44 protein-coding genes and 1 pseudogene are annotated in these 47377 nt (G+C 43.0%); 18 read left to right on the top strand and 27 right to left on the bottom strand.

Translation table 11 applies throughout. The annotated features are described in order from the left end of the window. Positions 1 to 82: 82 nt before the first annotated feature. From rny to FD44_RS03925, 3 genes are all read right to left on the bottom strand, one after another. Positions 83 to 1669 carry a ribonuclease Y gene (gene rny, locus FD44_RS03935; protein WP_029327601.1) on the bottom strand — a complete coding sequence of 529 codons (1587 nt, stop codon included), beginning with the start codon at positions 1667 to 1669 and terminating at the stop codon, positions 83 to 85. A gap of 108 nt (positions 1670 to 1777) precedes the next feature. Then, entirely contained in the window at positions 1778 to 2500 is a 723-nt protein-coding gene (locus tag FD44_RS03930; protein WP_010620419.1) for a YoaK family protein, read from the bottom strand. A gap of 17 nt (positions 2501 to 2517) precedes the next feature. Further along, on the bottom strand, positions 2518 to 3588 hold the full coding sequence (locus FD44_RS03925; RefSeq protein ID WP_010620420.1) for an alpha/beta hydrolase: 1071 nt from the start codon (positions 3586 to 3588) through the stop codon (positions 2518 to 2520). Positions 3589 to 3626: 38 nt separating this feature from the next. On the opposite strand from FD44_RS03925, the gene FD44_RS03920 reads away from it, so the two are divergent. After that, positions 3627 to 4049: a helix-turn-helix domain-containing protein gene (locus FD44_RS03920; RefSeq protein WP_010620421.1), complete on the top strand. Its 423-nt coding sequence runs from the start codon at positions 3627 to 3629 to the stop codon at positions 4047 to 4049. Positions 4050 to 4137: 88 nt separating this feature from the next. Beyond that, a complete protein-coding gene (locus FD44_RS03915) occupies positions 4138 to 4992 on the top strand; it encodes a response regulator (RefSeq protein WP_010620422.1) in 855 nt (284 codons plus the stop codon). A 30-nt stretch (positions 4993 to 5022) separates the two neighbouring features. Here the strand turns inward: FD44_RS03915 and FD44_RS03910 are convergent. Further along, positions 5023 to 6362, bottom strand: a pseudogene (locus tag FD44_RS03910) (amino acid permease). 150 nt (positions 6363 to 6512) lie between these two features. Between FD44_RS03910 and mmuM the strand changes: the two are divergent. Next, positions 6513 to 7463 carry a homocysteine S-methyltransferase gene (mmuM, locus tag FD44_RS03905; protein WP_010620425.1) on the top strand — a complete coding sequence of 317 codons (951 nt, stop codon included), beginning with the start codon at positions 6513 to 6515 and terminating at the stop codon, positions 7461 to 7463. A gap of 63 nt (positions 7464 to 7526) precedes the next feature. Here mmuM and FD44_RS03900 read toward each other — a convergent pair whose 3' ends face one another. From FD44_RS03900 to FD44_RS03880, 5 genes are all read right to left on the bottom strand, one after another. After that, the gene (locus FD44_RS03900; protein ID WP_010620426.1) at positions 7527 to 8489 is read right to left on the bottom strand and encodes a hypothetical protein; all 963 of its coding nucleotides are present in this window, start codon (positions 8487 to 8489) and stop codon (positions 7527 to 7529) included. A gap of 398 nt (positions 8490 to 8887) precedes the next feature. Next, a complete protein-coding gene (locus tag FD44_RS03895) occupies positions 8888 to 9358 on the bottom strand; it encodes a hypothetical protein (protein ID WP_010620427.1) in 471 nt (156 codons plus the stop codon). Next, positions 9355 to 9804, bottom strand: a complete 450-nt coding sequence (locus FD44_RS03890) for a hypothetical protein (protein ID WP_010620428.1) — start codon at positions 9802 to 9804, stop codon at positions 9355 to 9357. The genes FD44_RS03895 and FD44_RS03890 overlap by 4 nt, the downstream gene beginning before the upstream one ends. 97 nt (positions 9805 to 9901) lie before the next feature. Beyond that, positions 9902 to 10912: a lipoate--protein ligase gene (locus FD44_RS03885; RefSeq protein WP_010620429.1), complete on the bottom strand. Its 1011-nt coding sequence runs from the start codon at positions 10910 to 10912 to the stop codon at positions 9902 to 9904. A 124-nt stretch (positions 10913 to 11036) separates the two neighbouring features. After that, positions 11037 to 12044 (bottom strand): lipoate--protein ligase, encoded by a 1008-nt coding sequence (locus FD44_RS03880; RefSeq protein WP_010620430.1) that lies wholly within the window; start codon positions 12042 to 12044, stop codon positions 11037 to 11039. Between the two features lie 237 nt (positions 12045 to 12281). Here FD44_RS03880 and FD44_RS03875 point away from each other — a divergent pair, with 237 nt between their 5' ends. Next, positions 12282 to 12752, top strand: coding sequence for a universal stress protein (locus FD44_RS03875; protein ID WP_010620431.1), 471 nt, complete (start codon positions 12282 to 12284; stop codon positions 12750 to 12752). Positions 12753 to 12812: 60 nt separating this feature from the next. Then, on the top strand, positions 12813 to 13709 hold the full coding sequence (locus FD44_RS03870) for an RluA family pseudouridine synthase (protein WP_010620432.1): 897 nt from the start codon (positions 12813 to 12815) through the stop codon (positions 13707 to 13709). 63 nt (positions 13710 to 13772) lie between these two features. On the opposite strand, the gene FD44_RS03865 is transcribed toward FD44_RS03870, so the two are convergent. Then, positions 13773 to 14171, bottom strand: a complete 399-nt coding sequence (locus FD44_RS03865; RefSeq protein ID WP_010620433.1) for a winged helix-turn-helix transcriptional regulator — start codon at positions 14169 to 14171, stop codon at positions 13773 to 13775. Between the two features lie 108 nt (positions 14172 to 14279). Here FD44_RS03865 and FD44_RS03860 point away from each other — a divergent pair, with 108 nt between their 5' ends. Continuing rightward, the gene (locus tag FD44_RS03860; RefSeq protein ID WP_010620434.1) at positions 14280 to 15245 is read left to right on the top strand and encodes a 2-hydroxyacid dehydrogenase family protein; all 966 of its coding nucleotides are present in this window, start codon (positions 14280 to 14282) and stop codon (positions 15243 to 15245) included. A 219-nt stretch (positions 15246 to 15464) separates the two neighbouring features. Here the strand turns inward: FD44_RS03860 and FD44_RS03855 are convergent, their stop codons facing one another. Both FD44_RS03855 and FD44_RS03850 read right to left on the bottom strand, forming a co-directional pair. Beyond that, complete coding sequence (locus FD44_RS03855) at positions 15465 to 17843, bottom strand: phosphoketolase family protein (RefSeq protein ID WP_010620435.1); 2379 nt, start codon at positions 17841 to 17843, stop codon at positions 15465 to 15467. A gap of 248 nt (positions 17844 to 18091) precedes the next feature. After that, positions 18092 to 18820 (bottom strand): GntR family transcriptional regulator, encoded by a 729-nt coding sequence (locus FD44_RS03850; protein ID WP_010620436.1) that lies wholly within the window; start codon positions 18818 to 18820, stop codon positions 18092 to 18094. 144 nt (positions 18821 to 18964) lie between these two features. Between FD44_RS03850 and FD44_RS03845 the strand changes: the two genes are divergently transcribed. Further along, a complete protein-coding gene (locus tag FD44_RS03845; RefSeq protein WP_010620437.1) occupies positions 18965 to 19471 on the top strand; it encodes an aminoacyl-tRNA deacylase in 507 nt (168 codons plus the stop codon). Positions 19472 to 19484: 13 nt separating this feature from the next. After that, positions 19485 to 20291 (top strand): hypothetical protein, encoded by an 807-nt coding sequence (locus FD44_RS03840; protein WP_010620438.1) that lies wholly within the window; start codon positions 19485 to 19487, stop codon positions 20289 to 20291. Positions 20292 to 20333: 42 nt separating this feature from the next. Here FD44_RS03840 and FD44_RS03835 read toward each other — a convergent pair whose 3' ends face one another. Genes FD44_RS03835 through aroC form a run of 6 tightly spaced genes read right to left on the bottom strand, consistent with a single transcriptional unit; the run spans position 20334 to position 25176 of the window. Beyond that, on the bottom strand, positions 20334 to 21038 hold the full coding sequence (locus FD44_RS03835; protein ID WP_010620439.1) for an HD domain-containing protein: 705 nt from the start codon (positions 21036 to 21038) through the stop codon (positions 20334 to 20336). Further along, complete coding sequence (locus FD44_RS03830) at positions 21025 to 21309, bottom strand: chorismate mutase (RefSeq protein WP_010620440.1); 285 nt, start codon at positions 21307 to 21309, stop codon at positions 21025 to 21027. The genes FD44_RS03835 and FD44_RS03830 overlap by 14 nt, the downstream gene beginning before the upstream one ends. Positions 21310 to 21321: 12 nt before the next feature. Further along, on the bottom strand, positions 21322 to 21843 hold the full coding sequence (locus tag FD44_RS03825; protein ID WP_010620441.1) for a shikimate kinase: 522 nt from the start codon (positions 21841 to 21843) through the stop codon (positions 21322 to 21324). 5 nt (positions 21844 to 21848) lie between these two features. Continuing rightward, positions 21849 to 22685, bottom strand: a complete 837-nt coding sequence (locus FD44_RS03820) for a prephenate dehydrogenase (protein WP_010620442.1) — start codon at positions 22683 to 22685, stop codon at positions 21849 to 21851. Then, on the bottom strand, positions 22682 to 23989 hold the full coding sequence (gene aroA, locus FD44_RS03815; RefSeq protein ID WP_010620443.1) for a 3-phosphoshikimate 1-carboxyvinyltransferase: 1308 nt from the start codon (positions 23987 to 23989) through the stop codon (positions 22682 to 22684). The genes FD44_RS03820 and aroA overlap by 4 nt, the downstream gene beginning before the upstream one ends. An 11-nt stretch (positions 23990 to 24000) precedes the next feature. Then, positions 24001 to 25176, bottom strand: a complete 1176-nt coding sequence (aroC, locus tag FD44_RS03810) for a chorismate synthase (RefSeq protein WP_010620444.1) — start codon at positions 25174 to 25176, stop codon at positions 24001 to 24003. Between the two features lie 416 nt (positions 25177 to 25592). On the opposite strand from aroC, the gene aroD reads away from it, so the two are divergent. After that, positions 25593 to 26375 carry a type I 3-dehydroquinate dehydratase gene (aroD, locus tag FD44_RS03805; RefSeq protein ID WP_010620445.1) on the top strand — a complete coding sequence of 261 codons (783 nt, stop codon included), beginning with the start codon at positions 25593 to 25595 and terminating at the stop codon, positions 26373 to 26375. Between the two features lie 47 nt (positions 26376 to 26422). Here aroD and FD44_RS03800 read toward each other — a convergent pair whose 3' ends face one another. Beyond that, positions 26423 to 27043, bottom strand: a complete 621-nt coding sequence (locus tag FD44_RS03800; RefSeq protein WP_010620446.1) for a TetR/AcrR family transcriptional regulator — start codon at positions 27041 to 27043, stop codon at positions 26423 to 26425. 188 nt (positions 27044 to 27231) lie between these two features. Here FD44_RS03800 and FD44_RS03795 point away from each other — a divergent pair, with 188 nt between their 5' ends. Both FD44_RS03795 and FD44_RS03790 read left to right on the top strand, forming a co-directional pair. Continuing rightward, positions 27232 to 28155, top strand: coding sequence for an ABC transporter ATP-binding protein (locus tag FD44_RS03795; RefSeq protein ID WP_010620447.1), 924 nt, complete (start codon positions 27232 to 27234; stop codon positions 28153 to 28155). Continuing rightward, positions 28139 to 29758 (top strand): ABC transporter permease, encoded by a 1620-nt coding sequence (locus tag FD44_RS03790; RefSeq protein ID WP_010620448.1) that lies wholly within the window; start codon positions 28139 to 28141, stop codon positions 29756 to 29758. Before FD44_RS03795 ends, FD44_RS03790 begins: the two co-directional genes overlap by 17 nt. A gap of 257 nt (positions 29759 to 30015) precedes the next feature. On the opposite strand, the gene FD44_RS03785 is transcribed toward FD44_RS03790, so the two are convergent. Further along, positions 30016 to 31242 carry an MFS transporter gene (locus FD44_RS03785; RefSeq protein WP_010620449.1) on the bottom strand — a complete coding sequence of 409 codons (1227 nt, stop codon included), beginning with the start codon at positions 31240 to 31242 and terminating at the stop codon, positions 30016 to 30018. A 143-nt stretch (positions 31243 to 31385) separates the two neighbouring features. Between FD44_RS03785 and FD44_RS03780 the strand changes: the two genes are divergently transcribed. After that, positions 31386 to 32726: an MATE family efflux transporter gene (locus tag FD44_RS03780; RefSeq protein ID WP_029327605.1), complete on the top strand. Its 1341-nt coding sequence runs from the start codon at positions 31386 to 31388 to the stop codon at positions 32724 to 32726. A gap of 47 nt (positions 32727 to 32773) precedes the next feature. On the opposite strand, the gene FD44_RS03775 is transcribed toward FD44_RS03780, so the two are convergent. Together FD44_RS03775 and FD44_RS03770 are read right to left on the bottom strand one after the other, a co-directional pair. Next, a complete protein-coding gene (locus tag FD44_RS03775) occupies positions 32774 to 33721 on the bottom strand; it encodes an amidohydrolase family protein (protein WP_010620451.1) in 948 nt (315 codons plus the stop codon). A 12-nt stretch (positions 33722 to 33733) separates the two neighbouring features. After that, positions 33734 to 34579, bottom strand: a complete 846-nt coding sequence (locus FD44_RS03770; RefSeq protein WP_010620452.1) for an alpha/beta fold hydrolase — start codon at positions 34577 to 34579, stop codon at positions 33734 to 33736. Between the two features lie 118 nt (positions 34580 to 34697). Here FD44_RS03770 and FD44_RS03765 point away from each other — a divergent pair, with 118 nt between their 5' ends. Genes FD44_RS03765 through FD44_RS03755 form a run of 3 tightly spaced genes read left to right on the top strand, consistent with a single transcriptional unit; the run spans position 34698 to position 37261 of the window. Beyond that, a complete protein-coding gene (locus FD44_RS03765; RefSeq protein ID WP_010620453.1) occupies positions 34698 to 35252 on the top strand; it encodes a TetR/AcrR family transcriptional regulator in 555 nt (184 codons plus the stop codon). Positions 35253 to 35275: 23 nt separating this feature from the next. Continuing rightward, entirely contained in the window at positions 35276 to 36232 is a 957-nt protein-coding gene (locus tag FD44_RS03760) for a zinc-binding dehydrogenase (protein WP_010620454.1), read from the top strand. Positions 36233 to 36250: 18 nt separating this feature from the next. Beyond that, positions 36251 to 37261 carry an amidohydrolase family protein gene (locus FD44_RS03755; protein WP_010620455.1) on the top strand — a complete coding sequence of 337 codons (1011 nt, stop codon included), beginning with the start codon at positions 36251 to 36253 and terminating at the stop codon, positions 37259 to 37261. A 94-nt stretch (positions 37262 to 37355) separates the two neighbouring features. Here FD44_RS03755 and adhE read toward each other — a convergent pair whose 3' ends face one another. The 3 genes from adhE to FD44_RS03740 all read right to left on the bottom strand — a co-directional run bounded on the left by adhE (position 37356) and on the right by FD44_RS03740 (position 43224). Further along, positions 37356 to 39971 carry a bifunctional acetaldehyde-CoA/alcohol dehydrogenase gene (gene adhE / locus FD44_RS03750; RefSeq protein WP_010620456.1) on the bottom strand — a complete coding sequence of 872 codons (2616 nt, stop codon included), beginning with the start codon at positions 39969 to 39971 and terminating at the stop codon, positions 37356 to 37358. 275 nt (positions 39972 to 40246) lie between these two features. Continuing rightward, the gene (locus FD44_RS03745) at positions 40247 to 40777 is read right to left on the bottom strand and encodes a DUF1836 domain-containing protein (RefSeq protein ID WP_010620457.1); all 531 of its coding nucleotides are present in this window, start codon (positions 40775 to 40777) and stop codon (positions 40247 to 40249) included. Between the two features lie 80 nt (positions 40778 to 40857). After that, positions 40858 to 43224: an HAD-IC family P-type ATPase gene (locus FD44_RS03740; protein ID WP_010620458.1), complete on the bottom strand. Its 2367-nt coding sequence runs from the start codon at positions 43222 to 43224 to the stop codon at positions 40858 to 40860. Positions 43225 to 43373: 149 nt separating this feature from the next. Between FD44_RS03740 and FD44_RS03735 the strand changes: the two genes are divergently transcribed. Continuing rightward, positions 43374 to 44216 carry an aldo/keto reductase gene (locus tag FD44_RS03735; RefSeq protein WP_010620459.1) on the top strand — a complete coding sequence of 281 codons (843 nt, stop codon included), beginning with the start codon at positions 43374 to 43376 and terminating at the stop codon, positions 44214 to 44216. Positions 44217 to 44262: 46 nt separating this feature from the next. Here the strand turns inward: FD44_RS03735 and FD44_RS03730 are convergent, their stop codons facing one another. Beyond that, positions 44263 to 44679, bottom strand: coding sequence for an Hsp20/alpha crystallin family protein (locus FD44_RS03730; RefSeq protein WP_010620460.1), 417 nt, complete (start codon positions 44677 to 44679; stop codon positions 44263 to 44265). 163 nt (positions 44680 to 44842) lie between these two features. Here FD44_RS03730 and FD44_RS03725 point away from each other — a divergent pair, with 163 nt between their 5' ends. Next, the gene (locus tag FD44_RS03725) at positions 44843 to 45118 is read left to right on the top strand and encodes a hypothetical protein (RefSeq protein WP_010620461.1); all 276 of its coding nucleotides are present in this window, start codon (positions 44843 to 44845) and stop codon (positions 45116 to 45118) included. A 286-nt stretch (positions 45119 to 45404) separates the two neighbouring features. Here the strand turns inward: FD44_RS03725 and FD44_RS03720 are convergent, their stop codons facing one another. Continuing rightward, positions 45405 to 45734 carry a hypothetical protein gene (locus FD44_RS03720; protein WP_010620462.1) on the bottom strand — a complete coding sequence of 110 codons (330 nt, stop codon included), beginning with the start codon at positions 45732 to 45734 and terminating at the stop codon, positions 45405 to 45407. A 180-nt stretch (positions 45735 to 45914) separates the two neighbouring features. Between FD44_RS03720 and FD44_RS03715 the strand changes: the two genes are divergently transcribed. Then, positions 45915 to 47294 (top strand): hemolysin family protein, encoded by a 1380-nt coding sequence (locus FD44_RS03715; protein ID WP_010620463.1) that lies wholly within the window; start codon positions 45915 to 45917, stop codon positions 47292 to 47294. The last annotated feature ends 83 nt before the right edge of the window (positions 47295 to 47377 follow it).

Genomic DNA, 47377 nt, shown 5'->3' with positions numbered 1-47377 from the left:
ACAGGATTTGACAGAGAGCCTTATAATCTAGTTAGTGTTCGTTTGAAAACGTGCTATCATCCTCGATTAAACCCGTGAGGTATCACGCTCTCTTTTTTCGTTTCTTCTTCTTTTCTTCTTCGCCAACATGTTGGACAGCCTGATACTGACGAATGGTCGTGACCTTAATCTTCCCTGGATAAGTTAACTCATCCTCGATTTGATCTCTAACCTGCTTTGTCAGCTCAACGCTTTGGTCGTCATTAAGAATTTGCGGTTTAACCACAATTCGAATTTCACGGCCAGCCTGGATTGCATAACTATCGCTGACCCCTTCATGATCATTCGCAATCTTTTCCAAACTACGCAACCGGTTCACGTAGTCTTCTGCGGACTCACTTCTGGCCCCAGGACGCGCACCAGAAATAGAATCTGCCGCAGCAATCAAGACGGCGATTGGACTCGTCTTTTCAACGTCCCCATGGGAAGCCTCGATGGCGTTTATCACGACTGGATCTTCCTTATAGGCCTTCGCTAATTCCGTTCCAATTTCAACGTGGGTGCCTTCGATTTCATGGTCAATTGCCTTACCAATATCATGCAAAAGGCCACTTCGCTTAGCAACCCGAACATCTAAATTCAACTCGGAAGCCATGATGCCGGCTAATTGCGCAACCTCTACTGAATGGGCTAGCACATTTTGACCATATGACGTTCGATACTTCATTCGACCAATTAATTTGATAAGATCCGGATGCATAAAGCCTAGGCGAAGTTTGCTAACAACGCGTTCACCCGTTTCCCAAAGGTCGTGCATCACATCGCGTAACGCACTATTAACTTGTGTTTCAATGGAGTTAACGGAAACCCGACGTGTCGCAATCAGTGCTTCAATAGCAACTCGAGCCGTTTCCCGGCGGATTGGATCGTGCGTACTAATGTACAGCATCGTCTTATCCTCTGGATCAAATACCAAATCAGTTCCCGTTAATGTCTCAATCAACCGAATATGCTGACCCTCATGCCCGACAATCTTGCTGCGACTATCGTTATCTGGAATCACCACGGTGTGCTCATTATGCTCACGCGCCTCATCGATAGGACCCCGTTGAATCGCCTCAATCATGATATCTCGTGCATTTTTATCGGCAGTTGCCAAGCTATCTTCATCAATTTCTCGAACTTCGACATCTTGCTCGGCCTTTAATTCGCCAGCAGTCCGGTTTCGAACCATTTGCTGAGCAGATAGATAGTCCAAATCAGCAACCTGACTCAGCGTTTCGTTACGCTTCTTGTCCAAATCATTGGCCTGCGCCTGCTTGTCCTTTAAAGTCTGCTCGCTTTGGTTCAATTCTGTATTAAAGCCATCTAAATCATGATTCCGGTCATCTAGGCGGGCTTCAACCAACGTTTGCGTACTTTCACGTTGCTTAATTCGGACTTCACGGGCCTCGATATCTTCCCGTTGAGAGGTTAGTTCCGCTTCACTATTATCTTGGTACGACTGCGCTTGTTCTTTTCCACTGTTGATAACATCAGCAGCCTTTTGATCTGCCTCAGCTTTTGCATCAGCCAAAATCTGGTCAGCTTGTTGTGTGGCCTGCGTCAACTCGTGCTGATGCTTTGAGTTCCGCAACACAGCCCCCAAGACGAGCCCGATAATCAGCATTATTAAACTCGTTATAATCATTAAAATTGGCTCGTCTCTCCCTTCTTATTCCACGAAAATTAAATAGAACTTCTCTCGTCATTATACGCCATTTGAGGTCGATTCCAAAATCAAAAAAAGAAGCGTCACTCACCCATCAAAATCGGATGAATCTACGCTTCCATTTGTATGAATAAATAGGGTTAATAACGCCACCAAATTTAGACCAAATCCCGTCCATAGTGGCCAAGTTGCATTTGTCATGCAGAGAAGCGCCCCAGCCCCAACGCCGAAGACAAAGACCACCACAATTGCGCACAAGGTTTTAAACTTTGTTTTAGCTTTCATATCATGATCAATCAGCCATTGATACAGACTGTTCATCATATTTTTTGAATTACCCGTCATGATGCCATTGTTAGCCGTGATGCTCCCAACCGTTCTAAACGTTGTTAACTCATAACCTGATAAAAAGCCAAGCGGCCATACCAAATAGTCCGCACTATCAAACTCTTGAACAATTGCCAAAATTAATAGCACGCTCACGTTCACAACCATAAATATTTGATTTTGGTGATGACGCGATAACTTTTCCGTTGGGATTTCCAGCATCTCTTGCGCAATAAAACAACCTAGCCCAAAAGCAATCCAAACTGGAATATTGACCCAAGCTGATCCAATGCCCTTCGTAAACAATTTGACCGCAAAAACGACCATGTTCCCGGTCTGCGCGCTCGCAAACACCTGATCATGAGCCATAAACGTGTAAGCATCAATCATTCCCATCGTAAACGTTGCCAGCAACGTCAACCAGGTTAATTCATGATTTAATTTATTTTGTTTGAGTTTCTGCCTTAATTGATTGTTTTTCAAATTCCTATCCTCATTGACTAGTTAAAGTAGTCTGCCAAGAAATCGCTGACCGTTTTTTCGTACTTTTTCGGGTTGCTTTGATACGATTTTGCGTGAGCTGCACCCTTAAATAGAACTAATTTCTTGGGCCCATTATCCGCCTTATACAAAGGATAAACCATGCGTGTTGGCACAAATTTATCATTTGTTCCGTGAATAAACAACATCGGTTTCTTATTCTTCTTAACTTGCTTGAGTGCACTCGCCTGTTTAAACCCGTATCCAGCACGAACTTTCGTAATCGCACTTACAGCCGGAACCAGTGGCAGGGTCGGCAAATTGTACATCTGCTTAGCTTGGTAACTTATCTCATCATATACAGAGGTATACCCACAATCCTCAATGAAGGCCTTCACCTGCTTCGGAGTTTTCTCACCGCTGACCATCATCGTTGTGGCCCCACCCATGCTGACACCAAACATCACAATTTGGGAGTTAGATCCATTTTTGCGGATGACCTGCTTAATCCACTTCAAATAGTCCAGCCGATCCGGCCAGCCAAACCCAATGTAGTTTCCTTGGCTATCACCGGCACCACGATCATCAGGTACCAAAATATTATAGCCCATTTCGTGAAACATGCCAGCGTATGCGCCCATTCGGCTCTTATCATCACCAAATCCATGGGCAATCACGATGGTTTTATTAGTTTTCTTATCCGCCTTAATATAATTGGCGTCCAATTTAAAATTATCAGTCGCAGACGTTTCCGTCCACGTTTGCTTTTTAACGTTCCGATACCAAAGTTTTTGTTTCCGTAACGGGTCCGTCTTTGAAATTGTCGTATTGTTGTTAATGAAGTCCTTCTTGTTCCGAGCGACCGCAACGTTGTAGAAATACATTCCTGCGACAAAGATGCCAATCAGAACGACTGCCACAACGCTTGCTAGACTAATCCAAATAATTTTGTTCCGTTTCTTCACAGTTTCCACTCCAATACCTTGATTTCCGATTTTGATCACCTGATTATGATAGGCATCACCACCATAAATTGCAACTCTAATTTGCGCAATCTCCCAGAGCGTCGGGTTTTTAGCTGTAACTTTCATAAAGTAGCGCTATAATGGTAGGAAAGGGGTGAGACGACATGTTTCCAGAACGTTTACGCGCATTACGTCGTGGCCAAAACATTACGCTAGAGAAACTAGCTGAAGGCTTAAACCAACAATTCAAGCCAGACAAAGAACATGAAAATACCGCTTCTCAAATTGGCAACTGGGAACGTGGCGCAAGAACCCCATCGTTCGTTGAAGTTCGCAAACTCGCCGAATACTTCGACGTCACGATGGATTACTTGGCCGGCAAAACCGAGCGAGATGAATACGACTTAGGACGCCTCTTTTTATCTGGTAAGCAACTGACCTTCAATGAACTTAACATTAGTTCCCAAGATCGCTACGAAATTTACCAGCTAATCAACGGCTACTTACATGGCAAAGGCCAACGCAAGCCAACACCATCGCGTAAGAATCATTCAGAAGAATTAGATTTAGATTTACATTTAGACTAAAAATGAGGCCCCTTTAGGAACCCAACTAGTTACCGGGATTAGACGAATCTGTTCTGATCCCTTCTTTATTTAATGAAAGGAGCTCAAAATGACCCCCAAACAACGAAAAAAATTACTGAAACACAAAAAATCCTCGCAGCTACCGGAAAAGAATCCTGCCCAATCCAGTTATATCCAAAAACTCATTTCTTACCGTCAGCTTTTCTCCGACTATCCGAGTGTTAAACTCCTCATCAACAATATCGTTGAGGCTGACCGTTTGTTGAATGCTGTCCTGCTGCCACAGTCCCTACCTGAACTTTTGTTACCTGACGATATTCAGGATCAAATCTTCACTAAAATTGGTCAACAGTACCCTGCCGGCGACAAACGGGGCGACACCCTTTGGAATCAACTTTCCGCGGCTCTACCAGATTTGGATAAACAAATTCGTTCCTTCCGTGACTACCTGGAAGAACATTACGGAATGTGGGCCTACATCTCGGCTTCCTTCATGCGGGATTTAGCTGATTTTGTTGAAAATCGAACCGTCCTCGAGCTCATGGCCGGGAACGGCTACATTTCAAAAGGATTGCGTGACGCCCAAAAGACCGTTTATACAACCGACAATAAGGCCTGGGTAGCAGAAAACGAAACGGGTAAGCACCCCGTCACAGCCGTTGAAAAATTGGACGCCCTCGCCGCTATCGACAAGTATCCAGTCGACGTCGTTATCATGTCCTGGTCACCAGATAAGTTGGACATTGATTGGCAAGTTCTTCAAAAGCTGCGAACACTCAATCCTCAACCAGCCTTCATTGTCATTGGCGAAAAGAATGGCGCTACGGGATCCAAAACCTTTTGGGAACAAGCGGACTACATCAATGATGATGTGACCCAGAAACTCAATAAAAATTACACTCATTTTGATTTAATTCACGATCAAGTTTACCGAGTAGAATAAGGAGCATTCCATCTGGAATGCTCCTTATTACTATTTCCGACTCAATTTCATATAAAGCCCATATCCGACATAGCAAACCACCACAATCGGCAACGTGTAAAATAACGCTGGGCGCTGGGCATCATCAAACACAATCAACACGCATGACAACAGCGAGCCGATAAACGCAAACCACGGAATAAATGGATACCACGGCGTTTTGAAGACCAGATCACTAACCTTTTTACCGGAAGCCACATACTTCTTCCGAAAAATTAGCTGACAAATGGCAATCGCCATCCAAACGAACACAACCGCCAACCCCGAAACGGAAACAAGCACCAAATAGACGGTTGACGCAGCAATCACACTTGAAAAGAGTGCTAGCAAACCGCCAATCATACTGATGACGAGCGCAATAAACGGGACACCATGGTGCGTCGTTCGTGATAGTGCTTGCGGCATCATGTGCTCATTTGCCACGGACCATAGCATTCTGGTTGAGGCATACAGCCCAGAATTTGCAGCCGATAAAATTGCCGTCAGTACGACGAAGTTCATCAAGTCACCGGCAAATGGCAACCCGATATGGTTCAAAACCAGAGCAAACGGACTCTGAGTCACACCTGCTTGCTGATAAGGAATCAAGCATGCCATGACAAAAATACTACCAACAAAGAATAGAACTAAGCGCCAAAGGGTTGTATGAATCGCTTTAGGCAGTGTCTTACCGGGATCTTTAGTTTCACCCGCCGTGACGCCAATTAGTTCCGTCCCAGAAAAGGCAAAGTTAACAGTCAGCATCGTGGTAAAGACCCCTTTGAATCCAGTTGGGAACCAGCCATTTGCGGTTAAATTATGTAAACCTGGTGCATGGGCATAACCCTTAATCGGGATAACTCCGGTAATGGCAAGAATTCCGATGATGATAAAGATGACAATTGCCACCACTTTGATGCTAGAGAACCAGAACTCCGCTTCGGCAAAGAACCGCACCGAAAGGCGTTTGTTAAAAAAATGACTATCATAAATAGGGCACTCCAAATCCACTCCGGCGTATTTTGAAACCACTGGTGCATAATGAGCCCAGCCGCCGTAAATTCCGACCCTAAAGCCACCGTCCAGGTTAACCAATATAGGACCGCCACCGTGAACCCAGTTCTTGGTCCAATGAGCTTAGTGGCGTACACGTGAAACGACCCAGTTACCGGCATCGCCACGGATAATTCACCCAGACACAGCATGACCGCGTACACCAAAAGCGCGCCAATGAGGTACGCAATAATTGTACCAATGGGACCCGCTTGGTGAATGGTATAGCCAGAACTCAAGAATAGTCCAGTTCCGATAACACCGCCTAATGAAATCATTAATAGATGGCGCGAGGACATTTTGCGTTCCAATGTGCCTAACTCAGTTGATTCACTATCTTCCAATAAAATTCCCTCATTTCCAATTCAATAATTGACTTTGTTGCTCACATTAGAATATGATTAAAATACTCAACTTTACTACTGTAAATGAAAGAAGGTTCCCGGTCAATGACCAAATCACTGCCAGAAATATTGAAAAACCAGCCCGTTGTGGTTGATGGCGCAATGGCAACCGAACTCGAAAAACATGATATCGATACTGATAACGACTTGTGGTCGGCCATGGCCCTAATTGAACAACCCGAAGCAATTTACGATGTTCACAAAAGCTACTTCGATGCCGGAGCCCAAGTTGCCATCACCAACACCTATCAGGCCAACATCGACGCGTTTGTCAAAGCGGGAGTTCCAGCCGACGATGCTCAGAAAATGATTACCAATGCGGTTGAAATTGCCAAACGTGCCCGCGATGATGCGTGGACGGCCCTAACGCCAGCAGAACAAGCCGCAAAGGGCGGATTCTTTGCCGCTGGAAGTGTCGGACCTTATGGCGCTTTTCTCGCAAATGGTGCCGAGTACACCGGTGACTACAATTTATCCGTGGATGAATTGAAAGATTTCCACCGTTCGCGTATGCAGTTACTCGCCAACAGCGGTGTTGACCTGTTTGCTTTCGAAACCCAGCCACAATTCAAGGAAGCTCAATCTCTAGCTAATTTGCTGGAAAGTGAATTTCCACAACAATCGGCCTGGATTTCGTTTAGCATTCGCGATTCTAAGACGCTGTGCGACGGCACCAGTCTCGCAAAGGCCGTGAGCTACTTCAACGACCACGACCAAATCATCGCGATTGGCGTGAATTGCACCGCCATGACGAACATCACAGCGGCTATTCAAACCATTAAAGCAGTCACGGATAAGCCAATCATCGTTTATCCAAATACTGGTGAAACCTACGATCCAAAAACCAAAACCTGGCAGTCACAGGAAGAAGAAGCTTCCTTTGAACAATTGACGCCCGCTTGGCTAAAAGCCGGTGCCAGAATGATTGGTGGCTGTTGTCGAACGACGCCAAAAGATATTCATGATATAGCTGATGTATTGACTAATACTAAGTAATAAAAATGACGCATCCTCAATTTAAGGATACGTCATTTTTATTATGGCTTTAATTTAACAAATCTACTTACTTACTGAAACGATTACTGGATACCTTCCGACAGCAATTGTGTCTCCTGTGCTTAATGTCGTATTTGAGCCATCCTGAATCTTCATGGAGGTTACTTTGTATCCAGATGGGAGATAACTTGTGCTACTTACTTGATTAAGCAACTCGTCATATGATGTCGAACTATCTTTTTCATATGGTCCAACAAAGGCATTCCCAACTGACTTACCAGATTCTGAATCTTGATAACTCACTGAAATACCATAACTACCATAGTAATCTTCATCAAGATAATTTAGCACCGCCTTACTATAAATCCAGCCGTTAATTTCTGGGTGCTTTGCATCCTCAATGTAGTAGTAAACCCAACCTTCACGAGTTTTTTTAACTGCCTTTGTTACTGTAAGTGGATCAGCAGCATATTTTTTACCCGCAGCTGAAGTTGGATTGACATTACTTAATAACTTCTTGGCTTTATACTGTGTATATTGTGGTGATGTCCAAGTACCATATGCTTTACCTAATTTATTGAAATAAAAGGTCGTTCCAGTCGGTAAATCAACACTTTGCGTGGTTTTGGCTGATTTCACTCCTCCAGAAAAAGCATTGAGTGTCTTCCCACCATAAACATACCCACGATATTTACCATTCATCGATACCACTTTGTAATAGACTGAACCGGTGTTGGTCTTTGCATATCCATAAGCACGAAAATAATATGCTGAACTGCTAGAGGTCTTAAAAGTTGCCATCTTCGCTTTAGAAGCAACTACTTTTGCTCCTTTAACTGTGCCTGGTTTTGAATAAAGTGCATTCTTACCAGTCGTTTCAACATTTCGCTTTGTTGCAGCAGTTTTTAATGCAGTATAACTTGTCGTAATTGTGGCTGCCGACGCTTTAGAAGTTGTTGTACCAATAATTCCGACAAAACTTAGTACTACTGTACCGATTAATAATGACTTTTTTGCAATATTCATATTTACCATCCCTCTTTCTAAGAGAATTATATAATACTTTAGCTAAATAATGAGCAAAAACAAAGGCAGCAAAATGAAAAAAACCTTTATATCAACCTTTCTACTCAAAATCTTAATATTTGTCACGTCGAGCTCTCATTAATTCAAGCAAAAAAAGACCAACCAAAAATTAATTTGGTTGGTCTTTTATGATCTACAGTACTTACATTTGCATGTAAATAGATTCACTGAACTCCACAATCCGTTGGAATCAAGGCTCCCGCATATCCGGTGGGTGTTACCTTGCCCCTGCATTCGAAACATCACCTAGCCGCTTGCGCGGACCGCATAAATGCGGCGTGATTTCTTCGACTCATCGCATAAGAACTACTCTACCACAAATTCAATCAGAATGAAAGCTACTTTTCTGGTTCAGGCTCATCTGCTACCGCAATATCCGCCAACTTTTCAGTGACGAAGTCCGTAAATTGCTTTAAGGCAGCAGCTGGATCAGCCATCACTGAATCAACTGTGCCAATTTCATCAATCCGTAAACCTGACTTATTAACCTTGGGCGATTCAACAATCATGTAAACATTCACGTCTTGATCACTTTCAGCATCTAACACTTTTTCCATCGGACTAACGTAACGAACTGGCAAATTAATGACATTCATTTCCAAACGAATTGATAATTCTTCCTTTTCAATGGTCACTTCAGCCTGGCTAATTTGTTCTGCCTTGCCCTGTTTAACAATGTAATCAACTAGCGACTGAAGCGTTTTTTCCAGCGCAGCGCCCTTCAGGTCCTTTGCCTTAACCGCATTACTTTGTGAGGTAACGCCGTCTTCCTTTAATGTATTGAAAAGATCTGCTACATGGATTTTCATTTTGACGTCTCCTGTTCATGCTCTTTTTGGTATTGGGCGACTAATTCCACCCGTCGTTTTTCCTTTTGTTCTTTTCGTAAACGCAATGCTAGCACTAGCCAGTAGGCATTCGCAACAATTGCAGCCGCACTAAAAATATCCATTAGCACCTTGATTAACAAGCTGGCATCACTCTTGGTCGCCATTGTTAAAATAACGTTCAGCAGACCTAACGAGTACATTGTAATCACGAGTCCCAGAAAGTAGAACGAGGCTTTCCAATTTAAAACGGCCAGAATAATCGGAATCAAATATAGGATTAAAACAAAGATCGTCGACTTCCAAATGTCGCTTGACGCGAGATTACGGTCGGTTATTTTGACTATCGGTGTTGACATTAAAAAGTTAATCATCATGAAGATGAACATGGAGATAAACGACCAAGTAATGACTTGCTTATCTTTCATAGTGAACCTCTTTCTCGTTTTTATATGTATGAATAAGGACTGTGACATAACTGCCACAGTCCTACTCTAAATAACTCAGTGATAATTGTCAAAAAGTTTAAACAAATAGGTTCAACAATTCTTCCTTGGGAATGCCATTGAAGTACTTATTTGTATCAATTGGATCCAGTAGTGCTTTCAAAGTATCGTGATCGTAACGGACGCCAGCCATCTTGTCAGCTAACTCAGTTGCATCCCCCGGTCCAAAGAAATCACCGTAGAATTTAACATTCTTAATTTTGCCTTGATCAACCAAGAATCGGGCATCCACCGTACCGGCATCAAAGTGTTGACGCTTCTTAACGGTGAATTCTGGTGAGTTACCGTAAACCCAGTCCCAGTTGTTGTAATAGTCTTCGTAAATTTTGTCGATGGCCGCTTGTTCTTTATCGGTCACAACGACTTCCTTGTCCTTGATGTCATCCAGATTATCCACATGGAATAATTCCTTCAGCAAGGTGTCACGGAATTCAGGCACAGTAATATTTTGATATTCAGGTGCCAGGTAAGGTTTCAAATTAGTGACTCGTGACTTAACTGATTTAATTCCCTTTGAAGCCATCTTATCGGCTGGTACGTTCAACGCATCAGAAACCACGTTCAAATCAACATCAAGCATCAACGTTCCGTGTGAGAACGTCTTGCCGTTTCGTGAATACATGGCGTTTCCAGAGAACTTTTTGCCATCAACCAGAATATCATTTCTCCCTGAAACCTCAGCACTCTTTGCCCCCATAGCATGAAGTGCGTCAACAACAGGTTGAACGAAGGATTTGAAATCACCAAACTGCTCAGATTCACTATCGACCACGAAACTAAAGCAAAGATTGCCTAGGTCTTGGTAAACAGCGCCACCGCCAGAAAGACGACGGGTAACGGTAATACCGTGTTCCTTCACGTAATTCTGGTTGATTTCCTCCAGCGTGTTTTGATTTCGCCCAACAATGATGCAGGGCTTTTCATAATAGAAGAGTAATAAGGGTTCATCAAACTCCCTATTATTCATTAAATACTGTTCGGTTGCCAAGTTACGACCGATATCATGCGATTTCATTGAAATGTAATACATGACTCAGACTCCTTTCGCTAATACCCAATTTTGAGGTGATCCTTCATAAAATCGCCTGTATTTCCAGTTTAGCATAAATGAAAGCGATTACGTGAAAATGTTTTCATAAATTCTAAAAATTTTGTTAAACCAATAATTTCAAAAGTTGCTGCTTTGGAATTTCAGCAAAATAATTATCCGTATTGATCATTTGTAATGTTTTGGCCAACGTCTTTTCATCGTAGCGAACACCCACTAGTTGCTGAGCGAGTTCCGCCACGTCTTTGGTTCCAAAAAAATCGCCAAAGAACGTAATCTGCTGAATTTTTCCGGACTTCACTAAAATTCGAGCATCAATCGTTCCTGCATCAAAATGTTGACGCTTCTTGACCGTGAACTCTGGCGATGAGCCGTAGACCCACTCCCAGTTGTGATAATACTTCGTCACTAAATCCTCAATGGCCGCTTCATCCTCTTGAGTCAATTGATATTCTTTGTCAGCAATTTGGGCAACGTCGTCAACACCGTACAGTTTCTTTAAAATGGTATCGCGAAATTCTGGCACTGCTAAATCTTGATATTCTGGTGATAAATACGGCTTTAAATTAGTGACCCGCGAACGAACCGATTTAATTCCTTTTGATTTGATTTTATCTTCTGGAACATTCAATGCATGGGTGACCACGTCCAGATCGACATCGAGCATTAAAGTGCCATGCGAGAATATCTTGCCATTCTTAGTGTACATCGCATTGCCGGAGAACTTCTTGCCGTCAACAAGTAAGTCGTTCCGTCCTGACACCTCAACACCGGTTGCACCCATTTCGTGAAGGGCATCCACAATTGGCTGGGTAAAGGTTTTGAAATCACCAAACTCATCCGGATTATTAATCACGAAACTAAATGACAAGTTGCCCAAGTCATCAAATACTGCTCCCCCGCCAGATAAGCGCCGGGTTACGGTAATATCATGTTCCGCAACGTAATCTTGATTCACTTCTTCAAGCGTGTTTTGGTTGCGACCAACGATGATACATGGGGTTTGATAATAAAAAAGTAAGAGTGGTTCAGTCAAGTTCAAGTGATTCATGAGATACTGTTCGGTTGCCAAGTTACGACCAATATCATGCGACTTCATACGATAAAATATCATTCAGTTATCCCTCCTGTTATGTACAAAAAAACCACCTAACCGAGTACCCGGTTAAGCGGCAATTAATGGAGGCCGTGGTCTCCATTCGGTTCCAACTTTATTATAACCTCTTTATGGTGTTTAACAAGAAAACGGTTTCATTTACCACTTTCTCAAATTAAATTACTTACATGAAATGGATTTCATGATATAGTTAACATATAAGAAGTAAAAGCTACAAGAGGGGTGGCAATCACTATGGCACAACAATATGATAATATTTTGGCTCCAGTTGATGGTTCAAAAGCAACCGACCCAGTTTTAGATAAAGCAATTGAAGTTGCAAAGCTAAACGATACCCATTTGGATATCCTAAACGTTTTGGAAGTTAACCAATTTAGCGATACTTATGGCGGTGCTGTTAGTGGCGATGTAATCTATAAACTATCAGAGGACGTTCAAAACCAGCTGATTAAGTTGAAGAAGAAGGCAGAAGATGCCGGATTATCTTCAGTTTCAATTCACGTTCGTTTTGGTAATCCAAAGCCCGTTATCGCGCGCGAATTCCCAGCTGATCACAATACGCAATTAATCGTTATCGGTTCAACCGGCCTTTCAGCCGTAGAACGTTTAATGGTTGGTTCCGTAACAAACTACGTGAGTCGTTCAGCTATTTGCGATGTTTTAATCGTTAAGCCTAAAGAATTATCCAAGCTTAGTAAAAAATAAAATAAAGTCAAAAAAAGCTGGAACGAACTGTTCCAGCTTTTTTTGCTACGGAGGATTTAAATGACTTGGCAATTTAATTTCATCCTGCCAACTGAATTTGTGACGCAATCACTGCGCTCATTACTCATTAATGAATGGCTGTTACCAAAACACCTAATTTTTTCATTAAAGCAGGACAAACGGGTGCTAGTTAATGGCGGTTATTTACCAGTTAATTTTGAGGTGAAGGCCGGTGACCAAATTCAGCTAACTTTTGAACCCAGTGACTTCGCTCACGCCAATCCGCAGACAACGCCAGATAGCGCTGCAACAGTCGAAGTTCTATTTGAAAATGATGACCTACTCGTCGTCAATAAAACGCGTGGAAGCAAAACCCATCCGAATCAGCCCGAGGAAACTGGTACGACCTTAAACCACGTTGCAGCCTACCTCCAGCCCAAGGGTGAACAGCCTTACATCTTGAATCGGCTCGATCAGGAGACGAGTGGCGCCCTTTTGATTGCTAAAAATCCAGTTGTCGTCCCCATCATGACGGAACTCATCAAAACAAAGCGCATTAAGCGTACTTACCTCACGTGGGTTCACGGTCACTTCGACCAAGCCGAGGGAATCATTGATGCACCGATTGGTCGAGACCCCGAGGATAAACGTAAACGGCTCGTCAACGGTCTAAACCCGCAAAATGCAGTGACTCATTATCGGGTGTTGCGTCAGGTTAACGATGCCAGTTTGCTGGAAGTCCAGCTTGAAACGGGCCGCACCCACCAAATTCGGGTACATCTATCATCCCTGAATCATCCAATTGTTGGTGATCCCTTATATGCAACTGACGGAAAGCAGCGATTGTTGCTGCATTCGTGGAAGATGGGGCTGTTGTTGCCGTTTACCTTTGAACCCATTGAAATTGAGGCAAACGAACCTGATGATTTTAAACTGTTTGAAAGACAAACAAAATAGACCAAGATAAATTAACATTTTATCTTGGTCTATTTTTTCATTGACTACTAGGCAGCACAAGGTTTACTTCACTTTTCCCAAACTAAACGGCACATCGTTCATTTGCAATTCCTTCAACCGCGCCGTGCCCCAATCATACATTGCGTTAATGATGGGTAACAATGATTTTCCAAGCGGCGTAAGTGAGTACGATACCTTCACTCGTGGCCCACCGTCCTCTTCGGTTCTTTCGATTAAATCATCCGCCATCAGTTCCTTTAACTTCTCCGAAATCATTTTATGGGAAGCCTGGGGTAATAATGTTAGGAGTTCGTTGTAGTAGTACGCACCCTCCTGGCCCAAATGATAAATAATATTAACTTTCCATTTGCCACTAAACATTGATAGCGTCAATTCTTTGGGGCAGTTAAACTCCCCATTGACCAGTTTTTGTAACGTTTCTTCTCTAACTTGATCAGTCATAGGTCAGCTTCCTTTCAGGTTACTAAAAAGTGCGCTATTGCATAGTAAGCGCTTTCGTCCGATAATATAAGTGTACAGTAATACAAACAAATTAGGAGGCTTTTTATAATGAGTAAAGTTTATCTTTCTGCAAAATTGCCAGATGTAACTGTGAAAATTCTTAAGGATGCCGGATTAACGGTCTCAGCATTTGACGGCGAAGGACTTATTTCGCACGACGAACTACTTAAGAACGTTACTGATGTCGACTTTTTGATCACCCCGCTTTCAACGAAGGTTGACCAAGAAATCATTGATGCCGCTCCTAAACTCAAATTAATCGCCAACTTTGGTGCCGGCTTCAACAACATCGACACCGATTATGCCAAAAGCAAGGGCATTCCAGTAACCAACACACCTGCCGTTTCGACAAATGCCGTTGCTGAAGTTACTGTTGGTCTCATTTTAGCACTTAGCCATCGAGTTGTGGAAGGTGACCATAAGATGCGGACAACTGGATTCCCAGGCTGGGCACCCCTCTACTTCTTAGGCAATGAGGTCGCTGGCAAGACCCTTGGAATTGTCGGCTTTGGTAACATTGGCCGGGACGTTGCTCGTAAGGCTCGTGCTTTATCGATGAACGTTCAGTACTGGCAGCCACACATTGTTTCGGATCCTGAAACCCGAAGCATTGGCGCCAAATATGTTCCATTTGATGAGCTAGTTAAAACGAGTGATTTCATCAGTATTAATGCCCCTCAAACTAAGGACAATCATCACCAATTCAACGCCGATGTCTTTAAGCAAATGAAGCCAACTGCCTCAATCGTCAACGTTGGTCGTGGCCCAATCGTAGATGAAGTTGCCCTCCTTGCCGCCCTCAAGGCTGGTGAAGTTGGCGGTGCTGCGCTTGATGTTTACGAGAACGAACCAAAACTTACCCCAGGATTCGAAGAACTTTACCACAACGTCATTTTGACGCCTCACGTTGGTAACGCAACTGTTGAAGCTCGTGACGCAATGGGGTCAATTGTCGCCAACAACGTTACGTTAGTTGATGGTGGTCAAGCAGCTAAGTTTGTCGTTAACCCTTAACATTAACCAATGATACAAAAAAGGAGCCGGGACAAAACAAATGTTTTGTCCCGGCTCCTATGCTATTTCCGAATATTCTTGCTTAGTCGGGTTCCAAAAGGCTGCTTTCTCCGCCTAGCTACGATCAACGAACAATCCCAAGTTCAGGATTATTCGTTAATCTAGGCTATGCTCAAAAGCAAACCGCCTTTTGTCTCACCCTCTTTTGATTACTTTACTTTATTTCAATGGTTTCCATTGCCAATCGTTAATTTCTGGCATATCTGTCCCATTTTCACGAATGTAAGCTGTATGCTTAGCAACCATATCGTCCATCCGTTGAGCAAAGTAGCTACCCTTAACGGCGAATCGAGGGATTGAAAGTACAGCGTCCTTAGCCAAGTGGAAACGGTCAAGTTCGTTCAAGACTCGCATATCAAATGGCGTTGTGATATCACCATTTTCACGATAGCCGTGAACGTGAACGTTGCGGTTATGACGATCAAAGAAGATGTCCCGTACTAAATCTTCGTAGCCATGGAATGCAAAGATAACTGGCTTGTCAGTTGTAAAGTAGCGGTCAAATTCATCATCAGTCAAGCCTCGAGGGTCGCGTTCTGGTGAACGAAGTTTCAAAATATCAACAACGTTAATAAATCGAAGCTTCATATCAGGAAATTCATCATGCAATAATGATATTGCGGCCAATGATTCCCAAGTTGGTTCACTACCAGCGGCGGCGAATACCAAATCAGGTTCCTGACCTTGATCAGTTGATGCCCAGTCAATGTAGCCTAAGCCATTGTGGACTAAGTTAGTGGCTTCATCAATTGAGAACCATTGTGGACGTGGATGCTTTGAAGTAACGATTAGATTAATCTTCTCTTTGCTTTGGAAAGCCACATCCCCGACAGCCAACAATGTATTCGCATCAGCTGGCAAATATTCACGAATTAATTCAGGTTTCTTTTCAGCCAAATGTGTTAGCATACCTGGATCTTGGTGAGTATAGCCGTTGTGATCTTGCTGGAAGACAGTTGAGGTGTCCACGAAGTTCAATGATGGATACTGCTTGCGCCATGACTGTTCTGAAGCCTTACGCAACCACTTCATGTGTTGAGTCAACATTGAATCAACCACACGTCCAAATGATTCGTATGTGGCGAAGAAACCGTGACGACCGGTCAAAACGTATCCTTCAAGCCAACCTTCAGCTTGATGCTCTGATAGTTGTGAGTCGATGACTCGACCTTGGTGCGCCATGTTTTCGTCATTAGGTTCCTTAATGTTTTCCATCCATTGACGTTTGCCTTCATCAAGCAAGCTGTAGAGTCTGTTTGACTTGGATTCATCAGGGCCGAAAGCTCGGAAGTTGTTTGGATTTTCTTTAACAACAGCTGCCAACCAATTTGACCAAATGATCATGTCTTGGGCAGTTGTCTTACCGTGTTCGCTAACGTCGACGGCAAAGTCTTTGTAGTCAGGCAACTTCAATGGTTCAGGTTTAATCCCACCATTTGTGATTGGGTTCATCGCCATTCGTTGCTCGCCCTTAGGTGCAAAGGCGCGGACTTCTGACTTCAAAGTTCCATTTTCATCAAATAGTTCTTCTGGTTTGTACGCCTTTAACCAATTTGTGAGCTGATCAACGTGTTCCATATGAGCAGCATCAACTGGAATTGGTACTTGGTGAGCACGGAATGACCCTTCGATTGGGTTTCCATCAAGATCCTGCTTAGGACCGGTCCAGCCCTTTGGTGAACGGAAGATGATCATTGGCCAATTTGGCAACGTTTCATCATTGTTATCGCGGGCATTCTTTTGAATTCGTTTGATTTCTTCGATTGCTTGGTCCATGACCTTTGCCATGTCTTCGTGAACTGGCATGTGCTTCTCAGGATCGGCCACTTCAACAAAGTAAGGCTTCCAGCCCATTCCCTTGAAATAGCTGGTTAAGTCTTCGTCACTCATTCGAGATAAAATGGTTGGGTTTGAAATCTTAAAACCGTTCATGTTGATGATTGGTAAAACCGCACCATCTTTGATTGGGTTAATAAACTTGTCTGAGAACCATGAAGCAGCCAACGGACCAGTTTCTGACTCACCATCACCAATTTCAACGGCGGCGATAACGTCTGGGTTATCTAAAATAGCACCGGTACCATGAGAGAGTGAGTAGCCAAGCTCGCCACCTTCGTGGATTGAACCTGGTGTTTCAGGGGCAGCATGAGATGCCACACCACCTGGGAACGAGAATTGTTTGAACAACTTCTGCATCCCTTTTTCATCTTGAGAAATATTTGGATAAATTTCGCTATAACTACCGTCAAGATATGAATTTGAGACCATGACTTGACCACCGTGACCTGAACCTTCGATATAGAACATGTTCAAATCATACTTTAAAATGGCACGGTTTAAGTGCGCATAAATAAAGTTTTGAGAAACGATTGTTCCCCAGTGACCAATAGGCTTAATCTTTACATCGTCCGAGGTTAAGTCGTGTTTCAACAATGGATTGTCACGCAAGAATAATTGCCCAACTGATAAGTAATTAGCGGCACGCCAGTACTTGTCGAGGCCTTCTAGGTATTCTTTAGAATCAAAATCTACTGCCATTAAATAAACACTCCTTCTGAAAATAAATTATTATCAGGACATCTTTCGAAAGTAAATTTTCCAATTATCTCAACGGTCAATTTACAGTGATTATGATAGTCTGATTTTGCCAAAAGTCAACTTTTATTAAAATTGATACGGTCCAATTAATGGCCCTTCAAAATGGGCAGACAAATAAAAAACAGCACTGCGTAAGTGCTGTTTCATTAGTCCTATTATTGGTTACGGCTTCGTCAGCTGTGTGACGCTCATTCTTCATCCAGCGACACAAACGTATTATATTGAAGATACTTGTAGTGCAGCCGCATATTCGATACTTCAAACGGCGTCCCATCATCAAGGAAGAAGATTCCTTCCATCAAGCCCACCGGCTCAATGGGCTTGAGGTTTAATAATTTCTGATCCTCGTCCGTTGATGGTGCTGCCTGTATTGACATAAAGGACTTCGTAACGACTTTGCCCTGTTGTTCTTCAAGATAATTAAAAATGGATTCCGACACAATTTTTGCCGATAATTCTGGCGCAATTTTGATTGGAATATATCCCTGTTCAATCATAAACGGCTGGTCGTCAAACAACCGCAGTCTTTTAATGTCATAGACAAAGTCACCCGGTTCCAAAAAGAGCTCTTGTTGCAACTCTTCCGTTGCCGGAACAACGCTAAAGTTCAGTAGTTTAATACTCGGTGTTTGATTATCACTCTTGAAACTATCCGTAATTCCTAAATTCGACCCCTCATAGTGAAAAATTGAATCATTCTTCCTGTATAATGGGTTAATGAAGGTTCCAGATCCCCGTTTTTTAAATATAATTCCTTGGTTTGCTAGCACACTAAGCGCACGTTTAATAGAACTACGACTAACGCCATAGTGCTCACTTAAACTCCGCTCGTCTGGAAGGCGCTGATTTTTGAACTGATCATTTTGAATCCGATCCTTCAAATCATGCAATACCTTGCGATAAATTAGATCTGCCATCCTATCTCCTCAAAACTAATTCGTACCAAATTATGTTAATCTAATTGAGTATACCAGTTTTAAATCAATTTTGGGAATAATTCGGACCATTTTAAAAATTGGTTGGTTTTTATTCTCATCAAAATAGTCAAAGGTGGGCTTAAGATGTCAAAAAAGAATAAAAAATCGCGAATTCATAAGACGTTGGTTGAACAAATTTTAGACAAAGCCAACATTAGCTACAAACAACACGTCTTCCCAACTCATGAAGAAGGCGACGTCGCACAACTTGATGTTGATCACGATGACGTTGATGAGCATACAATTTATAAAACGTTGGTCCTGACTGGCAAGGAAACGGGGCCACTGGTCGGCGTTGTTCCGCTAGACGAACACCTTAGCTACAAAAAATTAGCAAAGGTCTCCGGCAACAAAAAAGTGGGCATGGTTCCACTTAAAGAGCTCCTGGCCACAACTGGCTACGAGCATGGCGCCAACACCCCCATTGGCATCTGGGAAAAATTTAAATATCCCATTTATTTCGATGAAACTGCCAAAAAGCAGGGTGAAATTATCGTTTCGTCGGGCCAGGTCGGTCGCTCAGTTGCCGTCCAAGCTGAGGATATTCGGAAACTCGTTCACGGAAAATTTGTTGATATAAAAGAAGATTAATCGAGGCGTTCGCATGGGACATGAACTCATAAGTAACTTTATGGCAGTCGGCCTGTATCTATTTGTCATCCCCGCTGCCCTTATCTTTGGCCTCACCTTGGTCAACCGGAATACCAAACGACTTTTGGCCACGGCTTTTAGCATGAATAGTCAGGTTTACTTTGGGTTCATCGGTATTTTTCTGCACGAATTTAGTCATTACTTAGTTGCAAAATTATTTGGCCATAAAATCGTGGCTGTCCGATTTTTAAAACTCCCCAAATCCGAAAAACATACGGCCTATCAACCAGAAGTCGATTCTCGGGATCGCGCTTTGGGCTACGTGAACCACACGTGGAACCAGCGAAACATTTATCAAGTTTTGGGAAATCTATTTATCGGGATTGCCCCTATTTTTGGCTGCACCTTGGCACTGCTTGGATTTGCTCGCCTACTGGTTCCCAGTTTGTTCAATGCGATGACGAGCCTACTTCAATCTCCCGCAAGTTTAGATTGGTCACTCTTCTTTATGAACCTAACCGTTTCAAATCAATCATTCTGGTTGTGGCTTCTATTCATCGTTATTTCGCTAAATATCAGCATTGGTGGTTTCGACCTAAGTCGCGCCGATTTGAATAATTCCTGGCAAGGATTTATCAGTTTCACCGTGTTAATTGTACTTGTGACGTTGCTCCTCACATTTGTTGGGGTTTCGACTTGGTGGATTAAGCTAATTACCCAGTTTGGCCTCATTATCCTGATTGTGTTGGGCTACTCACTAGTTATTTCGCTGATTGCGCATGGGCTGGTGCGGTTGGTTTATTATTTTAAAATTAAATAAAAAGAAGCTTCCGACATTTTTGTCGGAAGCTTCTTTAATATACTACTGAATACCGTCCCATTCATCCTTAAAATTATCCAAGAATTCCAGCATCGTTTTTTGACGTCCCGTTGCAATTTCCTTTGCAGCGTTGGTATTCATTCGATCCTTAAGTTTCAATAGTTTCTCGTAAAAGTGATTAATAATCGTTTCGTTCGACAAGTCGCGGTAATCCGCCTTCGTCATCTCTACGCGAGGTGCAATTTCGGGATCATACAATTTTTCACCAAAATGACCGCCAAAATAAATCGCGCGGGCAATGCCAATTGCCCCGATTGCATCTAATCGATCGGCATCCTGAACTAACTGCCCTTCGATGGGAAGTGGCTTTGCATTCTGACCATTTAGCGATTTACTAAACGACATGTTCGCAATAATTTCTAAAATTTCAGCAACTTGGTCCTCTGAAAAATGAGTTTCCTTTAAAAAGTTCGTCAACTCATCCGTCGCTGCGTTAACATCTTCGACAAGCTTGTCGTCCGTTACGTCGTGTAAATAGGCGGCGCTAATTGTCACTAACTGGTCTGCACCAGTTTCCTTTGCCAATAGCTGTTTAACGTTATTGACGACTCGCTGAATATGATCATAGCCGTGACCTGTTTCGTCATCAGCCATCCGTGCTTTCGTAAATTGTTGTACCGCTGCTAATTGTGTATCAGTTTCCAAAAGAGCCACCCGTTTCCTTAATTTGTTGTTAATTTGACTCATCAACCCATGAATTCTCAGCCGTTACCGCCTGATTCATAATCAACCGATACAGTTTTGAAATGAATTCAGGCGTCATTTCTGCACTTTTATGTACCGTCGCTAAACGCGTTACGACTCCCGCCATTCGATCTTCCTGAACGACAGGCAGTTTGTGTTCCTTTTTGTATGCCGCAACTCGCTTAACAACTTCAAATCGTTTTGCCAAAATCGTGAGCACTTGGTCATCTAAATCATCAATCTGCTGTCTTAATTGTGCAAGATCCTCTGCCACAAAGGTGCCTCCTTACATTGCACTGTGCCTTAATTCGCTGACGCTTGCCAACTGATTCATAATCTCCGTCGAAATGAATGCGGGAGATTTTGCATCCGTATCCACCACGATATCCGCCACTTCCTCGTAAAGGCTTTGACGCTGGTTGAATAGTCTAGCCATGGCCGTAATGTTGGTTGCCAATGGTCGGTTGTCGTCATTTTGAATTCGGGCCAAAATAGTTTCAAAACTCGTCTTTAAGTATACCACCGGTGCAAGTGCTCCCTGCAATAAATGTCGATTAATTGTCTGCATAATTACCCCCCCACCGGTCGAAATAACGGCTGCATCATCAATCGTGCTTTCCAGGACTTGGGTTTCCAATTGGCGGAAACCAGCCTCACCGACTTCATCAAATATTTGGGGGATTGGCTTACCAGCCTTTTTGATAATCAAATCATCTAAATCTTGTTGAGGTAAATGAATCAATGGTGAAATTTGTTGCCCAATGGTGGTTTTTCCTGCTCCCATGAATCCGACTAATATTAATGACATTTCAATCACTCCTTCAATTTGTTGTGGACGGCCTGACCCTGTTTAAAATAGTCCATGATTGCCTGTCCATCATTTGCCGCAATTGCTTCCCTTAGTTTTGCTAATTTAGTTTGAAAATGGTCAATCTCCGCTAACGTACTCTCCTGATTTGATAAAAGAATATCGCGCCACATGGTTGGATCTGCTGCGCCAATTCGGGTCGTATCTTTGAAACCACCCGCAGCGAGTTTGAACTTACTAGCATCATCCTGGAAGGTCTCACTGGCTGTCACTGCCAAAGTCGCGGCGACAACGTGTGGCAAATCACTCAGCGTTGCCATCATTTGATCGTGATTAGCAGGGCTCATGATGTGCCAGCTAATTTGCAGTGGCGTTAGTAGCGTTTGCCATTTGACCATTGCGACGGTCGGCGTGGTCGGCGTTAAAAAGTACTGGCAGCCGACTAACAACTTTGCGTCCGCCGCTTCAATTCCCGCCTTTTGGCTACCAATCATCGGATGGCCACCAATGAAACGTGCCCCCAATTGATCGCCAATCTGGGTGATTTGACCCTTGGTACTTCCCAAATCAGTTACCACTACCGTTGATTTAAGTGGCTGCTTTGCGAGTTGGGCTAACGTTTGGCGAATGATTGTAACTGGTGTGGCCAAAACAATGAAGTCCATTTCACTCGCGTCAGCCAACGTTCCAGCCTGATCAATCCAGCCCTTCGAAAGGCCAACCGTGAGTGACTGCTGGTTTTGATCAACGCCCGTAATGTCGACGGCCACTTTTTTGGCCTTGAGGCTGGCAGCCAGTGAGCCCCCCATTTCACCCAGGCCAACAATCATCAGTTGTGTCATGCGATGACACCTCCACAAAGTCGTTCCAATTCAGTCAAAAACGTTGGGTATGAAACGGCAACTGCTTCTGCATCCTGCAAGTCGACCTGACCTTCAGTGATGAGTGCCGCCACTGCCAGCATCATCGCAATCCGATGATCGCCATGGCTGTCAACGTTTTGCTTACCGATAACTTTCAACGGTGTCTGGCCTTCAATCACCATGCCATCTTTTGTCGGTGCGATGTGTGCACCTAATTTATTAAGCTCTTCAGAAACCGTTTTGATTCGGTCGGTTTCTTTAAATCGAAGTTCCTCAGCACCTGTGATCACCGTTTGACCCGTTGCCTGGGTTGCCAACAGCGCAACCAGTGGAATCTCATCGATGGCTAGAGCCACATCATTCGCATCAACTGTGATCCTGTGTAGGGCTTGCTGATGGACGGTTAGCGTCGCTGTTGGTTCAGAATCATCGGCGCGTTCCGAGATTTCGATAACCGCACCCATGCATTTTAATAACTTGAGCAGCCCGGTTCGCGTTTGATTTAGCCCCACGTTTTTTAAAACTAGGGTACTGTCGGGAACTAACAGACCAGCAACGAGGAAAAATGCTGCTGAGGAGAAATCTCCCGGAACCGTGATGTGTTGCCCAGTTAAATGAGGTTTAGGCGTCACCGTAAGGGTTAACCCTTCTCGCTTTATCTCGCCACCAAATCGTTGAAGCATTCGTTCCGTGTGATCCCGCGTGACTGTCTTTTCGACCAATACACTTGGTTGATCCGCTTGAATTGCCGCCAGCAAAATGGCACTTTTCACCTGCGCACTTGCGACTGGGAGCTTGTAAGTAATGGCGCTTAGTCCCTTACTTGGGGCCATCGTAATGGGTAAATGTCCCTCATTTTCCTCGAATTTTGCACCCATCAGTTGGAGGGGATCAGTCACCCGTTTGAGTGGACGCTGACTTAATGACCCATCCCCGACAAATGTCAGTGGAAATGGTTGATTCACTAGTAGCCCCATCAATAGCCGGGTTGACGTCCCCGAATTTCCCATATTTAGTGGCTGATTTGTGGCTTGTAATCCGTCAAGACCAACACCGGTTACTTCCACGTGCTGATGTGCTTCATCCACCTGAATTGGAACCCCAAGTTGTCGTAATGCCGCCAAAGTATGCAAGCAGTCCTCCGAAAACAGGAGATTATCAACCACCGTTTTGCCTTCACTGATTGCACCAAACATCAAGCTTCGGTGAGAAATACTTTTGTCGCCAGGAACCTGAATGGTCCCAGTCAAATTGCGCTGATTCGTTAACAGTGTATGTCCCATTCAAATTCCTCCTAGAAATTCTTAATTTCTTCATTGTAATTAGTCAGTTGTTCCTGTAATCGTGCCATTGAATCGGCGTCAAATTTATCAAGGACCGCTTCTGCCAATGTGATTGCCGTCATCGCTTCCGCAACTACCGCCGCCGCGGTGACCGCCGTCGTATCGGAACGCTCAACGTTAGCCTTATAGGCTTCCTTCGTCTTAATGTCCACGCTTCGTAGCGGCTTGTATAAAGTCGGAATCGGCTTCATCACCGCTTTAATGTTAACCGGCATGCCATTTGTCATCCCACCTTCAAATCCGCCAAGGTGGTCGGTTTCCCGATAGAAGCCCTGATCCTTTTGCCAAAATATTTCGTCCATTCCTTCGCTACCTGGATGATTAGCAAATTGGAATCCTTCACCAAATTCCACGCCCTTAAACGCGTTGATACCGATGATTGCCTGTGCTAATTTGCCGTCCATTTTTGTCTCTGCGGAAACGTAACTTCCTAGCCCAACTGGTAAGCCAGTTGCTAGGACCTGAACGATGCCGCCCAGCGTATCGCCGGCTTTTTTGGTCTCATCAATCAGAACTTTCATCTTGGTTTCTGCGTCAGAATCGAATGTGCGCGTTTCACTTTGATCAGTGGCGACCTTTAAAGCCGCTAAATCAGCAAATGTATTTAGCTTGGTGGGATCCGCGCTGACTGGTCCGATTTGGCGAACAAATCCTAAAACTTCAACCCCAATTTGCGCTAATAATTGCTTTGCAACGCTCCCAACGGCCACCCGCATGGTTGTTTCCCGGGCGCTCGAACGTTCCAAAACGTTTCGTAAATCGTGATGGCGATACTTCATTCCGCCCACTAAATCGGCGTGACCGGGACGGGGCCGCTCAACCTTACGAACTGAGTTTTCTGCAGTAGCTTCACTGCTGGGATCCATAATTTCCTGCCAGTGGCGAAAATCATCATTTACAACTCGGAGTGTTACTGGTGATCCAATGGTTAACTGGTGGCGAACTCCGGATGAAATTTCAACATGGTCGGACTCAATCTTTTGGCGATTTCCCCGCCCATAACCTTGCTGACGTCGATGTAAGTCCTCGTTTATTTGTGCTTCACTAATTGTTAATCCAGCTGGCAACCCTTCGATGATGGCTGTTAGCGCTGGTCCGTGGGATTCTCCCGCAGTGACATATCTCATTTTGAAACCCTCCATTTTGAATTAAAAAAATCCCGCAGATTATTCTGCGGGATTCACACATTTATAAATTAAAGACGGCTGTGTGGCCTGCAGATTTTCTTTCCATAAATCGTCTGCGAGACCAAGAGATCTTTCCAAATCAACTATTGGCCGCATCGGATGCAAACAAGTGTCTGCACCTTCCGCGGCACAAACACTAGATAAACCAATAGTAATAATAGCGAGTTGATTTAGTCATTTGAAAGTTCTCCTTTAAAATTGATTAGATTAAATTTAACCCTATTCTCATTTATAGTCAACCCTTATTGAAAATTAACTGCTGAAACTAGCTATAATTCTTGTGTTATAAGAATAATAATGCTAGTTTTAAAAATGAGAACAATATCATTTTTTGATATGATGGAGGAAGAAACACGATGAAACCTGCAAAGTTAAAAAAATTATACTTAGGTCTGGGATTACCAAAAATATGCGTTCCAATCTCAGAACGATCAGCTAGTGAAGTGATTGCCTTCGCTGGACAAATCCTGTCCACTAGTGCCGATTTAGTCGAATGGCGACTCGATTATTTCGATGACGTCAATGATTCAGAAAAAATCCGCGAAACGGCCGAGAAACTTCAGCAAATATTGGGAGATCTTCCGCTTGTCATTTCGCTCCGGGATAAAAGCGAAGGCGGTCATGCACACATCGATGATCTTACTTATCAGCAACTGACCAGCCAACTGATCAGCAACCATGTGACGGACGCCGTTGAACTAAACTGGTCACGCCCCGTTAGCATTCGCCAGCAGCTCCACAATTTGGCAACGGTTAATAACGTCCCCGTTTTGGAAAGCTACTACAATATGAAAGAAACGCCAAGTTTGGTCGACTTGAAAGACGTGTTGGGTCAAATGGCAAACGAACAAGTCGACTTCATCAAACTGGCCGTTCAACCAAATCAACATCGTGATATTCTAAACCTAATGGAAGCCACACTAACGGCGAGTGAAACGATTGATCAGCCGTTAGTATCGGTTGCGCTAGGCCCAATGGGAACGATTACCCGTCTATCGGGGCGATCATTCAACAGTGCGGCAACGTTCGCTGATTTAAAACGATCGTCGCTACCTGGTCACCTAAGTGTCGAGGAAACCCGTCAATTCTTAACCGCTTTGGATGAAACCGGAATTAGTTCGGTACAGGTGGGTGAATAATTAAAACGACTGAAGCTCATTTCGGAGTTTCAGTCGTTTTTTATACGCTATTCTTTATTTTCTTCCTTTGGCACTCCCATAAACCCGTAAAAGAACAAATAATTTAACTCCTCCGACATCGACAACATCACTTCTGAATGGGCTTCATACTGGTCCTTATTGATGGGATTCTGTGCATATTGAATATACATATCTAAATAAACCATCAAGGCCGCGTTAGAAATCGTCGGACTAATTAAGCCAGCATCCCTGCCCCGTTTGATTAATGAATTCCAAAAGTAACCCTTTCGATCATTGTAGGCTGCTTTCACTGTCTCGTTTTCGCGCAGTTCCTTAACAATGAATTTGTAGAAACCAACGCTCATGTTTGAAGTCATCCCCACACCGCCACGCATCATCATTTTAATGAGATCTTCAAACGAAATTTTCTCATTATCAATCATTTTTTGATAGTCCGCATAGCCATCATTAATCAAGCTGAGAACAATTTCCTCACCAATTTGATCCTTGCTTTCGAAATATTTATACAAGGTCACTGGAGATATCTCGGCAACTTTCGCAATATCCGCAATGCTGGTTGCCTGATATCCCTTTTCAAATAATAATTTCTGTGCGGCAGCTTTAATTTGATTTCGTCGCTGTTTTTTTCGTTCTTGTTGTGTTGCCATTTCAATTGCCACCTTCGTATTCCATACAGTGAAATTATAGCACACTTATATTTCACTTTTTAGTTTAAGTTCCTAATTTAATCGGATTTATAAGGGTGAAATATTTTAAAAATATATTTCACTTTTTTGTTGACTTCCCCACAATCTAGACTTATGATTATGGCGAAATTAGGAGGAGGGGGATTGCAATGACAATTCAATCGTCAGTATTAAAAATTGACCATTTACAAAAGAAATTCGGTAAATTTACCGCATTAAAGGATATTAGTTTTGAAGTGAAACCTGGGGAGGTCTTCGGCTTCATTGGCCCAAATGGTGCGGGAAAGTCGACCACGATTCGAACTCTGTTGGGAATTCTGAAACCAAGTGGCGGTTCCGCAACTATTTTTGGGGACGATGTTTGGAAAAATAGTGTCACCATTCACGACCGGCTCGCTTACGTTCCTGGTGATGTCTATCTTTGGCCAAACATGACCGGTGGCGAAATTATTGATTTATTCTTAAAACTGGGCAATGAATCCCATTCAGCAAAAACCGATGCACTCATCAAAGAATTTAACTTAGACCCATCCAAGAAGGCCCGTTCTTATTCAAAAGGAAATCGGCAAAAAGTTGCTTTGATTGCTGCACTTTCCACCAATGCAGACTTCTTCATTTTTGACGAACCAACCTCTGGACTAGATCCGTTGAATGAAGAAATTTTTCAACGTCACGTTTTAGCCCTAAAGAAGGCTGGCAAATCAGTTCTGCTTTCGAGTCACATTTTGTCAGAGGTCGAAAAAATGTGTGACCGCATTGCGATTATTCGTGAAGGAGAAATTATTGAAACCGGCAGTTTAGATGAAATGAGACAATTAACTCGCACAATCATCACCGTTTCAACGAAAAAAGAAATGAGTGACCTGGCGCAACAACCCGGCGTTCATAATCCGCAGTCAGCAGATACAGGTACTAAAATCACTTTCTCCGCTGACTCCGACCAGTTGGAAACCATTATGACTTACCTTTCAGGCCATGGCATTACGAGCCTACAAAGCACACCGCCCACCCTTGAGGATTTGTTCCTCCGTTACTACGATGAAGGAAGTGAGCAAAATGTCGAATCTGTTTAATAAAACCAACTTTTTGTTCCGAGTAAGTTTGCGTCGTGATTGGTTGAAACTTTGTCTGTGGTTCGCGATTATCGTCATTCTCATGACCACAATTGCTTACAAATTTACGGATATGTATGGAACCACCGCAGAAATTAACTCGATTATGCCCACTTTGCGTGAGGGATCCATGGTCGCCATGTTTGGAACCTTTAGCTATCCGCTAAATTCAATTGATACCGCCCACGTTTTTGCAAACGAAATGACCCTCTTCATGGCAATTGTCATGATTGTCTTAAATATTGCGATTACGGTTAAGGCCACTCGGTCCGAGGAAGATAGCGGCCTGACGGAGCTACTTAGGGCTAAATCAACTGGAAAACTGGCTTCATTGGCGGCATCGACTTGGGAAATTTTCCTGTACAACTTAGTGATTGGGGTTCTTCTATCCCTCGGTCTTTATTTTGCAAACATGAACGGTAGTGAGTTAACCGGCGACTTTCTGCTAGGTCTCTCACTTGGTGTCGTTGGCTTCATGTTTGGTGCCATTGCCATGGTTATGGCTCAAATTTCTGATCACTCAAGCGGGGCTACGATGTGGTCTTACCTTATTTTTGGCATTTTCTATATTGTGAGAATGATGACTGACGTTCAAAACCCCAGCTACACTTGGTGGTCTCCACTAGGCTGGATTGAAAAGACGTCCGCTTATCAGGATAATAACTGGCTCCCGCTTATTTACATGTTGATTTTATCGATGGTGTTGGTCATTCTGGCCTTTTTTCTGAATCAGCATCGGGACACCGGTAGTGGCCTGGTCGCGACACATTCTGGCCGCCGCACAGCGTCTCGCTTCCTCCGCGGCCCAATCAGTTTAGGGTGGCGCTTAAATCGCACCATCATTATTTCCTGGTTTATCGGCGTGGCAGCATTGGGCGCGTCTTACGGCTCCATCTTCAAAAATATTGGCCAAATTTTGAAAAGTAATTCGACCATGCAGCAGGTATTCACCAAGGGAGCTTCTAACGCTGCCAGCCATCAAATTTTACTCAATTTTATCGCTATTATTTCAATTATCATCGTCATCGTTTCTTCAATTCCGAGTGTTCAACTCATGCTCAAATTGAAGTCAGACGAAGGCAAAGGGTGGCTGGAGTTGCTGCACGCAAAGCCGCTATCCAGAACCCGCTTGTACCTAAGCTACTATCTCATTAGCGCTATTAGCGGCATTCTCCTTTGGTTCGTCGGAATTGGCAGTCTGATTGTGACTGGAAATTCGGTTTTGGATTCCGCAAATCAGCTCAGCTATGATCTTTTGTGGTCAAGCTTCGCCGCCTTTATTCCCGCACTACTCATCATGATTGGTATTACTGCCGTCATTGTTGGCTTCATCCCTCGGTTTGGCAGCGCAATGTGGCTCTACATTGTCTATGCGGTTGTTGCCATGTACCTAGGCAATTTGGTAGACATGCCAAATTGGGCCAAGCAGTTTACCCCATTTGCATGGGTGCCAAAAGTTCCGCTTAAGGATTTCAATGGCGTTACATTTAGCTGGATGTTAATTGTCGCCGCAATACTGCTAGTTGTTGGGTTGTATGGTTATCGTAGACGGGATTTGAAGTAAGCAAAAGGCTCGCCAATTGGCGAGCCTTTTCTAATGCCACAACAGCACAAAAATCATATTCGTTATTTTACCACTATCAATCGTATAAATGAGGTTATGGGTCAGATTAAGCGGTGTTGCCCGCCAAATTTGGAGGCCATTCGGTGCGCGCTGCTAAGTGTGGTTGTTAATTGCTGCTTAAGCGTGGTCTTCTCCATATAAAGTCACATCCCACTATAAGTTAGCTAATGATAGCATTAAGAAATCATCAGGAAAAGCTACTTCAGTTCGTCTAGTTTATCCGCCAATCCTGAGAGACGTTTGTAAAACATAAACCCGACCACGATTAAAATGAGCCCCGTAGCAATTAGGATGTACTTGATTGCAATTTGATCCGCCAAAGGACCATACAACAGCATGGCAATCGGGTAGATCCCCGTCGACAAAATTTGGAGAATCGAGAACACCCGGCCTAGTCTGTCATTTGGCACGTTTTCTTGAATTAAAATATTGGATGAGGCTTGAATAATGGGCATGCAGATTCCCGAGAAAAACATGAAGAGCAGGTAGACCCAGAATGGTTCCGGTATTCCCATGACGGCAAAACTAATTCCTGATCCGATAAACCCAATGGTGATGAGTCGGATTTTATTTGGTAATTTTTTGTGTGCGGTGATGTACAGGCTTCCCAGCAAAGCCCCAATCGTCCATAGCAACTCGTTGAGCGTCAATCGCCAGACGGCTGAGCCAAAGGTCCGTTTCACAAACAACGTGGATAGCTGTGATGACGGTTCTACGAGCGCAAATGCCACAACGGTAAACAGCATGAAGTTTCGCAAGTATTGGCGGGAAAAGGTGTATTTGATACCATCCCAGATTCCGGGTAGAACGGCACTGTGACCCACTACTTTGCGATCTTGGTTGTGTAAACGAACCAGTGCCATCAAAATAATCCCAGTCGTCGCCGTCACTAAATCCACGACGAAAACAAACATGATGCCAAGTTTGCCCAAAATGAGTCCACTTAATATCGGCGAAATGAGTAAGAGCATTGAACTAATAAATTGATTCAGCCCGTTCATACGGGATAGTTCAACCTTGGGTGTGATCTCCGGCAGTAGTGCGTTTCCGGCTGGGGTTTGCACCCCAGATCCCAACGACCGAATTGCCGCGATTAGAAGCAACAACCACAGACTTCGAACCTCAAAAAAGTAGAGTAGCGCAAGCCCAATCGTAAAAATTGTCACGAAAGAACTTGATAAGATAATTAGTTTTCTTCGATTATATTGATCCGCCCAAATCCCCGCCCATAGCGAAATTAAGATTTGCGGGAGCGTTGTTGCCATTGTTGCGAGCATGATCCAAGTCCCCGATGATGCCTTTAGTGCGATATACCACAGAATTGCAAAGTATACGGATGATGATCCGAATAAAAAGAAGTTTTGTGCGGCCAAGAAGTAGCCGACGTTCGACTTCCAGTTGGTTGATTGTGGTGCTGTTTCCATAATAACGTCCCCCGACTGTACAAGTTATATCGGTGAAAAGTATAGCATAATCACCCAATAAAAACGGCGCCAACGCTTTTGAACAAGCGTTTCTAATAGTGGTAAGATAATAATTATTATGAAATAAGTTAGGTGATGATCTCATTTTAGAATTATTTGAAAAGGCCCCCATCCCCAAGGCCTACTTTAAATTGGCATTGCCAGTTGTTTTGGGAACTGTCGTTTCGATGATTTACAACCTAACCGATACATTCTTCGTTGCCCAAACGCAAAATGCGAACCTTGTTGCCGGGATTACACTCTGTACGCCGCTATTTTCAATGATGATTGCGCTAGGTGACATGTTTGGTCTTGGTGGTAGTTCGGCCATTTCGCGACTACTGGGCCAACGAAAGTATGATTTAGCGGGTAAGGTTAATAGTTTCTGCTTCTATGGTGCTACCGTGTTAGCCGTCATTGTGACGATCTGTCTCTTCATTTTTAAACAGCAGGTTTTAGGCTGGTTAGGTGTCACTCAAGCCACCTATCAGTACGCGGCCATTTACTACGAAATCATGGCGGCAGCAGGAATCCTAATTATCATTTCCTTAGTTCCAATCAATACGCTGCGAACGGAAGGCTTAGCCAAAGAATCCATGCTTGGGACTGCCTCGGGAACCGTTTTAAAAATATTCCTAGATCCCTTATTTATTTTTACCTTTCACCTAGGAGCCGCCGGTGCAGCACTTGCCACAGTGGTTGGCTATCTCGTAACCGATTCAATTTTAATTGTCTACACCATCCGGCGAACCCGCTACATTCATATTAATATTCATAAAATGAGAATTCCATCTGTTGAAATTAAAGACGTCCTCATGATTGGCATTCCAGCATCCGTCACCAATTTCATGACAATGCTCGGAACGGCCATCATGAATAATTTCTTAATTGCTTACGGAGCAAGCAAAGTGGCTGGTTTTGGTATCACCACAAAAATCGAAACAATTGTGACCATGGTATTGGTCGGATTTTGTTTCGGTTCTCAGGCACTCATTGGGTATAATTATGGCGCCAAAAATAAAGAACGCCTCAATAAAATTATTCAATTTGATATTTTAGTGAATGCCGGCTTTGCCTTTGTCATCGCCCTCATTCTGATTGCCATTGCTCCAATGCTGTGCGGCTTATTTATGAATGATCAGGAAGTTGTTCACGCCGCCAGTTATATGCTGCGTTGGTTCCTGATTACAACCCCTTTTATCGGAATTTCACTCGTGTTCACCACCATGTTCCAGTCAGTTAATCAGCCACTTGATGCGTTCATCATGTCAATATCGCGCCAAGGAATTGTGTTTGTCAGCGTCATCTTCATTGTCGCCACAATTATGGGTTATCAGGGCGTGATTGTTGCCCAACCCATTGCCGATGTGATTACTGCTGCAATTGGCTTTGTCCTCTATCGCAAAGATTTTGGTCGAAATGGAAAGGCGTTTCGAAATTGGTAGTATTACATGCAAAAGGACCTGACATCGCTGTCAGGTCCTTTTCAGATTTATTTTAAATTTAGTAGCTTTTGGGCATTTGTCTTAAATATCTTGTCCTTCATAGCATCTGACAATAAGCCAGTTTCCTCCAGCTGATTTGATAAAATCTTGACTGCTGGAGTTGGTGTATAAGGCGTATCGGACGCGTAAACCAATCTGTCCGGATCAATTAATTCCAATAGGGCTGGTAATTGTTGGGGTAATACGGCACCAGCAACATCAAAGTATTGCTGACTGAGCACGGAGTTGATGTCTACCTGGTCATCCGTCAAATTGGGATTCAACGATTGCGCCAGTTTGACCCGACCTGCAATAATGGGTAGGACGGCCCCGGCATGAGGAATGATGAATTTGATATTGGGATAACGCTTGAAAATGCCATTTTGCAACATGTTCAACACAGTCCGCGTGGTATCAAAGAAGAATTCCATAATTGGTGCGGGTATCTGTGACGTTACCGTTTGATCGATTGTCCCTGGTGCATTTGGGTGCAAAGCCACTAGTGCGTGACGCTCGTTCAATTTTTGCATGATGGGATCAAGTTTAGGATCACCCAGGTAAGTGCCGCGACTATTTGTTGGTAATGTAAATCCAGCGGCATCCTGTTGGTCCAACGCCTTGTCGATTGCCTTAAGACTCTCATCCACGTATGGCAGTGGCAATGAGGCAAAGAACCCAATCTTATCGGCATAATTTTGATGTTGCGTTGCGGCGTATTCGTTAACCTCTTCGGCTAATTCAATCGTGCTGCCCTTTTCACCAGTATTGATGTGAGGTGATGAGATTGAAATGACCGAATAGTCAATATTGGTTTGCGCCATAATTTCTAGCGTCGTATCAATACTATAGTCTGGCGTTTTGACGCCATCCCCCATATCATTAAATTGTTCTTTTAAAAACTTTTTGTATCCAGGGGATAGATAATGCGCGTGTAAATCGATTTTTGAATGTGTCATATAATTGTCCTCCTAATTCTTTGAACGGAAAATAGCTTCCAAGGTTGTCGCAAATCCTTCTGGTTTCTGAGCGTATCCAAGGTGGGCACCAGGAATATCATAAATTGTCACGTCCCAGTACTTTGCTAGGAATTGATTAACATCTTGTGGGTATGAGCCACGTGAATCCGTTCCATTTAGCAAACTAATGCGGTCGCGATACTGCTTTAATTTGTCGATATCCATTTTGCGGCTGGTGTATTGACGAATTTCGTATTGGAACCAGTATTTCATCCCTTTGACGGCTGGGTCGTCATTTCCTTCAAGTTTTGCAGCTGGCTTCGACATCATTTTGGCATCAATTGGTGAAATTCGCATAAATTTCCCAAATTCCTTCATCGCAACACCCATGTCTTGTTCAAAAGCGGCCTTAACGATTGCGTTGTTCGATGCTTGGTCTTCCTTTGCGTTAGGTAAGAAACTGTTGATTGGTGGCTCATGGAAAGCAATTTGTTTAACGACTTCAGGATAATCTTGAAGCGTCTCCATCGCAACGATTGAACCAGAACTTGATCCGGTAATGTAAACTGGTTCGTCTGGACTCAATTCCTTAGCGAGCGCAGCAACGTCAGAAGCATCCGTTTTTAACCGGTAAGTACTATCGATTTCGCTGGCTTCGTCAGGAAGTGGCTTCGTTAATTCACTCTTACCGTATCCACGGCGATCAAACATGACCACTTTGAAGTGTTCCTGCATTAGTTTAGCTGCACCTGCAAAAATATTTCCTGTTCCATTTGCGCCCGGAATAAAGATAAACACGGGACCTTCTCCAACCGTTTCATAGTATAACTTGGCACCATCACGATTTAAATAACTCATATAAATGACTTCTTTCTGTTTGTATTTAAATAAATGAATCTTGCTAACTCATGAAATGTAGTATAAACTCATGATATGAGTTTAGCAAGAATAACCTTTGATTTTGGAGATGATTTTTTTGAAACGAGGAAACCTTAGCCGCGAGATTGTACTGAATCAGGCCCTTTCGCTGGCTAGCGAAAAAGGCTTAGAAAAATTAACCTACAACGGATTGGCCCGTTCACTAAGCGTGCAACCACAATCCCTCTATCGTTACGTTGAAAATATTGCAGATGTCAAAAGTGGCGTCGTTGCTGAGTATGTCCAACGCCTCACCACATCGTTGTACAAGGAACTAGTGCCCTATTCCGGTAAAGATGCATTACGGCGTTTTGCGATTTACTTTGTTTCATCAACGCAAAATAGTATGCCATTTGCCGATATGATTAGCGGTCTTACCACCTATGGTCACACCCCTCAATTAGTCGCTGAAATTACCAAATTACGAGAACTATCGACGACCATCATTCGCAGCATCACCACTGATGAATCGCAGATTAAAGCAAATGAACAACTCTTTTTGAACTTCATTATTGGTAATTTAGCATTAGTAACCGTGGGAGCACCCAATGCCGTTCGAGACAAGGATGTCTTTGAACAGAACATTGATCGGGTTTTATCATTAATCAATTAATTTAATATAGGAAGTTTTTAGTTATGAAAGCAATCGTATTAAGTACCCCAGGAGATGCTAGTGTTTTAAAGTATCAAGAGGTCGACACACCAGAAGTTAAACCTGGTTGGTCATTGGTTAAGATTAAGGGCTTTGGCCTAAACCGCTCAGAAATCTTCACCCGTAATGGTTGGTCACCCAGTGTTAAATTACCCCGCATTTTAGGGATTGAAGGTGTTGGTGAAATTGCTGAAACAACTGATCCCGATCGATTACCTAAGGGGCAAAAAGTTGCCTCAATCATGGGTGGCATGGGCCGTGCATTTGATGGTAGTTATGCAGAATACGCCCTACTACCAAATGACCATATTTACCCAGTGACCACTAATTTGAGTTGGACCGATTTCGCCGCAGTGCCAGAAACCTATTTCACAGCTTACGGTTCTCTATTAAATCTAAAACTACAAAAGAACGAAACTTTGTTGGTCCGTGGCGCAACCAGCGGTGTTGGTGTTGCCGCCGTTAAATTGGCTAAAGCAATGGAACCCACGCTTAAAATTATCGGAACCACCCGTAACCTTTCCAAAACTGACAAACTAAAATCAGTTGGTTTTGATGACGTCATCGAGGATCGAGACAACGAGCTTCGAACTGACAATAAACATTTCGATAAGATTCTGGAATTAGTGGGTGCCCTCACCATCGTAAATTCCATGCGCATGGTCAACGAGGATGGCATCCTGTGTTCTACCGGACAGCTTGGTGGTCAATGGGACGTAAAAGACTTCTCGCCAATTGGCAGCATCCCTTCTGGCGCCTATATGACCGCTTTTAGTTCCGATTCTATAACGGAAACTAAATTTAACGATTTACTGGCCTTGATTGAAAATAATCACATTGATGTCACACCTACTAAGACGTTCAATCTTGAACACACCGGTGACGCCCAAGCATTTATGGATAGCCATGACAGTTTCGGTAAAGTGGTCGTTTTACTGTAAAAATGGAGGCTTACAATTTTGAAAATCATTACAACTGAAGAACACTTCAACATTCCCAGTGTTGAAAAAGAATTAGCAGCTTATAACGCAACTCATCCTCACCAAGGTGGCGACCCTGAAATTGGCAAAGCACTTGGTGGCGGTCTCGCTCAATACAATGCCACCGACGAGCAGTTCGAAGACATGGATGCACGGTTAAAATTTATGGATGCTCATGGGATTACTATGCAAGTTCTATCTGCCGAGGGATTTGAGGGTATGACGCCTGAAGTTGCGTTACCATTAGCCAAACAAGCTAATGATGAAACTGCAAAACTTATTGCACAACATCCTGATCGTTATTCTGCTTTTGCGTCTATTGCAACTCAGGATCCCGAGGGTTCGGCTGAAGAGTTGACGCGTGCTGTTAATGAATTGGGCTTGAAGGGCACTATGATTCACGGTCGTACACTCAACAAGTTTCTAGATGACCCTTTCTTTGAACCAATTTTTGCAGCAGCAGAAAAGTTAGACGTCCCAATTTATATTCATCCAGGAATTACTAAACCGGACGTTATCAAATCACTATACTTGAGCGACCAGTATAGCCTTGCAGCTGGTGGTGCCTTCGCCACACCAGGGTTTGGTTGGCATGCAGAAACTGGCATTCAAGTGGTTCGTATGATGTTGGCAGGTGTTTTTGACCGTCATCCAAATTTAAAAATCATTATGGGCCACTGGGGCGAGTTAACTGCCTTTTACCAAGAACGATTAGATGAAACTATCTTACCGGTTGCTAAAAATCTAGATCGGAAAATTTCCGAATACTTTCAGGACAATGTCTACGTGACACCAAGTGGGTTATTCACTGAATCCATGATGAACTGGGCCATTGAACAAATGGGCGCTGATCACATCATGTATTCAACGGATTATCCGTTTGAACCAACTGATCAAATTGAACCGTTTATCATGAACGCAAAAATCAGCGAAACTGACCGGGAAAAGATTGCTCACGGAACGGCAGAAAAATTACTGAAATTATCATAAAAGAGACCAACCCCACAAACGTAATTTAAATTGTACGCAAAAAGCGTCCCACACTAGATCCCGTCTAGTATGGCACGCTTTTTCTGTTTAAAATTTACTTTTCGACACCCTTACCGTCATACTCATCAATCATAATTTGTTTCAATTCTGAAATGAGTGGCTCCTTAGGGTTAGCAGTCGTGCATTGGTCTTCGTAAGCTAATTCAGCTAAACGATCAACTTCTGCATCGAAGTGGGCTTTGTCAACGCCGTTAGCCTTTAAGCTAAGGGTGACGCCGACTGAGTGTGCTAAATCGATAACTTTTTTAACTAAGGCTTCTTTGAGTTCTTCCTTCGTATTGCCCTTCAAGCCGAGGTAACGCGCAATTTCTGCGTAGTCTTCGTCGGCACGGAAGTACTCGTACTTAGGCCACATCGTCAACTTCTTAGGTTCCTTGAAGTTGTAACGAATAACGTGTGGCAAGGTGATGATGATTGCCAAACCATGAGGTAGGCCAAACTCGCCACCAAGTTTGTGGGCGATTGAGTGGTCAACTCCCAAGAAGGCGTTGGCAAATGCCATTCCGGCTAAAGTAGCCGCATTATGCATCTTTTCTCTAGCTTGGGCATCACCATTGTATGAATCTGTGAGGTTTTCCATCACTAATTTGATTGCTTGTAGTGACAATGGTCTCGTGTAATCTGAAGCCATGTTGGCAACAAATGATTCAATCGCATGAGTTAAAGTATCTAAACCTGAGTACGCAACCGTACGCTTTGGCACCGTTTGAACAAATTGAGAGTCCACGATGGCAACATCTGGTGTTAATGCATAATCAGCAAGTGGGTACTTAACGTGGGTCTTAGCGTCAGTAATGACGGCAAATGGCGTTACTTCTGAACCAGTACCTGATGTCGTTGGAATTGCAACGAATTGGGCCTTGTTAGGCTTTTCAAGTTGGTAAGTTCGCTTACGGATGTCCAAGAACTTCTGCTTTGCGCCGAAGAAACTTGCATCTGGATGCTCGTAGAATAACCACATTCCTTTGGCAGCATCCATTGGAGAACCACCACCAAGTGCGATAATCGTGTCTGGTTGGAAAGTCCGCATCTGTTCAGTTCCCTTATTTACTGTATCCGTTGTTGGATCTGATTCCGTTACGGCAAAGAGTGAGTATTCGATTTCATTAGGACGGCGTTTGAGCTCACCTAACACTTTGTCAACGTACCCGTGTTCAATCATTGAAGGAGAAGCGACGATGAATACTTTGCTGATGCCTGGCATAGAGTTAAGGTAACGAACTGACGTCTTTTCGAAGTAAACTCGTGGTAACTTAACCCATTGCATGTTATTCCGCCTCTTTGCGATCGTTTTGATATTAAGCAGGTCAAATGAGGAAACGTTATGTGATACGGAGTTCTTACCCCATGAACCAGTTCCAAGTGTTAATGAAGGAATCATTTCGTTATAAATGTTCCCAATCCCACCAATTGCTGATGGTGTGTTAACAAGAACTCGACTTGCCTTCATCTTGATGCCAAATTCAGTTGCTAAATCGTCATCTTCCGTATGAATGGCTGCCGTATGACCGAGTCCACCAAAGTGAAGTAAGTCGTTAGCTAATCTAAAGGCATCTTTGTGATCCTTTGATTTGTAAATTGATAGCACTGGTGAAAGCTTTTCAGCTGATAACCAGTCTTCTGGACCAACTTTGGTAATTTCTGCAGCCAAGACCTTTGTATCTTCTGGAACATCAATTCCAGCAAGTTCAGCAATCTTAACAGCTGACATACCAGCGATTGGACCCTTTACACCGCCGCGCTTTGTATCAAACATTGCATCGGCTAATTTCTTGTGGTCTGCCTTTTTAATGAAGTAAACCTTCCGTTTCTCCATTTCATCCTTAACGTCTTTGTAGATGTCCGCGTCAATGATGGCACTGTTTTCAGAAGCACAAACCATTCCGTTATCAAACGTTTTTGAAAGTACAATATCATTTACAGCACGCTTGATTTTGGCTGTTTTTTCAATGTAAGCTGGGCCATTACCAGGACCAACCCCTAAAGCAGGCTTGCCAGTTGAGTAAGCTGCTTTAACCATACCAGGACCACCAGTTGCAAGAACTGACGCAACCATTGGGTGGTTCATCAAAGCTGAAGTTGCTTCAATACTTGGCTTATCAATCCATTGAACAACGCCTTCAGGTGCTCCAGCATTTACAGCAGCTTCGGCAACGATTCGGGCAGCTTCAACGGAAGATTTTTGAGCTTGTGGGTGAAAGGCGAAAATAATTGGGTTACGCGTCTTAACAGCAATTAATGCCTTAAATAAAGTAGTTGAAGTTGGGTTGGTAACTGGTGTCACACCGGCTAAAATACCGAGTGGTTCTGCAACTGTGATTAATTCACGTTCACGATCATCATTAATGATCCCAACGGTTCTGTCATTTTTAATACTGTTCCAAATTTCTTCTGTTGCAAAAATGTTCTTGATTGCTTTGTCTTCAACAACACCACGGCCAGTTTCAGCGTATGCGAGTTTAGCAAGCTTCATATGGTTATCAAGTCCGGCCATCGCCATCTGGTGAACGATGTGGTCAACTTGTTCTTGGGTAAAATCATCCATGGCACAAAGGGCTTCATGGGCTTTCTTTGTTAAACGGTCAATCATTTGGTCAACTGATTCATTTTTATCTATTTTAATTGTGGTCTTCTTAATCTCTTTTAGCATTATCAATAACCTCCAATAAATTGTTTTCTCTCTTGTTATGTTTTTCACATTCTCTATATTATCACACCTTTTTAAAATGTAAACCAATTTGATGAACTATTTTTTTATTTTTTTATTGTCTATCTAACACTATTATATCAATACTTGTATCGCTTTATAAAAAGTGATAACTTTTGAAAGCGGTTTCTTTGCTGTTATGTGAATGATTGAACGTTGTCTGGCTTTTGACACAAAAAATGAGCCCAACAATAAAGTTGGACTCATCATAAAATTTTTTATTTTTTTGCCTTATCTATTTTTCTCAAGGGTCGCTCAATTAATGACAATAATTGTTTTGCTTGGATACTATCAACAACTGCATCCACCGCCACCTGCATCAATTTTTGATTTAAGTTAGACGACTGAGGCTCTTTCTGATCTTCACCCAAATGGGCGAGGCTATCGTTCAGTGCATCAATGAAGTTATCGTAGGCCTGTTTTGGAAAATCGCCCGCAGTGACTTGATCCATCCCCGATCGAATAGTTTCCATTGAAAACATTGGCTTCAAGAGGCTAATCATAATCAAGTCGACTAAATGCATCGTTTGGTATTTCTTCTTGACTGGCGCGATGATAATTTTATGCTTCACGTAGTTATTTACCATAGGAGCCGTCACAGTTTCAAGCCCAAGCGCCCCCAACGTGCCATTCAAAAATGCCAGTACTTGATCCATGTACAAATCAAATTTTGGTAATTCTGACCAGTGTGGCAGGGAAACTTGGCGAATTTGCCGTTCCCACTGTTGGTATTTTTCATAACCCTTCATAAAAAATCACTCCTTTAGCTGTTACCTAAATAATAGCAGATTACCTAGTTTATTACACTAGGTAATCTGCTATTTTATGATTATTTAATGGTCTTCCATTTGATTTTACTAAATACGCGTTTTCCCAAGAGTTCCTGTACCACAAAGTAAATCGGATAAACGGTTACCAGCAATGGAATGTAAAGCATCGCTAATCCCAAATTGAAGAGTGAGACCAGTGAGAACAAGTGACTAAAGAAAACAACGGTGATAATAAAGAGGGTTGCCATCGTCGTCAGCAGTAAAACCTTTAGCCGATTGAGTGGCCTTGAAACCGTGATCAGAGCAGTGAGACAAACCGCCCCCGTCAAAATGACGCTCAACGTTGAGGTTTGCGCATATTTCAAGCCAAACACCCCGCCACCAACGATGAAAATAACTGAAATGTACCCAACCACGCAAATTGCCGCTGGAACTGCGACCTCCATTACTTGTTTCATAAATCGATCCGTAATTCGGCCATAATTCGGTTCCAATGCCAACACGAAGGACGGAATTCCAACCATCAGCGTTGAAATCGGCGTCAATTGAATCGGCTGAAACGGGTAGCCACTCTTTAAGAAGATAAATAAGAGGCTCAGTGCAACGGAGTACATCGTTTTAATGAGATATAGCGACGCAACTTGCTCAATATTATTGATAACCCGGCGCCCTTCATTTAGAACGGCAATCATTGCATCAAAATTGGAGTGAATGAGAACAAAGTCAGAAATACTCTTTGCGGCTTCGCTTCCACTCGCCATCGCGATACCACAGTCGGCCTGACGCAAAGCTAAAATATCATTCACACCGTCACCCGTCATGGCAACCTTGTGGCCTTGATCCTGCCAAGCAGCAATTAATTGTTGCTTTTGTTCGGGCTTAACTCGGCCAAAAACGGTGTAGGTTGCAACCAACGTGCCATAATCCGGTTGATCTCCCAACTGGCTCATATCAACGAACTTATCCGTGTTCTTAATTCCTGCATTTTGGGCAATTTTACTGACGGTAACTGGGTTATCACCGGAAACCACTTTGAGCGCAACGTCTTGGTTATTGAAGTATTCAAACGTGTTTTTGGCGTTTTCTCGTAATTCGTCCGTAATCAAAATGAGCGCTAACGGCATCACTTTGCCTAAATTTGTCGGGGTTAATTCCGATGTGCTGGCAAAACACAAAACTCGGAAACCTTCCTTGGAATAATTCATAATGCGCGTTGCTAATTCTTTTGGTAAATCAGTCTGAATAAATTCAGGTGCTCCCAAGACGTAATTCTGATTATTGACCGCAGCCCCACTCCATTTCCGGTCAGAAGAAAATGGAATAACGGTTTGAATTTGGCCCGTTTTTCCTGGTAGGACTCTTTTAAGTGCCTCAGCCGTCTCGTTATGGTCATCGATTCCATTAATAAAACTGCCCATGATTGTCTTAATTTCCGTATCTGAATGAGCGCTTCCCAAAGGAATGATGTGATCCACAATTAAATTACCACTCGTAATGGTTCCCGTTTTGTCTAAACAAAGCGTATCCACCCGTGCCAAATTTTCGATAGCGGGCAATTCTCGCACCAGCACGTTGCGGTTGGCCAGCTTTCTTGCAGAGACCGCTAACGCAACGGAGGTCAACAATACCAATCCTTCTGGAATCATCCCAATCATTGCGGCAGACGTCCCCAAAATTGCCTGGTTAAACGAGCTGCCATGCATTTGTTTTGATATAAATAAAATAACGCCTAGGGGAATAATCACAATGGTCAATATTTTAATGATTCGGTTGATGATGGTGAGTAACACGCTGTTATCATGCGGTTTTTCAGTTTGGACAGCCGCGGTAATTTGATGAACATAACTTTTCTCACCAATCGCCGTTACTTGAACGACCGCCTGCCCACTAACAATGAAGCTGCCAGATGTCATTTGATCGCCAGTTTGCTTACTGATGGCATTAGGTTCACCAGTAATGAGGGATTCGTCGAGTTCAATTCCCTTCGTTGTGCGAACGATTCCGTCAAGCGGTATTTGATCACCTCGCGCAACAATCAGCAAATCGCCTAAAACAAGTTCTTCTCGCCGCAACTCAACTATTTCTCCGTTTCGTCGCACCTTCACTTTGCCTTCGGACAGAATCGTCATCTTATCAATTTGGCGCTTGGATCTGATTTCCTGGAAGGTTCCAATCGCCGTGTTGACAATGGCGATTCCCAAAAACAACAGGTTCTTATAACTGCCGGTATATGCAATCAGAACCCCCAACACAATGTTAATCAAATTGAATAACGTCAAAAAGTTTCCGCTGACAATTTGTTGAATCGATTTTGTCAGGGGCTTGGTTGGCGCATTTTTTTGACCAGATTGAACCGCCCGCTGAACTTCATCTGCGGTTAATCCTTGATCTAAATTGGTTAAGGATAAGCTTTTTGCTTCGGTCATCTAGGTCACCTCGGTTTACTTTTACCATTATTGTACTCAATAATCACAAGTTTTCGCACCATTTCCGCCTAGTTTTACCAAAAATTTGGAACTTAGTTAATGCGCTTTCAATGTTATAATAGTGCTATTCAACTATTGGAGGAAGCATAATGTCAGAAATTGAAAAGACGCTCACCCTAAAAGATGGTAATAAGATGCCGCTCGTTGGCTTCGGAACTTACCTTCTTACTGACCAAGAAACAATGGATCAATCCATTAAAACGGCGTACGACGCTGGTTATCGCCTATTTGATACCGCTCAACTTTACCGAAATGAGGACCTTTTAGGCCAATCATTCATTAATCTGCAGATTCCCCGCGATGAAATTTTTATCACATCAAAGGTTGCAGAATATAGCCAAGGCTACGATTTAACCATTGCCAGTATTGACGATTCGCTCAAACGGCTACAGACTGACCACCTCGATTTACTGCTGGTTCACTGGCCAATCCAGACCCAATTTTTCGATACTTGGCGAGCACTGGAACAGTTGAAAAAAGATGGCAAAGTCAAGTCCATCGGAGTTTCCAACTACCAGCAAGTTCATTTGCAACTATTGGCCACCAAAGCTGAGGAAATGCCAGCGGTTAACCAAGTTGAACTGCATCCCTATTTGACAAACAAACCACTCGTCAAATTTGATGAACAAGAAAAAATTGCAACGCAGGCGTGGAGCCCGCTTGGCCGTGGTGCCGTTCTCGACAACCCAATGATTGCTAAAATTGCGGCCCACCACAGCAAGTCCGTTGCCCAAGTTATTCTTCGTTGGGAAATTCAACAAGGTGTCGCCGTCATTCCGAAGTCAAAGACCCCAGAACGAATTAAAGAAAACATCGACATCTTTGATTTTGAATTGACTGAAGACGAAATGACGATGATTGACCTCTTGAATAAGAACCAACGAACGGGAAATGAACCTGAACTAGTTTATGAATTAGGAAAGCAATATTAACAAAAAAGAGCTGGTCTGCATCTGCAGATCAGCTCTTTGTCACTTACTAGTTAATTTCAATATGGTGATCATCTTCCACTTGCCCATCTACCTTTGGCAAGGAAATCGTCAAAATTCCACCATCATACTTTGCGGAAACATTGTCTTTATCAACGCCAGGAAGATAGAAGGAACGCACAACGTTACTCGATGATCGTTCTTGACGAAGCAACTGCCCCTTCTTGTCCTTTTCATCCTTTTGCAAATTGTTAACCGCGCTAATTCTCAAGGTATTATCACGGTAATCCAAGTGAATGTCTTCCTTCTTGAAGCCAGGTAACTCGGATGCAACCTCATAAGTCTTGTCGGTTTCGCGAACATCTGTCTTCATTTGGGATTCCTTCATGAACCCATGATCAAAGTCACTGAAAATATCCATTGGATCAAACATTCCGAAATCTCTGTTCATTAAACTGTTAGCCATAAATAAAAACCCCTTTCAATTTCTTTTATCTCTTTACATTTTCTATATTAGTCAGTATTGGTCAGATATGCAAGAATTTAGCACTATAAATATAAGAGTGCTAAAAGTAATCCAAAAATACCTGCTATAATGGCAATAGTAAAGTTGAAAGGAGTCCGAACTAATGGTGCATCTCGTAAAATTACCCTTAATCCTAGATCAATTACTAACCTACCGTTACCGTGATGGCACGAGTTTTAAGTATGACGTTGCCGTTAGTCCGTTCTACCAAATTCAGTACGGCATTCATTTGGAATTACTAGATAAAGACGATGAAATTTATGACCGAATTATTGTTCCATTTAAAAAGGACAGTTTGATTTCAGAAACCTTTGAGGCAAATGGTCAAACATTTCAGATTCAGCTGATTGATTCAAAAGAAGATGCTGAGGATGGTTAATAAGCAAAAAATGAGGGTGAGACAAAAGGCGGTTTGCTTTTGAGCATACTACGCTTCGCTACGATGTCGATTGGACTATGTCGAAATACGACAGTCCAAGTCGCAGCCTAGATTAACGAATAATCCTGCACTTGGGATTGTTTGTTGATCGTAGCTAGGCGGAGAAAGCAGCCTTTTGGAACCCGACTAAGCAAGAATATTCGGAAATAGTAAAGGGACCGGGACAAAACATTTGTTTTGTCCCGGCCCTTTTTTTTACTCTTTTAACTTACTTTCAATTTTTATTTTAAAATACTTTCAAATCCAGTGTCTCACCCAATTGGTTCAACGCTGCGGTACGGGTTTTAATCTTATCCATGTCGAAGATGATATTTTCGATAGTGCCACCTGCAAAATCGAACTTCTCAAAGTACATGTAGTGGCTCTCGTCCTTGTTTAACAAGTACTCGTCAATCTTCTTTTCAAAACCAGCTGACCAAAGTGCATTATCCATCTTTGGAAAGTCTTTTTTCGTGATGTAGCCACGGTCGTCAATTATCTTGGCACCCTTTTCAACATCCGCATCATCATACTTAAAAGTGACTTCTTCTTTTTTTACAGCTTCTTTTGTTGCCATGTCTAAGATCTCCTTATTAATTTAACTCCATCTCAAACATAGCACTGATTTTTGCAAACGTTAAATTTTCCGACCTTTTTCCTAATTATTTTTGCCGATTTCACTTAACTGCTTAATATCTTAGGTCATCAGCAGTATAATGAAGGATAAACATAATAATGACGAGATAAGAAATGAGGAATGATTTTTTTGGATAGTGGTCACATAGTTATTAATTTAATTATATTGTTAATCACATTCTTGTTTGCCGCGTTCTTTGTAGCGTGCGAATTTGCCTTGGTCCAAACGCGGCCAAGTGCACTGCAAGACAAAATGGAACAGCTGGACAAACCATCTGTACGTCTTAATCGATCTTTGAAGATGGTTACTAATTTGAACGAATACCTATCAACAACTCAAGTCGGCGTTTCGGTTGCCGGTATTATCATGGGTTGGTTAGGTGAATCCACCGTTGTGGCTATTTTGGTGGACTTGTTGAACATCACCCACTTAAATCCGGGTGGCGCCACAATGCACGCCGTTAGTGCCGTTGTCGGTATTTTGGTCTTAACTTACTTAGAAGTGGTCTTCACCGAAATTGTTCCAAAAAACATTTCGATTGATATGCCAATGAAGGTTTTAAGAGTTGTTACCAATCCGCTTCACTTCTTCCATATCCTATTTTACCCATTCGTTTGGTTACTCAATGCTTCTTCAAACGGCGTTGTTAAATTAATCGGTCTACCTGTCGCAAATGAAAGTGATGAGGTTTTCTCACAATCAGAAATCCTGAGCCTTTCTAAAAATGCCGTTGAGGGTGGCCAGCTTGAGCAAAATGATTTAGTTTACATGCAGCGTGCCTTTGAATTAAACGATAAAGTTGCCAAAGACATCATGATTGACCGAACTGCGCTTATCGTCCTAGATATTACATCAAACGTTAAGGAAGCAATCAACGTTTACCTGCAGGAAAAATTCAGCCGTTTGCCAGTTGTTGCCGATGGCGATAAAGATAAAATTTTAGGTTACGTTTATAACTACGATTTAATTCGTCAATCACAGGTCGATTCAACGATGCACATTGATCGCCTTTTACGTGATATTTCGACGACACCCGAAACAACGCCAATCGCAACAGTTCTCCAGCAAATGATTAAGAAACGAACACCAATTGTGGTCGTTGTGGATGAATACGGTGGAACTTCCGGAATCATTACTGATAAGGATATTTACGAAGAGTTATTTGGCACCGTTCGTGATGAAATTGATGATTCTTCTACTGAAGACATCTTCAAGCAACCAAACGGCTCTTTCCAAGTAAATGGGAAGATGACAACTTACGACTTTGAGCGTTACTTCCAGACCGACATCAAAGAATTTGAAGATGCGGACAACGTCACAATTGCTGGATATATTATCGATCTTGAGCCCAATTTGAAAAAGGGAAGCATCATCAAGATTGCCAACTTTGATTTTAAAGTCTTAGATTATGAAAACTCATTTATCAATTGGTTTGAGGTCACGGTCCAAAAACCAGTCGATCCCGTTACCGAAGATGATGCTGACGAAGATGATGATTAATCACTAAAAAGGGAAGCGCCCACTAGTTGGACACTTCCCTTTTTGCTTGACCCTATTTACTTTGGTTCTATACTTTTTCCTGT

This window comes from Secundilactobacillus malefermentans DSM 5705 = KCTC 3548 (assembly GCF_001436395.1).
Taxonomy (GTDB): Bacteria; Bacillota; Bacilli; order Lactobacillales; family Lactobacillaceae; genus Secundilactobacillus; species Secundilactobacillus malefermentans.
This window is presented reverse-complemented; position numbering and strand designations above follow the sequence as displayed.

Bases quoted from the DNA above. Each gene is read 5' to 3' on its own strand.
- rny (WP_029327601.1), bottom strand. From the start codon at position 1,669: ATGATTATAACGAGTTTAATAATGCTGATTATCGGGCTCGTCTTGGGG.
- FD44_RS03925 (WP_010620420.1), bottom strand. From the start codon at position 3,588: ATGAAAGTTACAGCTAAAAACCCGACGCTCTGGGAGATTGCGCAAATT.
- FD44_RS03920 (WP_010620421.1), top strand. From the start codon at position 3,627: ATGTTTCCAGAACGTTTACGCGCATTACGTCGTGGCCAAAACATTACG.
- FD44_RS03915 (WP_010620422.1), top strand. From the start codon at position 4,138: ATGACCCCCAAACAACGAAAAAAATTACTGAAACACAAAAAATCCTCG.
- mmuM (WP_010620425.1), top strand. From the start codon at position 6,513: ATGACCAAATCACTGCCAGAAATATTGAAAAACCAGCCCGTTGTGGTT.
- FD44_RS03900 (WP_010620426.1), bottom strand. From the start codon at position 8,489: ATGAATATTGCAAAAAAGTCATTATTAATCGGTACAGTAGTACTAAGT.
- FD44_RS03895 (WP_010620427.1), bottom strand. From the start codon at position 9,358: ATGAAAATCCATGTAGCAGATCTTTTCAATACATTAAAGGAAGACGGC.
- FD44_RS03890 (WP_010620428.1), bottom strand. From the start codon at position 9,804: ATGAAAGATAAGCAAGTCATTACTTGGTCGTTTATCTCCATGTTCATC.
- FD44_RS03885 (WP_010620429.1), bottom strand. From the start codon at position 10,912: ATGTATTACATTTCAATGAAATCGCATGATATCGGTCGTAACTTGGCA.
- FD44_RS03880 (WP_010620430.1), bottom strand. From the start codon at position 12,044: ATGATATTTTATCGTATGAAGTCGCATGATATTGGTCGTAACTTGGCA.
- FD44_RS03875 (WP_010620431.1), top strand. From the start codon at position 12,282: ATGGCACAACAATATGATAATATTTTGGCTCCAGTTGATGGTTCAAAA.
- FD44_RS03870 (WP_010620432.1), top strand. From the start codon at position 12,813: ATGACTTGGCAATTTAATTTCATCCTGCCAACTGAATTTGTGACGCAA.
- FD44_RS03865 (WP_010620433.1), bottom strand. From the start codon at position 14,171: ATGACTGATCAAGTTAGAGAAGAAACGTTACAAAAACTGGTCAATGGG.
- FD44_RS03860 (WP_010620434.1), top strand. From the start codon at position 14,280: ATGAGTAAAGTTTATCTTTCTGCAAAATTGCCAGATGTAACTGTGAAA.
- FD44_RS03855 (WP_010620435.1), bottom strand. From the start codon at position 17,843: ATGGCAGTAGATTTTGATTCTAAAGAATACCTAGAAGGCCTCGACAAG.
- FD44_RS03850 (WP_010620436.1), bottom strand. From the start codon at position 18,820: ATGGCAGATCTAATTTATCGCAAGGTATTGCATGATTTGAAGGATCGG.
- FD44_RS03845 (WP_010620437.1), top strand. From the start codon at position 18,965: ATGTCAAAAAAGAATAAAAAATCGCGAATTCATAAGACGTTGGTTGAA.
- FD44_RS03840 (WP_010620438.1), top strand. From the start codon at position 19,485: ATGGGACATGAACTCATAAGTAACTTTATGGCAGTCGGCCTGTATCTA.
- FD44_RS03835 (WP_010620439.1), bottom strand. From the start codon at position 21,038: ATGAGTCAAATTAACAACAAATTAAGGAAACGGGTGGCTCTTTTGGAA.
- FD44_RS03825 (WP_010620441.1), bottom strand. From the start codon at position 21,843: ATGTCATTAATATTAGTCGGATTCATGGGAGCAGGAAAAACCACCATT.
- FD44_RS03820 (WP_010620442.1), bottom strand. From the start codon at position 22,685: ATGACACAACTGATGATTGTTGGCCTGGGTGAAATGGGGGGCTCACTG.
- aroA (WP_010620443.1), bottom strand. From the start codon at position 23,989: ATGGGACATACACTGTTAACGAATCAGCGCAATTTGACTGGGACCATT.
- aroC (WP_010620444.1), bottom strand. From the start codon at position 25,176: ATGAGATATGTCACTGCGGGAGAATCCCACGGACCAGCGCTAACAGCC.
- aroD (WP_010620445.1), top strand. From the start codon at position 25,593: ATGAAACCTGCAAAGTTAAAAAAATTATACTTAGGTCTGGGATTACCA.
- FD44_RS03800 (WP_010620446.1), bottom strand. From the start codon at position 27,043: ATGGCAACACAACAAGAACGAAAAAAACAGCGACGAAATCAAATTAAA.
- FD44_RS03795 (WP_010620447.1), top strand. From the start codon at position 27,232: ATGACAATTCAATCGTCAGTATTAAAAATTGACCATTTACAAAAGAAA.
- FD44_RS03790 (WP_010620448.1), top strand. From the start codon at position 28,139: ATGTCGAATCTGTTTAATAAAACCAACTTTTTGTTCCGAGTAAGTTTG.
- FD44_RS03785 (WP_010620449.1), bottom strand. From the start codon at position 31,242: ATGGAAACAGCACCACAATCAACCAACTGGAAGTCGAACGTCGGCTAC.
- FD44_RS03775 (WP_010620451.1), bottom strand. From the start codon at position 33,721: ATGACACATTCAAAAATCGATTTACACGCGCATTATCTATCCCCTGGA.
- FD44_RS03770 (WP_010620452.1), bottom strand. From the start codon at position 34,579: ATGAGTTATTTAAATCGTGATGGTGCCAAGTTATACTATGAAACGGTT.
- FD44_RS03760 (WP_010620454.1), top strand. From the start codon at position 35,276: ATGAAAGCAATCGTATTAAGTACCCCAGGAGATGCTAGTGTTTTAAAG.
- adhE (WP_010620456.1), bottom strand. From the start codon at position 39,971: ATGCTAAAAGAGATTAAGAAGACCACAATTAAAATAGATAAAAATGAA.
- FD44_RS03745 (WP_010620457.1), bottom strand. From the start codon at position 40,777: ATGAAGGGTTATGAAAAATACCAACAGTGGGAACGGCAAATTCGCCAA.
- FD44_RS03740 (WP_010620458.1), bottom strand. From the start codon at position 43,224: ATGACCGAAGCAAAAAGCTTATCCTTAACCAATTTAGATCAAGGATTA.
- FD44_RS03735 (WP_010620459.1), top strand. From the start codon at position 43,374: ATGTCAGAAATTGAAAAGACGCTCACCCTAAAAGATGGTAATAAGATG.
- FD44_RS03730 (WP_010620460.1), bottom strand. From the start codon at position 44,679: ATGGCTAACAGTTTAATGAACAGAGATTTCGGAATGTTTGATCCAATG.
- FD44_RS03725 (WP_010620461.1), top strand. From the start codon at position 44,843: ATGGTGCATCTCGTAAAATTACCCTTAATCCTAGATCAATTACTAACC.
- FD44_RS03720 (WP_010620462.1), bottom strand. From the start codon at position 45,734: ATGGCAACAAAAGAAGCTGTAAAAAAAGAAGAAGTCACTTTTAAGTAT.
- FD44_RS03715 (WP_010620463.1), top strand. From the start codon at position 45,915: ATGATTTTTTTGGATAGTGGTCACATAGTTATTAATTTAATTATATTG.